50 protein-coding genes and 1 pseudogene (1 of these 51 only partly in view) are annotated in these 57,321 nt (G+C 66.7%); 17 read left to right on the top strand and 34 right to left on the bottom strand.

Features of this window, described 5'->3' with window-relative positions; genetic code table 11:
• On the bottom strand, positions 1-408 hold the 5' portion of the coding sequence (locus LL06_RS04285) for a CreA family protein (protein ID WP_035522680.1). Its footprint begins 93 nt before the window's first position; only the first 408 of its 501 coding nucleotides appear in the window; it begins with the start codon at positions 406-408; its stop codon lies beyond the left edge, outside the window.
• A gap of 206 nt (positions 409-614) precedes the next feature.
• Here LL06_RS04285 and LL06_RS27945 point away from each other — a divergent pair, with 206 nt between their 5' ends.
• The 4 genes from LL06_RS27945 (at position 615) to LL06_RS04270 (ending at position 4,435) form a co-directional block, all read left to right on the top strand.
• A complete protein-coding gene (locus LL06_RS27945; RefSeq protein WP_162835370.1) occupies positions 615-788 on the top strand; it encodes a hypothetical protein in 174 nt (57 codons plus the stop codon).
• A 75-nt stretch (positions 789-863) separates the two neighbouring features.
• Positions 864-1,457 carry an SCO family protein gene (locus LL06_RS04280; RefSeq protein ID WP_035522677.1) on the top strand — a complete coding sequence of 198 codons (594 nt, stop codon included), beginning with the start codon at positions 864-866 and terminating at the stop codon, positions 1,455-1,457.
• Positions 1,458-1,643: 186 nt separating this feature from the next.
• Positions 1,644-3,551 carry a sodium:proton antiporter gene (locus tag LL06_RS04275; protein WP_052161203.1) on the top strand — a complete coding sequence of 636 codons (1,908 nt, stop codon included), beginning with the start codon at positions 1,644-1,646 and terminating at the stop codon, positions 3,549-3,551.
• Positions 3,548-4,435 carry a 50S ribosomal protein L11 methyltransferase gene (locus LL06_RS04270; protein WP_035522674.1) on the top strand — a complete coding sequence of 296 codons (888 nt, stop codon included), beginning with the start codon at positions 3,548-3,550 and terminating at the stop codon, positions 4,433-4,435. The genes LL06_RS04275 and LL06_RS04270 overlap by 4 nt, the downstream gene beginning before the upstream one ends.
• Before the next feature lie 99 nt (positions 4,436-4,534).
• Here the strand turns inward: LL06_RS04270 and LL06_RS27940 are convergent, their stop codons facing one another.
• Entirely contained in the window at positions 4,535-4,708 is a 174-nt protein-coding gene (locus LL06_RS27940) for a hypothetical protein (RefSeq protein WP_035522671.1), read from the bottom strand.
• 360 nt (positions 4,709-5,068) lie between these two features.
• On the opposite strand from LL06_RS27940, the gene LL06_RS04260 reads away from it, so the two are divergent.
• Positions 5,069-6,904, top strand: coding sequence for an aminopeptidase P family protein (locus tag LL06_RS04260; protein WP_035522668.1), 1,836 nt, complete (start codon positions 5,069-5,071; stop codon positions 6,902-6,904).
• Between the two features lie 98 nt (positions 6,905-7,002).
• On the opposite strand, the gene LL06_RS04255 is transcribed toward LL06_RS04260, so the two are convergent.
• Together LL06_RS04255 and LL06_RS04250 are read right to left on the bottom strand one after the other, a co-directional pair.
• Positions 7,003-7,299 (bottom strand): AzlD family protein, encoded by a 297-nt coding sequence (locus tag LL06_RS04255; RefSeq protein WP_152599492.1) that lies wholly within the window; start codon positions 7,297-7,299, stop codon positions 7,003-7,005.
• 17 nt (positions 7,300-7,316) lie between these two features.
• Positions 7,317-8,033: an AzlC family ABC transporter permease gene (locus LL06_RS04250; RefSeq protein WP_035522661.1), complete on the bottom strand. Its 717-nt coding sequence runs from the start codon at positions 8,031-8,033 to the stop codon at positions 7,317-7,319.
• A 196-nt stretch (positions 8,034-8,229) separates the two neighbouring features.
• On the opposite strand from LL06_RS04250, the gene LL06_RS04245 reads away from it, so the two are divergent.
• Positions 8,230-8,580 (top strand): hypothetical protein, encoded by a 351-nt coding sequence (locus LL06_RS04245; RefSeq protein WP_035522658.1) that lies wholly within the window; start codon positions 8,230-8,232, stop codon positions 8,578-8,580.
• A complete protein-coding gene (locus LL06_RS04240) occupies positions 8,577-10,475 on the top strand; it encodes a PQQ-binding-like beta-propeller repeat protein (protein WP_035522655.1) in 1,899 nt (632 codons plus the stop codon). The genes LL06_RS04245 and LL06_RS04240 overlap by 4 nt, the downstream gene beginning before the upstream one ends.
• A 3-nt stretch (positions 10,476-10,478) precedes the next feature.
• Here LL06_RS04240 and LL06_RS04235 read toward each other — a convergent pair whose 3' ends face one another.
• Positions 10,479-11,204 (bottom strand): spermidine synthase, encoded by a 726-nt coding sequence (locus LL06_RS04235; protein WP_035522652.1) that lies wholly within the window; start codon positions 11,202-11,204, stop codon positions 10,479-10,481.
• A gap of 303 nt (positions 11,205-11,507) precedes the next feature.
• On the opposite strand from LL06_RS04235, the gene LL06_RS04230 reads away from it, so the two are divergent.
• Positions 11,508-13,004 (top strand): inorganic phosphate transporter, encoded by a 1,497-nt coding sequence (locus LL06_RS04230; RefSeq protein ID WP_035522649.1) that lies wholly within the window; start codon positions 11,508-11,510, stop codon positions 13,002-13,004.
• A 153-nt stretch (positions 13,005-13,157) separates the two neighbouring features.
• Positions 13,158-13,295, top strand: a complete 138-nt coding sequence (locus tag LL06_RS27620) for a hypothetical protein (RefSeq protein WP_161784931.1) — start codon at positions 13,158-13,160, stop codon at positions 13,293-13,295.
• A gap of 101 nt (positions 13,296-13,396) precedes the next feature.
• On the opposite strand, the gene LL06_RS04225 is transcribed toward LL06_RS27620, so the two are convergent.
• Both LL06_RS04225 and ligA read right to left on the bottom strand, forming a co-directional pair.
• Positions 13,397-15,868: an EAL domain-containing protein gene (locus tag LL06_RS04225; RefSeq protein ID WP_052161202.1), complete on the bottom strand. Its 2,472-nt coding sequence runs from the start codon at positions 15,866-15,868 to the stop codon at positions 13,397-13,399.
• Between the two features lie 129 nt (positions 15,869-15,997).
• Positions 15,998-18,103 (bottom strand): NAD-dependent DNA ligase LigA, encoded by a 2,106-nt coding sequence (ligA, locus tag LL06_RS04220; RefSeq protein ID WP_035522646.1) that lies wholly within the window; start codon positions 18,101-18,103, stop codon positions 15,998-16,000.
• A gap of 99 nt (positions 18,104-18,202) precedes the next feature.
• On the opposite strand from ligA, the gene LL06_RS04215 reads away from it, so the two are divergent.
• Positions 18,203-18,898: a hypothetical protein gene (locus LL06_RS04215; protein ID WP_152599489.1), complete on the top strand. Its 696-nt coding sequence runs from the start codon at positions 18,203-18,205 to the stop codon at positions 18,896-18,898.
• A 1-nt stretch (position 18,899) separates the two neighbouring features.
• On the opposite strand, the gene recN is transcribed toward LL06_RS04215, so the two are convergent.
• From recN to LL06_RS04180, 7 genes are all read right to left on the bottom strand, one after another.
• The gene (recN, locus tag LL06_RS04210) at positions 18,900-20,573 is read right to left on the bottom strand and encodes a DNA repair protein RecN (RefSeq protein ID WP_035522641.1); all 1,674 of its coding nucleotides are present in this window, start codon (positions 20,571-20,573) and stop codon (positions 18,900-18,902) included.
• 10 nt (positions 20,574-20,583) lie between these two features.
• On the bottom strand, positions 20,584-21,450 hold the full coding sequence (locus LL06_RS04205; RefSeq protein ID WP_035522639.1) for an outer membrane protein assembly factor BamD: 867 nt from the start codon (positions 21,448-21,450) through the stop codon (positions 20,584-20,586).
• A gap of 182 nt (positions 21,451-21,632) precedes the next feature.
• Positions 21,633-22,586: a UDP-3-O-acyl-N-acetylglucosamine deacetylase gene (gene lpxC / locus LL06_RS04200; protein WP_035522636.1), complete on the bottom strand. Its 954-nt coding sequence runs from the start codon at positions 22,584-22,586 to the stop codon at positions 21,633-21,635.
• A 292-nt stretch (positions 22,587-22,878) separates the two neighbouring features.
• Complete coding sequence (gene ftsZ, locus LL06_RS04195; protein ID WP_035522634.1) at positions 22,879-24,579, bottom strand: cell division protein FtsZ; 1,701 nt, start codon at positions 24,577-24,579, stop codon at positions 22,879-22,881.
• A gap of 58 nt (positions 24,580-24,637) precedes the next feature.
• Positions 24,638-25,966 (bottom strand): cell division protein FtsA, encoded by a 1,329-nt coding sequence (gene ftsA / locus LL06_RS04190; RefSeq protein ID WP_035522631.1) that lies wholly within the window; start codon positions 25,964-25,966, stop codon positions 24,638-24,640.
• Positions 25,963-26,883, bottom strand: coding sequence for a cell division protein FtsQ/DivIB (locus LL06_RS04185; protein ID WP_035522719.1), 921 nt, complete (start codon positions 26,881-26,883; stop codon positions 25,963-25,965). Before LL06_RS04185 ends, ftsA begins: the two co-directional genes overlap by 4 nt.
• Entirely contained in the window at positions 26,880-27,818 is a 939-nt protein-coding gene (locus LL06_RS04180; RefSeq protein WP_035522629.1) for a D-alanine--D-alanine ligase, read from the bottom strand. Before LL06_RS04180 ends, LL06_RS04185 begins: the two co-directional genes overlap by 4 nt.
• A 342-nt stretch (positions 27,819-28,160) precedes the next feature.
• Between LL06_RS04180 and LL06_RS04175 the strand changes: the two genes are divergently transcribed.
• The gene (locus LL06_RS04175; protein ID WP_052161201.1) at positions 28,161-29,291 is read left to right on the top strand and encodes a P1 family peptidase; all 1,131 of its coding nucleotides are present in this window, start codon (positions 28,161-28,163) and stop codon (positions 29,289-29,291) included.
• 21 nt (positions 29,292-29,312) lie between these two features.
• Here LL06_RS04175 and LL06_RS04170 read toward each other — a convergent pair whose 3' ends face one another.
• From LL06_RS04170 to mraZ, 16 genes and pseudogenes are all read right to left on the bottom strand, one after another.
• The gene (locus tag LL06_RS04170) at positions 29,313-30,149 is read right to left on the bottom strand and encodes a GGDEF domain-containing protein (protein ID WP_052161200.1); all 837 of its coding nucleotides are present in this window, start codon (positions 30,147-30,149) and stop codon (positions 29,313-29,315) included.
• A 150-nt stretch (positions 30,150-30,299) separates the two neighbouring features.
• Positions 30,300-31,139: a GGDEF domain-containing protein gene (locus LL06_RS04165; protein ID WP_052161199.1), complete on the bottom strand. Its 840-nt coding sequence runs from the start codon at positions 31,137-31,139 to the stop codon at positions 30,300-30,302.
• Between the two features lie 453 nt (positions 31,140-31,592).
• Positions 31,593-32,579, bottom strand: coding sequence for a hypothetical protein (locus tag LL06_RS27215; RefSeq protein ID WP_210165715.1), 987 nt, complete (start codon positions 32,577-32,579; stop codon positions 31,593-31,595).
• A gap of 265 nt (positions 32,580-32,844) precedes the next feature.
• Positions 32,845-33,267 (bottom strand): GFA family protein, encoded by a 423-nt coding sequence (locus tag LL06_RS04160; RefSeq protein ID WP_035522628.1) that lies wholly within the window; start codon positions 33,265-33,267, stop codon positions 32,845-32,847.
• 29 nt (positions 33,268-33,296) lie between these two features.
• On the bottom strand, positions 33,297-34,265 hold the full coding sequence (gene murB / locus LL06_RS04155) for a UDP-N-acetylmuramate dehydrogenase (RefSeq protein WP_152599491.1): 969 nt from the start codon (positions 34,263-34,265) through the stop codon (positions 33,297-33,299).
• A 5-nt stretch (positions 34,266-34,270) separates the two neighbouring features.
• Complete coding sequence (murC, locus tag LL06_RS04150; protein WP_035522623.1) at positions 34,271-35,701, bottom strand: UDP-N-acetylmuramate--L-alanine ligase; 1,431 nt, start codon at positions 35,699-35,701, stop codon at positions 34,271-34,273.
• On the bottom strand, positions 35,698-36,825 hold the full coding sequence (murG, locus tag LL06_RS04145; RefSeq protein WP_035522621.1) for an undecaprenyldiphospho-muramoylpentapeptide beta-N-acetylglucosaminyltransferase: 1,128 nt from the start codon (positions 36,823-36,825) through the stop codon (positions 35,698-35,700). The genes murC and murG overlap by 4 nt, the downstream gene beginning before the upstream one ends.
• A 4-nt stretch (positions 36,826-36,829) precedes the next feature.
• Positions 36,830-37,984: a putative lipid II flippase FtsW gene (ftsW, locus tag LL06_RS04140; protein WP_035522618.1), complete on the bottom strand. Its 1,155-nt coding sequence runs from the start codon at positions 37,982-37,984 to the stop codon at positions 36,830-36,832.
• Positions 37,977-39,398, bottom strand: coding sequence for a UDP-N-acetylmuramoyl-L-alanine--D-glutamate ligase (gene murD / locus LL06_RS04135; protein ID WP_035522615.1), 1,422 nt, complete (start codon positions 39,396-39,398; stop codon positions 37,977-37,979). The genes ftsW and murD overlap by 8 nt, the downstream gene beginning before the upstream one ends.
• 3 nt (positions 39,399-39,401) lie before the next feature.
• Positions 39,402-40,505, bottom strand: a complete 1,104-nt coding sequence (mraY, locus tag LL06_RS04130; protein ID WP_035522613.1) for a phospho-N-acetylmuramoyl-pentapeptide-transferase — start codon at positions 40,503-40,505, stop codon at positions 39,402-39,404.
• A gap of 23 nt (positions 40,506-40,528) precedes the next feature.
• Positions 40,529-41,962 carry a UDP-N-acetylmuramoylalanyl-D-glutamyl-2,6-diaminopimelate--D-alanyl-D-alanine ligase gene (locus LL06_RS04125; RefSeq protein ID WP_035522611.1) on the bottom strand — a complete coding sequence of 478 codons (1,434 nt, stop codon included), beginning with the start codon at positions 41,960-41,962 and terminating at the stop codon, positions 40,529-40,531.
• On the bottom strand, positions 41,959-43,386 hold the full coding sequence (locus LL06_RS04120; RefSeq protein ID WP_244447047.1) for a UDP-N-acetylmuramoyl-L-alanyl-D-glutamate--2,6-diaminopimelate ligase: 1,428 nt from the start codon (positions 43,384-43,386) through the stop codon (positions 41,959-41,961). The genes LL06_RS04125 and LL06_RS04120 overlap by 4 nt, the downstream gene beginning before the upstream one ends.
• Positions 43,387-43,522: 136 nt before the next feature.
• Positions 43,523-45,184: pseudogene (locus tag LL06_RS04115) on the bottom strand (penicillin-binding protein 2); the annotation flags it as partial.
• A gap of 71 nt (positions 45,185-45,255) precedes the next feature.
• Positions 45,256-45,612: a hypothetical protein gene (locus LL06_RS04110; protein WP_035522597.1), complete on the bottom strand. Its 357-nt coding sequence runs from the start codon at positions 45,610-45,612 to the stop codon at positions 45,256-45,258.
• Positions 45,613-45,615: 3 nt separating this feature from the next.
• Positions 45,616-46,641 carry a 16S rRNA (cytosine(1402)-N(4))-methyltransferase RsmH gene (gene rsmH, locus LL06_RS04105; protein WP_035522594.1) on the bottom strand — a complete coding sequence of 342 codons (1,026 nt, stop codon included), beginning with the start codon at positions 46,639-46,641 and terminating at the stop codon, positions 45,616-45,618.
• A 26-nt stretch (positions 46,642-46,667) separates the two neighbouring features.
• A complete protein-coding gene (mraZ, locus tag LL06_RS04100; RefSeq protein ID WP_035522592.1) occupies positions 46,668-47,096 on the bottom strand; it encodes a division/cell wall cluster transcriptional repressor MraZ in 429 nt (142 codons plus the stop codon).
• A gap of 468 nt (positions 47,097-47,564) precedes the next feature.
• On the opposite strand from mraZ, the gene LL06_RS04095 reads away from it, so the two are divergent.
• Both LL06_RS04095 and LL06_RS04090 read left to right on the top strand, forming a co-directional pair.
• Positions 47,565-48,611, top strand: a complete 1,047-nt coding sequence (locus tag LL06_RS04095) for a beta-eliminating lyase-related protein (RefSeq protein WP_035522590.1) — start codon at positions 47,565-47,567, stop codon at positions 48,609-48,611.
• A gap of 217 nt (positions 48,612-48,828) precedes the next feature.
• On the top strand, positions 48,829-49,395 hold the full coding sequence (locus tag LL06_RS04090; protein ID WP_035522588.1) for a DUF2087 domain-containing protein: 567 nt from the start codon (positions 48,829-48,831) through the stop codon (positions 49,393-49,395).
• Positions 49,396-49,474: 79 nt separating this feature from the next.
• On the opposite strand, the gene LL06_RS04085 is transcribed toward LL06_RS04090, so the two are convergent.
• The 3 genes from LL06_RS04085 to LL06_RS26270 form a co-directional block, all read right to left on the bottom strand.
• Positions 49,475-49,834, bottom strand: coding sequence for an SH3 domain-containing protein (locus LL06_RS04085; RefSeq protein ID WP_052161198.1), 360 nt, complete (start codon positions 49,832-49,834; stop codon positions 49,475-49,477).
• A 121-nt stretch (positions 49,835-49,955) separates the two neighbouring features.
• The gene (locus tag LL06_RS04080; protein WP_052161197.1) at positions 49,956-52,163 is read right to left on the bottom strand and encodes a methyl-accepting chemotaxis protein; all 2,208 of its coding nucleotides are present in this window, start codon (positions 52,161-52,163) and stop codon (positions 49,956-49,958) included.
• A 278-nt stretch (positions 52,164-52,441) separates the two neighbouring features.
• Complete coding sequence (locus LL06_RS26270) at positions 52,442-53,005, bottom strand: TetR/AcrR family transcriptional regulator (RefSeq protein ID WP_052161196.1); 564 nt, start codon at positions 53,003-53,005, stop codon at positions 52,442-52,444.
• Between the two features lie 134 nt (positions 53,006-53,139).
• Here LL06_RS26270 and LL06_RS04070 point away from each other — a divergent pair, with 134 nt between their 5' ends.
• Genes LL06_RS04070 through LL06_RS04055 form a run of 4 tightly spaced genes read left to right on the top strand, consistent with a single transcriptional unit; the run spans position 53,140 to position 56,839 of the window.
• Positions 53,140-53,598 (top strand): (2Fe-2S)-binding protein, encoded by a 459-nt coding sequence (locus LL06_RS04070; protein ID WP_035522585.1) that lies wholly within the window; start codon positions 53,140-53,142, stop codon positions 53,596-53,598.
• Position 53,599: 1 nt separating this feature from the next.
• The gene (locus LL06_RS04065) at positions 53,600-55,843 is read left to right on the top strand and encodes a molybdopterin cofactor-binding domain-containing protein (RefSeq protein ID WP_035522583.1); all 2,244 of its coding nucleotides are present in this window, start codon (positions 53,600-53,602) and stop codon (positions 55,841-55,843) included.
• Between the two features lie 10 nt (positions 55,844-55,853).
• Positions 55,854-56,483, top strand: a complete 630-nt coding sequence (locus LL06_RS04060) for a hypothetical protein (RefSeq protein WP_035522581.1) — start codon at positions 55,854-55,856, stop codon at positions 56,481-56,483.
• Between the two features lie 8 nt (positions 56,484-56,491).
• Positions 56,492-56,839 (top strand): hypothetical protein, encoded by a 348-nt coding sequence (locus LL06_RS04055; protein WP_035522579.1) that lies wholly within the window; start codon positions 56,492-56,494, stop codon positions 56,837-56,839.
• Here LL06_RS04055 and LL06_RS04050 read toward each other — a convergent pair.
• Positions 56,829-57,321 (bottom strand): 5-formyltetrahydrofolate cyclo-ligase (locus LL06_RS04050; RefSeq protein ID WP_035522575.1); only part of this gene is annotated, 493 nt, incomplete at its 5' end. The genes LL06_RS04055 and LL06_RS04050 overlap by 11 nt on opposite strands.

Below are 57,321 nucleotides of genomic sequence, written 5' to 3'. Positions count from 1 at the left end.
ATTGACCAGATAGATCAGCGTGTCGTTGGCCTTGTCGTAGATCCGGTGCACCACCAGCGATTTCCAGATCAGCGAGCGCGATTCCTTGAACACCACGTCGCCGTCCTCGTCGAGATCGATGTCGCCGATGCTGATCGGACCGGTCTGCCGGCAGGCGATGGAGGCGTTGGAGGGATCCTCGAACCAGTTGCCCTTCTGCAGCCGGTCGATGACGCCGCGGTCGAAATAGGCGACATGGCAGGTCACGCCCTTGACCTTGGGGTCGCTGACCGCGTCGATCAGGATGTCGTTGCCGAGCCAGTCGACGCCGACCTCGCCGACCTGCTGGGCCATCGCCGGCGCGGCGAGGCTGGAAAGGGCCACGAGGGCGGCCGAGGCCGCGGTGAGGATGCGGGTGCTGATGGACATGGACGGTCTCCTTGCGAGGATCGGCGCGACGCGGAAAGGGAGGATCCGGCGCGCGTGGAAGCTGATGACAAGGATATGGACCCTGACGGTGACAATTGAAAGATTGGATCGCTGCCCGTGCGCCGGATTTGTGCAGCGCGGCAACCGCCCGGCGCAGCCGACGCTTGCCGCTTGGCATCCCGCGCGGCGCGCGCTAGATAGGGATCATGACCCGTGCACACGCGCCCGACCGCCAGCCAGCCCTGCTCAGACATGCCCCCCTCGCCGTGGGCCTGATCGCCGCGGCGATGCTGACGGGGCTCGCCTTCGCGGCCTGGCAGGCGAACGGGCCGGCGCTGCTCTACGGTCTCGCCGCCAATGGCCTGGCCTGGTGCCTCTGATCCCTTAACCCCCTTGCCCGGCCCGATCTTGCGTTGCCGGAACCGGCCGCGCCCGCGGCCAAGCTGGAGACTGACATGAAAATCTTCCGCACCGTCCTGTGGGCCCTGATCGCGGTCATGGCCCTGATGCTGGGCTGGTTCACCTATGAATGGCAGATGAGCGACAGCCAGATGGCGGAGAAGCCCTACGGGGTGCCGTTCGAGCTGGTCGACCAGACGGGCGCCCCGATCACCGAGGCCGCCTTCCGCGGCCGGCCGACGGCGCTGTTCTTCGGCTTCACCCATTGCCCGGAGATCTGCCCGACGACGCTCTATGAGCTCGACGGCTGGCTCAAGCAGGCCGATCCCGAGGGCGGCAAGATCGGCGCCTATTTCATCACCGTCGATCCCGAGCGCGATTCGCCGGAGCTGCTGGGCTCCTATGTCTCGGGCGTCAGCGACCGGATCGTCGGCATCTCCGGCGAACCGGCCAAGATCGCCGAGGTGATCAAGGGCTTCAACATCTACGCCCGCAAGGTGCCGTCCGATACGGTCGATGGCGAGTACAGCATGGACCACACCGCCTCGGTGTTCCTGCTCGACGAGCAGGGCCGCTTCAAGGGCACCATCGCCTGGGGCGAGAACCCCGAGACCGCGGTGACCAAGCTCAAGAACCTGCTCAAGGGCTGACCCGCCCCGGGAACCATCCCGCCGGGCGGGTGTTGAGGCGCGGCAACTTCCGCCCGACTGCATGAGCGCTGCCGCCGGACCCGGTCCGAGGCAGCAGTCATGCAGGTGTTTTAAGAAGGCTCCGGCGATCTTCGTGCGCTTGCTCAGGCGCGCGGCACTCGAGGGCGCGCGCGACAGGGGACTGGCATGGACGACATCGTTCTCAAGCTTGCCGTGATCGGCGCCGCGGGCATCGGCGCGCAGTGGCTGGCGTGGAAACTGCAGTTGCCGGCGATCGTGCTGCTGCTGGCGGCGGGATTCGTGGCAGGCCCGGCGACCGGCTTTCTCGATCCGGCCGCCGATTTCGGCACGGCCTACCGGCCGATGGTGTCGATCGCCGTGGCGATCATCCTGTTCGAGGGCGGCTTGACGCTCAATCTGCGGGAAATCCGCGAGACCTCCACCGCGGTCCGCCGCATCATCATGTATGCCGGTCCCCTCACCTGGGCGATGGCGGCGCTCGCCGCCCATCACATCGGCGGGCTGAGCTGGCCCACCGCGATCGTGCTGGGCGCGATCCTGGTGGTGACCGGGCCGACGGTGATCATCCCGCTGCTGCGCCAGGCCCAGCTCGACGCCCGCCCCGCCTCGCTGCTGCGCTGGGAAGCCATCGTCAACGACCCGATCGGCGCCCTGTTCGCCGTCCTCGCCTTCGAGGTCATCATGGTCCAGGCCGGGCTGCACCAGGCCGACAATCTCGCGGTGCTGATCGTCTTCGGATTCGCGCTCGCCGTCGGCGGCGGCTGGGCCGCGGCACGGCTGATCGTCTGGTCCTTCGTCAACGGCCACGTGCCCGAATATCTCAAGGCGCCGGTGCTGCTCGCCACCGTGGTGGCGGTCTATGCGGCGACCAACATGGTGCTCGAGGAAGCGGGCTTGCTGACCGTGACCGTGATGGGGCTGGTGCTCGCCAACAGCCGCATCGCCTCGCTCACCGACATGCGCCGTTTCAAGGAGACCATCACCACGCTCTTGGTCTCGGGCGTCTTCATCATCCTGACCGCGTCGCTGAGCCTTGATGACATCCGCTCGCTCGACCTCAGCGCCGCGCTGTTCGTCGCGGGCCTCCTCCTCGTCATCCGCCCCGTGGCGGTGATGCTGGCGACGGTCCGCTCGGGCCTCACCATCCAGGAGCGGATCCTGACCTCGTGGATCGCGCCGCGCGGCGTCGTCGCCGTCGCCGTCTCCGGCCTGTTCGGAACGCTGCTCGCCGATGTCGGGGTGGCGGATGCCGGGCGGATGGTGGCCTTCACCTTCGCGGTCGTGGTCACCACGATCGTGCTGCACGGCTTCACGCTGGCGCCGCTGGCGAAGTTCCTCAAGCTCAGGAAGGCGGCCAAGCCCGGCATCCTCATCGTCGGCGGATCGCGCTGGTCGACCGCGCTCGCCCGCAAGCTCAAGGAGGCGGAGGTTCCGGTGATGCTGGCGGACCAGAACTGGAACCACCTGACCGAGGCGCGGCTCGCCAGCATTCCGGTCTATTTCGGCGAGGTCCTGTCGGAATCGGCCCACCACGCCATCGATCCCAAGAGCTTCTCCTCGCTCATCGCCGCCGGCGACAACGACGCCTACAACGCGCTGGTCTGCACCGATTTCGGCCCGGAACTGGGCCGCAGCCATGTCTTCCAGATCGGTCGCATCGACGAGAAGGCGCGGCAGGCCCTGAACTTCACGCTGGGCGGGCGGTCGCTGACCAAGGAGCCGGTGAGCTTTCACGACCTGCGCGAAAAGCTGCTCGACGGCTGGACCTTCCAGCTCACAAGGCTCACCGACGAATATGGCTGGGCGGCCTACGAGGCGTCGCGGCCGGAGGGCGCGCTGATCCTGTTGTGGATCAAGCCCTCGGGCGCTATCGTGTTCGCCGCGACCACCTCGAACACGCCCGGGGCCAATGACCGGATCCTGAGTTTCGCCATCCCCAAGGACGAGGCGCGCGCAGAGGCCGCCAGCAAGACCGCCCGCAAGGCCGAATCCACCCCCGCCGCGAAGACCGCGCCGGACCAGAAGCCGCTGGCCGCCGCAGGCGGCACGGACCAGGGAAAGACACCACAGTGAGCGACCACCGCTATTACATCGTCACCGATGAAGCCGGCGCAGGCCGGGCCCTCGATCTGCTTTCGGCCGTGTTCGAGGAGGACGGCGTCCCGATTGCCACCATGGAGACCGACGAGGCGGCAGGCATCTGGGAGGCCTCGGTCTATGCCACCGGCGAGCCGGACCCGGCGCTTCAAGAGCGCATCGCGCGCTGCCTCAAGCAGGAGTTCCCGGACGCCGCGATCGAGATCGAGGTCTTCGGCGACACCGACTGGATCGCCAGGTCGCTCGAGGGGCTCAAGCCCGTCCGCGCCGGACGCTTCCTGGTCCACGGCGCCCATGACCGCGACGCGGTGCGCGCCCATGACCTGTCGATCGAGCTCGAGGCCGGCCAGGCCTTCGGCACCGGCCATCACGGCACCACGGCCGGGTGTCTGGAAATGATCGACAAGGTGATGCGCGCCGCCCCCGGGGGGCCGCGGGGCGTGAACCCGGTGCTCGATCTCGGCACCGGCTCCGGCGTGCTCGCCATCGCCGCGGCGAAACTCGGCCCGGTCAAGGTGCTCGCCACCGACATCGACCCGGTCGCCATCCGCGTCGCCCGGGACAATGTGCGCAGCAACCACGCCGCGTCGCGGATCACCTGCGTCACCGCCACGGGCTTCCATTCGACCGCATTTTCGCGCGAGGGACCCTTCCGGCTGATCATCGCCAACATCCTGGCCCGTCCGCTGATGCGCATGGCGCCCGACATCAGGCGCAATCTCGCGCCCGGCGGCTCGGTGATCCTGTCGGGGATCCTCGCCAGCCAGCGCCGCCAGGTGCTCGCCGCCTACAACGGCCAGCGCATGCGCCACGTCGAGACGCTGTGGCGCAACGGCTGGGTGACGATCCATCTGAAATGAGGGGGCAAAGTCGCCGCCCGCAACGCAAAACGGCCCCCGCGAGGGAGCCGTTCGGAATTGGGTCGCGGGCCGGGGGCGGCCCTGCCGAGGTGGCGAGGCCTAGAAGAAGTAGGCCTGGGCGCCTTCGCGCTGCAGTTCTTCGCGGGTGCGGCCGAGCGCCTTGAGCTGGGCGTCGTCCATGCCGAGAAGCGCGCCGTTCACATAGCGGCGAACCTGGCGTTCGCGGGCGCTGACGAGACGGTCGAAGGCGGTCTGAAAGATGTTACCGGACATGTGATAATCCCCTTTGGGTCAGTGATTGCTCTGTCCTCCTGCATACCCAACATAGGGATTTCGCCGCCGATGTGGAGAGCTTATGTTGCAGTGCAGCTATGCACGAAATGCATGCACTCTGACGGCATGATGCGTTTTTGTGCATAGGCATTGCCACCCACGCGCCTCATCGGTGGATAATTGGGCAACGGGCCGAAAATGGCGGCCGTGCGGCAGAAGCATGGGGCCCTGATGGGAACCCGGATCCCGTGGCGAAAAACCTCGCCGCGGCCGCGCCGTGGCGATTCCCCTTTGCGGCGCGAGCCTGTAAGGTCCGGCGCATCGTCCCCTCGCAGCCGCATCCGCCAGGAAGATCCGTCCATGTTCCAGAATTTCGAAGTGCTCTCCTCTCCCGACCAGGCGGCCGGCCGGCTCAAGCGGCTGCGCGCGGGCTTCGCCGCCCAAGGCGTCGACGCCGTCGCGGTGCCGCGCTCGGACGAGTATCTGGGCGAATATGTGCCCGCCTGCGCCGAACGGCTGGCCTGGCTCACCGGCTTCACCGGCTCGGCGGGGCTGGTGCTGGTGCTGGACAAGGCCGCGCACATCTTCGTCGACGGGCGCTATGCGGCACAGGTGCGGGCGCAGACAGATCCGGCCGTCTTTGCCTATCAGGATCTCATCTCCACGCCGCTTTCGGCCTTTCTCGAGGCCTCCGAGCTCACCGGGCTCCGGCTCGGCATCGATCCCTGGACCTGGCCCGGAGCCGAGGTTCGGCGGCTGGAGGCGGCGCTCAAGTCGCTCGGCGGCGAGATCGTGTTTCTGGACGCCAACCCGGTCGACGCCATCTGGGACGACCGGCCGGAACCGCCGCTCGGCGCGGTCAGCATCCAGCCTATCGACTATGCCGGGGTGCTCGCCCGCGACAAGCTGGCTTCGATCGCCCGCACGGCGGCCGACGCCGGCGCCGACGCGGTGGTCCTCGCCGATCCCTCCTCGGTCGCCTGGAGCTTCAACATCCGCGGCCAGGATCTGCCCTCGACGCCGCATCCGCTGGCGCGCGCCATCGTTCCGGCCGAAGGCCTGCCGCGGCTGTTCATCGACAAGCGCAAGACCGGCATGGAGGCCGAGGCCTATCTCACGCAATTGGCCGATCTCGCCCCGCCCTCGGCATTCGACGCGGCGCTCACGGCCCTGGGCCGGAGCGGCGCCACGGTGATGGCCGACCCGGCGGTGGCCTCGCACGCGATCCCGATGCTGATCGAGGGCGCCGGCGGCACCGTGCTCGAGGCCCCCGACCCCGCCCGCCTGCCCCGCGCCTGCAAGAACCCGGCCGAGATCGCCGCCAGCGCCAGGGTGCACGTCCAGGACGGTGCGGCGATGGTGCGGTTCCTCGCCTGGCTCGACGGCCAGGCGCCGGGCACGGTCGACGAGATCGGCGCCGCCACGCGGCTCGAGCAGCTCCGCGCCGAGACCGGCGAGAGCCTGCAGATGCCCTTGAAGGCCTTGTCCTTCGACACGATTTCGGGCGCCGGCCCCAATGCGGCGATCATGCATTACCGGGTCAACACCTTGACCAACCGCAAGGTTGCGCCCGGCGAGATGCTGCTCATCGATTCGGGCGGGCAATATGTGGCGGGCACCACCGACATCACCCGCACGGTGGCCGTGGGCGATGTTCCGCACGAGCAGAAGCGCTTCTTCACCCTGGTCCTCAAGGGCATGATCGCCATCAGTTGCTTGCGCTTCCCGCAGGGCACGCGCGGCGTCGACATCGACGCCTTCGCCCGCATCGCGCTGTGGCGGGCGGGCGCCGATTTCGCCCACGGCACAGGCCATGGCGTGGGCAGCTATCTCTCCGTCCACGAGGGCCCGCAATCGATCTCGCGGCGCGGCATGCAGGCGCTGCTGCCGGGCATGATCCTCTCCAACGAGCCGGGCTACTACCGCGACGGCGCCTTCGGCATCCGCATCGAGAACCTGGTCACGGTCCACGCGCCGCGCGCCATCGAGGGCGGCGACGCGGCCATGCTCGGCTTCGAGACGCTGACGCTCTGCCCGATCGACACCCGGCTGATCCTGCCGGAACTGCTCGACGCCACCGAGATCGCCTGGCTCGACGCCTACCACGCCCGCGTCCGCGCCGAGCTCTCGCCGCTGCTCGCGGGCGATCCGGCGCTTGACTGGCTCACGGCGGCGACGGCGGAGATCGGGGTTTAAAAGTTCGGGGAGGTCGGGGACAGTTTACTTTCGGCTGTCACGCCCGACGGGATATTCAGTGTCCAAAGTAAACTGTCCCCGACATTCCATACCCGCCATCACAGCCCCAGCGCCCTCAGCGCCACGATCAGCGCCCAGCCGATGGCGAACATGGCCATCATCGGCAGCCGGAGGCCGAGGATCAGGCAGGCGGCAAGCGTCAGCGCCTCGGCAGAGCCGTTGGTGACGGCGGCCGGCGCCACCAGCGTGGTCAGCACCGCGGCCGGCACGGCGTTGAGCGCGGCGTCGACCCGCGGCGGGATGGTTTTGAACCGCGACAGCACCAGATGGCCGCCGATGCGGGTGGCATAGGTCACCACCGCCGCGGCGAGGATGGTCCAGACATTGACCGGCACGCCCCAGAACACGCCGTTCATGGCCGGACCTCCGCCGCGTCGACCCCGCCCGGCTGCGGCGGCAGGATCATCGCCACGAGGACGCCAGCGGCAGCACCCAGGCTCACATGCCAGGGCGAGCCCACGGCGTAGAACGCCGCGATCGAGGCAAGCCCGGAGACGATCACCACCGGCAGCCAGCCGGGGCGCGACTGGAATCCCAGGACCAGGCCGAGGAAATAGATGGGCAGCAGGAAATCGATGCCGAGGGCGGCGGGATCCGCAAGCAGCCGGCCGAACAGCGCGCCGGCCCAGGCCTCGCCGACCCACATCACATAGATCGGCAGCGCCATGCCCATGTACCAGGCGAAGGTCACCGGCACCCTGCCTTCGCCCCGCGCTTCGGTGGCGGCATATTGCGGATCGGTGAGGAAGAAGAAGGCCGCGGCCTTGCGCCATCCGCGCATCAGCCCCATGCGACGGCCGAGCGCCGCCGAATAGAGCACGTGGCGGAAATTGACCGCGAACACCGACAGCACGATGATCCAGGGGGCGACATGGTCGCTGAACAGGTTGAGCCCGACCATCTGGCTGGCGCCGGCGAACACCAGCGCGCTCATCAGCACCGCCTCGCCGGTGCTGAGCCCGTTGTCGACGGCGAGCGCGCCGAACAGGAGCCCGAACGGCGCCGCGGACACGACAATCGGCAGACTGGCGCGGACGCCCTGGAAAAATTCCGACCTGGATGGGGACATGGAACACACTCCTGTGCCCCGACGAATAGGTCAGCATCCCTGACCAGTCAATTCAATAGGATTGATGGCAGGATGAAGCGGAAACAAGCCTGGGGCCGCGCCCGGTCCAGGCACCCGTGCCGGGCTCATGGCCCGGGCGGGCGGGTCCCGAACACTGAAATTGGAACCATTCGCCTCCCCAAACGTAACATAGGTTATGCAACACCGATTCCTGACTTCCCTTCTCCTGGCCGTGATCGGCCTCGTCCTCGCCCTCATTGCCTATGCCGCGCCGTTCGGAAACACCGGCGTGGACGGGTCGCTCGGCGCCCTGCTGGCGCTGGTCGGCGCCGCCGTAACCACCGCGGGCGCAGCATTGCTAATGTTCGGGTCGGCCTCCTCGCACCGCTTCGGGTCTCTCCTGATCGGCCTCCTGGTTCTCGCCGCCACGCTGACGGCGATCGCCAGCTTCTTCCTGATGCAGACGGGACTCGCCGTCGTCATGGCGCTCGCGGCGCTTGCTCTCCTCCTCGCCCCCTTCCTCCAGTCCCGCCGGAGCGCCGCATGATCCGCCCCACATCCCTCGCCGCCCTGGTCGTCACCTCCGTGCTCGGCGCATCCGGCGCCGCCCAGGCGCAGCAGCCGCAATGGAGCGCCTTTCACGGCGATGTCCGCTCGACCAAATTCTCCAACGTCCAGACGCTCACGCCCGAGACCGTGGGAGATCTCGAGCGCGCCTGGGAATTCCACACCGGCGACGTGGCCGACGGCTCCGGCGACCTGCCGCAGACCGTGTGGTCGGCCACGCCGATCTACGCCAATGAGACGCTCTATCTAGGCACGCCGTTCTACCGCATCATCGCGCTCGATCCCGCCACCGGCGAGGAGCGCTGGAACTATGACAGCGGCTCCGAACTCAAGGCGCTGACCCAGCCCGCGCTCAAGAACCGCGGCGTCTCCTACTGGGAAAGCGGCCGGACCGGCCTCTGCGAAAAGCGGGTCTATCTCGGCACCATGGACGCCGAGCTGCACGCCGTCGACGCCGACACCGGCGAGCGCTGCGCGGATTTCGCCGACGGCGGCGTCCTCAACGTCAACCAGTGGAACACCGTCAACGACGTCTTCCCGTTCTCGCTGCTGCAGCCGCCGCTGGTGGTGGGCGACACGCTGCTGCTCGGCTGGGCCGGCAAGGACTGGGCCTACAGCGTCGCCCCTCCCGGCAATCTGCTGGCGATCGACGCGCGCACGGGCGAGCTGAAGTGGGAAGCGAGTTTCATTCCCGAGGACATGATCCCGCGCACCGGCACGGCCAATATCTGGACGGCGATGACCGCCGATCCGGAACTGGGCCTGGTCTATGCCCCGGTCTCCTCGCCGAGCCCCAATTACTGGGGCGGCGACCGCACCGATCCGATCCCGATGGCGACGTCGGTGACCGCGCTTGACCTCGAGACCGGCGAAGTCGCCTGGAGCTTCCAGCACGTCAACCACGACATCTGGGACTATGACACGCCGTCCGCGCCGTCGCTCGTCGACATCAAGCGCAATGGCGAGACGATTCCCGCATTGGTGCAGGCCACCAAGCAGGGCTTCCTGTTCGTGCTCGACCGCCGCACCGGCGAGCCTGTGTTCGACATCGAGCAGCGCGCCACGCCGCAAAGCACCGCGCAAGGCGAGGTCTCGGCCCCCACCCAACCCTTCGCCATGACGCCGGAGCCGCTCGGCAACGCGCTGGATCTGCCCGACGTCTGGTGGCTCGCCGACCTGGTGAGCTTCGGCCAGTGCTCGCGCGACCGCGAGAACTACCTCTACGAGGGCATGTACACGCCGCCCTCCGAGCAGGGCACGCTGTTCTTCCCGGGCACCGCGGGCGCCACCAACTGGGGCGGCGTCGCCGTCGACCCGCGCAACGCCCGGCTCTATGTCAACGCCTCGCGCATCGTCCAGATGATCCGCCTGATCCCGCGCGCCGAATACGACCGGATCCAGGGTCCGGAAGGCGGCAACGAGCAGGGCTATTCGCCGCAGGAAGACTCGCCCTACGGCATCTACCTGACCGACTGGAGCAACTGGGCCGGCATGCCCTGCTGGGCGCCGCCCTTCGGCACCTTCTCGGCCTATGATCTCAACACCGGCGAAAAGCTCTACGAGACGCCGTTCGGGCGCGCCCAGCTCGACGGCTTCTACGGGCTGGAATCCTGGGGCTCGCCGACGCTCGGCGGTCCGGTGGTGACGGCCGGCGGCGTGGTCTTTCTGGGCGCGTCGGTCGATTCCCGGGTCCGCGCGCTCGATGCGGCGACCGGCAAAGAGCTGTGGTCGGACCTCGTCGAGGCGCCGGCCGTGTCGATCCCGGCGGTCTTCACCCATGAGGGCGCCGACTACGTGGTCTTCGCCGTCGGCGGCAACTCGATCCTGAAGCCCGAAGTCTCCGACCAGGTGGTGGCCTACCGGCTCAGGCAGTAGTGGCTACAGATCCCGCCGCTTCCGCGCCACATAGACCGTCTGCGTGAACGGCCGGTCGGTGAGCGGATTGGGGAAGGTCACCGGTTCGGCCCGGACTTCCGTGAACAACTCGGCCAGTCGCGCGGTGAAGGCGTCGTCGGCGCGCGCATCCGACCACAGCGCGAAGACGCCGCCGGGCTTGAGATGGGCCGAAAGCTGCGCCAGACCCTCGGGCTGGTAGAAGCTCTCGCTGCGCGGATCGAGAAGCGCATCCGGCGAATGGTCGATGTCGAGCAGGATCGCGTCGAAGCGGCGGCCCGGCTGGTCCGGGTCGAACCCCTCCCCGCTTCGAGCCATGGCGAAGAAATCGCCCTCCACCAGCCGGCAGCGCGGGTCGCCGGTGAGCTCCGGCCCGAGCGGCAGCAGGCCGGTCACGTGCCAGTCGATGACGGCTTCGAGATATTCCACCACGATGAGCGAGCCGGTGCGCGCATTGTCGAGCGCGGCCTTGGCCGTGTAGCCCAGCCCCAGGCCGCCGACCACCACGTCGAGCCCCTCGCCGTCACACGCCGCCAGACCCAGTTCGGCCAGCGCAATCTCGGAGGCGGTGAACAGGTCCGACATCAGGTGCTCCTCGCCGAGCTTGATCTCGAGGATGTCGACGCCGAGCCGCGCCTCGCGGCGGCGGCGCAGCACCAGCGCGCCGATCGGCGTGGGGCGGTAGTCGAGTTCTTCGAACAGTTTGCTCATGGGGTCTCCGGAGCGCGGGGGGGGGGGGCGGGCGACGACCGTCCCGGCAGGAACGGGCGGCGGTGCGGGGTGGAGGCGACAATGCCCGACCTGTCGCCGCTTGAACACAAAATAACCCAGAAAACCTGCGAGAACCGCCCGATCGGCGCCAATCGGGCGCCAGAGGCCGAAAAGCCGTTGAAACAGGCCGCTCCCGGCTTGACGCCACCGCTTCGGACGTCCATCGACGGGACTCACCAGTCACAAGACTGTCACAACCGATCCCTGCCGCATCACGCCGGATTACGGAAACGCTTCCCAGACATGGCCGATACCTACCGCAAAGACACGCTCGACAAGGATCTCGACAAGATCGCCACGATGGAGGAGGCCACGGGCCTCATCAATCGCGGCTTCGTCACGCCCGGCCTGGCGCTGATCTTCATCGTCCTGTGCGCGGTCATCGCCGGCGTCTTCGTCACCGGCCAGCCGGGCGCGGTGACCATCATCGCCGCCTCGGCGATCGGCGCCTACATGGCGCTCAACATCGGTGCCAATGACGTGGCCAACAACATGGGGCCGGCGGTGGGCTCGCAGGCGATGACCATGGGCGTGGCGCTGGCGATCGCCGCGGTCTTCGAGAGCGCCGGCGCGCTGATTGCCGGCGGCGACGTCGTCGCCACCATCTCCAAGGGCATCATCGACCCGGTCGCGGTGTCCGATCCCGGCACCTTCATCGCCGCGATGATGGCGGCCCTGATGGCGGCAGCCATGTGGCTCCACCTCGCCACCTTTGTCGGCGCGCCGGTCTCGACCACGCATGCGATCGTCGGCGGCGTCATGGGCGCGGGCATCGCCGCCGCCGGCGTCGACGCCGTCAACTGGTCGACCATGAGCGGCATCGCCGCGAGCTGGGTCATCTCGCCGATCATGGGCGGGGTGATCGCCGCCGGCTGCCTCGCCTTCATCAAGACCGCCATCATCTACAAGGACGACAAGATCGCCGCCGCCCGCCGCTGGGTGCCGGTGCTGATCGCCGTCATGGCGGGCGCCTTCGCGACCTACCTGTCGCTCAAGGGGTTGCGCGCGCTGATCGACCTCTCGCTGGGCAATGCGCTGGCGGTGGGGGTGGTGACCGCGGTGGTGAGCTGGCTCGTCGCCCGCCCGCTGGTCGCCCGGCAGTCGCGCGGACTCGAGAACCGCAACCAGTCGCTGAGAAAGCTGTTCGGCATGCCGCTGATCTGCTCGGCGGCGCTGTTGTCCTTCGCGCACGGCGCCAACGACGTGGCCAATGCCGTGGGTCCGCTGGCGGCCATTGTCCACACCGCCGAATATGGCGACGTCGAGGCCCTGGTGGCGATCCCGCTGTGGGTGATGGCGGTGGGCGCCGCGGGCATCTCGCTCGGCCTCATCCTGTTCGGCCCGAAGCTCATCCGCATGGTCGGCAACCAGATCACCAAGCTCAACCCGATGCGGGCCTATTGCGTGGCGCTGTCGGCGGCCATCACCGTGATCGTCGCCTCCTGGCTCGGCCTGCCGGTGAGCTCCACCCATATCGCCGTGGGCGCGGTGTTCGGCGTCGGCTTCTTCCGCGAATGGTACACCGAAAGGTCAAGCCGCCGCGCCGACTACGTGGCGCGCCACCAGATCAACCCGGGCAACGGCAAATCCGGCAATGGCAGGATCGCCGAACAGCGCCGCCGCAAGCTGGTGCGCCGGGCGCATTTCCTGCAGATCGTCGCCGCCTGGGTGGTCACCGTGCCCGCCGCCGCGGTGCTGTCGGGCGTGCTGTTCGTCATCCTGCGCGCCGCGCTGAACTGATCGCGAGCAGACCCGCGGAAGACCCGCGCGGATCCCCTGTCACGCCGGAAAATGCAGGCTCCGCCGGCGTTTGACCCCCCGCGTGCGTCCGGCGCGGAACCACCATAGGTCCCGAACGTTGACACCCTGACACGTCAATTGAAAGGATCAACTATGCCCGTCGAAGAAACCACCAATGAAGCCCGCCAGGGCACGACCACGCATGGCACCGGACGCCGCGTGCTGTTCATCTCGCTCGGCCTCTGCCTCGTCATCCTCGCCGGCATTGTTTTCTTCTACATGGGCGGCTAGCGCGCGCCTCGGCCGGGCTGGCCCTGCGGGCGCATGCCCGCGGCGCCGGCGTCGGCAGCGGAATTCCGCAGCGACGGCACCTACGCCGCTGATCCAGGCATTCAGGCGATCCTGACCCTGCCACGGCGGCCGGAGAGCGACCCCAGCCGGCGCTGCATCAGCGCGTCCAGCGGTTCGGGGCGGTGCAGATGGTAGCCCTGGCCGTGGGTGACGCCCAGCGCCCGCAGCTCGGCCAGGATGGCCTCGTTCTCGATCTTCTCCGCGACCACGTCGAAACCGAGTTTCCGCGTCAGTTCGACGACGGCGGCGACGATGGCCCTGTCGACGTCGCTCTCGACGATCTTTTCGACGAAGGCGCCATCGATCTTGATGCAGTTGATGGGAAACCGCCGGAGATAACCGAACGAGCTCAGGCCCGAGCCGAAATCATCGAGCGACACCATGCAGCCATGGTTGCGCGCCCGGCTGACAAAGCTGTTGGCGGTGTCGAAACAGGTGACCGCGGCCGTCTCGGTGATTTCGAAGGCGATCTGCGACAGCGGCGTGCCGTGATCCCGGGCCGTATCGTGAATGAATGACCACAGGCCGGGGTCGCACAGCGTCTGCGCCGACAGGTTGAAGCCCAGTTTCAGCTCCATGCTCTCGAGCAGGTGGCCGTATTCGGCGAATGCCGTCCGGATGATCCAGCGGTCCAGCACCGTGGCCATGCCGAAGCGCTCGGCGGCGGGAATGAAGGCGTCGGGGCCGATGATGCGGCCGTCCCGCGCCTTCATCCTGGCCAGGATTTCCACGCGTCCGCACTGCTCGCGCGACCGTCCGATCGCATGGATCTCCTGGGCGAACAGGATCACCCTGCTCTCCTCGAGCGCGGCGGTGAGGTCGGCGACCTCGCGTGCGGCGGAGAGGCCCGAGGTCACGGTGGAGCTGTGCTTGGTGAAGAAGGCGAAGCGGTTCCGCCCCGAGGACTTGGCCGCGTAGCAGGCGTCGTCGGCCTGCGCCAGCGCGTCGGAGGCGCTGGTGGACGGATCGTTGACGATGGCGATGCCGATGCTGCATCCGAGCCGCGGACCGCCGGCGCTGCTGTTGATCTCGACCGCCTGCACCGCCGCGATGACGTCGCCGGCGAGCTTCTGGATGGCCTCCACGTCGGGATCGGAGATCAGCATGGCGAACTCGTCGCCGCCCAGCCGCGCGAAGAACGCGTCCTGGGGCAGGAGCGCCGTCACGTTGGCGGCGATCGCCTTGAGCGCATCGTCGCCCGCGGCATGGCCGGCGAAGTCGTTGAGCGCCTTGAAGTGGTCGAGGTCCAGATACAGGATCGCAAACGCGGTGGTTGCCGAGGCGGTGATCGCCTTTTCCAGGGCGCTGTCGAAGGCGATCCTGTTGTACAGGCCCGACAGCGCATCATGGTGCGCCGCGTAGGCCAACTGCTGCTGCCTGCGGGTTTCCTCCGAAATGTTCTGGAAGGTGTAGACATTGCCCCAGCTATCCCCCGTGGGCGACAGGATCGGGCTGCTCTTGCAGCGGTAGAGCTCGGAATGGATTTCCAGGATGACGCCGCGCTGGTAGTTGTCCTGCGTGTCGAGCTGGACGCTGCGGATCATCCGGTTGTTCCGGAACAGCGAAAAGATGTTGCACCCGGTCAGCGCGCCTTGCGCGACCGACAGCATCGCCGCGGCGGAGGGATTGGCGAAATTGATGACGCCGGCGACATCCGTGCTGATGACCGAATCGTTGATCGCCTCGAGCGTGATCTCGTACCGCTCCTTCTCGGCCTGCAGCGCGCGGGCGGCGGCGATTTCATCGGTGACGTCCCGGATGGTGCCGACCAGATATCCCGCCGATCCCTGGCTCATGACCGATTTCGCCAGCGTCACCACGTGGCGGACCTCGCCGTCCTTGCGGATGATCCGGTAGGGAATCTTGATCACCCTGTCCTGGTGGATCGCCTCCAGGTGCTGGCGCTCGGTCTCTAGCCTGTCCTCCGGATGCAGGAACCCGTGCCAGGTCGCGCTTTCGATCTCCGCGTCCTGCGGCTCGATCCCGAAAATGTCGCAGGTCTTGCCATCCCAGAAACTCTGGTTGCGTCCGACATCGAAATGCCAGATGCCGGTCTCGGAGGCGGCCAGCGCGAGCTTGAAGCGCTCGTTCATCAGGCTCGTCTCGCGCTCGGCCTGCTTCTGCTGGGTTATGTCGGTCTGGACCCCCATCGCCCGCAGCGGACGGCCGGTCTCGTCGCGCTCCACCACGGCGCCCCTGTCGAGAACCCAGACCCAGCTTCCGTCCTTGTGGCGAAGCCTGAGCTCGGTCTCGATGCTGTCGCACTCCCCGGCCAGGTGCCGGTCGCCGCTTTCGATCGCCCTGTCGCGATCGTCGGGATGCAGAAGCAGCAGAAAGAGATCGAGGTTTTCGGGAAGTTCGCTGCGTTGGTAGCCAAGCATCCGGCGCCAGGATTCGGAATAGGTCGTGATGTTCGTCCTTAGATTCCAGTCCCAGACGCCCAGGCCCGCAACCTCCAGGGCCTGTTTCCATGTATCGATCTCGTGGACAACCGGATCACTGGTCAGTTTCATTGCATAGATTCCGCTCGGGGCTTTCGGGACTACCGCACCCTGATCCTTGGGCCACGGTAGTTAAGAAACCCGCCAACCGGAGAGGCGAATTGCAATAAAACAATCTTTGGACCCGCTTCGGCGCGCGGCTCAGCCCACCAGCTCGAACCACCCGTCCTCGTCCATGGTCCTGACGCCGAGCTCCTGCGCCTTGGCGAGCTTGGAGCCGGCGCCGGGGCCGGCGACCAGGATGTCGGTCTTCTTCGACACCGAGCCCGCCACCTTGGCGCCGAGCCGCTCGGCCATGGCCTTGGCCTCGTCGCGGGTCATCTTCTCGAGGCTGCCGGTGAAGACCACGGTGAGGCCGGCCACCGGGGAGTCCTGGGCGGGTTTCTCGGCGTCCTGAATGGTGAGTTCGGAGACCAGCCGGTCGACCATGTCGACATTGTGGGTCTCGCCGAAGAAACGGCCGACGGCTTCGACCACCGCGGGTCCGATGTCGTCGAGCGCGTCCATCTCCTCGGCCGCCGCCGTGTCGCCGGCGGCAATCGCAAGGGCTGCCTCGTGCACGGAGGCCCAGTCGCCATAGGCGCGCGCCAGCGTTTTCGCCGTCTGCTCGCCGACATGGCGGATGCCGAGCCCGAAGATCAGTCGGTCGAGCGCGATGGTGCGCCTGACCTCGATGGCGTCGAACAGTTTCTGCGCCGAGGTCTCGCCATAGCCGTCGCGGTTCTTGAGCCGCTGCAGGCCATTGGCGGCGTCGCGCGCGGCAAGCGTGAAGATGTCGGCCGGCTGGCGGATCGGCAGCAGCGTGTCGTCGTAAAAGAACTCGATCTGCTTGTCGCCCAGGCCGTCGATGTCGAAGGCCTTGCGCGAGACGAAATGCTTCAAATGCTCCTTGCGCTGGAACGGGCAGGCGAATTCGCCCGAGCAGCGCCGCACCACGCCCTCCACCCCGCCTGCGGTCTCCTCGCGGATCACCTGCGTCTTCAGCTCGCAGGGGCAGACGGTGGGGAACTCGAATTCGACGGCGTCGTCGGGCGACAGCACCACGCCCAGCACCTGCGGGATGACGTCGCCGGCGCGCTGGATCTGCACCGTGTCGCCGATCTTGACGCCGAGCCGTGCGATCTCCTCGGCATTGTGCAGCGTCGCATTGGTCACCACGACGCCGCCCACGGTGATCGGCTCGAGCCGCGCCACCGGGGTGAGCGCGCCGGTGCGGCCGACCTGGATGTCGATGGCGGTGAGCCGGGTCGCCGCCTTCTCGGCCGGGAACTTGTGGGCGATCGCCCAGCGCGGGCTGCGCGAGCGGAAGCCGAGCCGGCCCTGCAGGTCGAGCCGGTCGACCTTGTAGACCACGCCGTCGATGTCATAGGGCAGATCGGCGCGGGCGAGCCCGATCTCGTTGTAATGGGCGATCAGCTCCTCGATGCTGTCGAGCCGCTTGGTCAGCGCATTGACCGGGAAACCCCAGTCCCTGAACACTTCAATCATGCCGTGCTGGGTGTCGGCCGGCATCTCCGAGATCTCGCCCCAGGAATAGGCGAAGAAGCGGAGCTTGCGGCTCGCCGTCACCGCGGCGTCGAGCTGCCGCAGCGACCCGGCCGCGGTGTTGCGCGGGTTGACATAGGTAGGCTTGCCTTCCGCCGCCATGCGCGCGTTCAAGGCCAGGAAATCCTCCTTGGCCATGTAGACCTCGCCGCGGATCTCCACCACCGACGGCGCGCCGGCGGGCAGCCGATTGGGGATTTCGGAAATGGTCTTCACATTGGCGGTGACGTTCTCGCCGGTGGTGCCGTCGCCGCGGGTAGCGGCGGTGACGAGCTCGCCCTCCTCGTAGCGGATCGACATCGACAGCCCGTCGATCTTGGGCTCGGCGGTGAACGCGATGGAATTGTCCGGCAACTGCCCGAGAAAGCGGTAGACCGAATTCACGAAATCGCGCACGTCGTCGTCGGAAAACGCGTTGTCGAGCGACAGCATCGGCACCCGGTGGACGATCTTGCCAAAGCCCTCGGCCACCGCCGCGCCGACCTTCTCGGAGGGCGAGTCCGCCAGCTTGAGATGCGGAAACCGCTCCTCGATGTCGAGATTGCGGCGCTTGAGCGCGTCATAGTCGGCGTCGGCGATGACCGGCGCGTCCTTCTGGTGATAGGCCTCGTCGTGGCGGGCAATTTCCTGGGCGAGCCGAACCAGCTCGGCTTTGGCCTCGGCTTCGCTCAGGGCGTCAACGGGCTTGGTCTCATGGGTCATGTCTGGGGCTCCGGCAATCTGCCCCGTTTTAGACCGATTCAGCCAAATGAAAAGACAAGTCGAGCGGTCCGGTCAATCAGCGGTTAGGTTTTCGGACGTATGGTGCCAGATCTCGGCGGGCTGTTGCCCGCCATGAAGGACCGTGGCCGGATGATCGTCAGCGCATTCTCCTATTCCGTCGGCAAGGCGGCTCTCGAACGGCCGGCCGCGTCCGGCGCATCGGGGTCGGCAACGAACCAGGGCGGCGGCGCGGGTGAACCGACGGCCTCCGATCCGCTGGCGATGCTCGATGATTTCGTCGAATCCGCCGCCCAAAGCCGCAAGGCCTTCGCCGAGGACCGATTGAAGCACCTCAAGGAACAGATGAACTCGCTGATGCTGTTCAATCTGGCGCCGGGCTTCCTGGCTGGCCACACCGCGCGCATGGCCAAGGAGCTGGAAGGCGCGGCCACCGATTTCGCCACCTCGTTCAAGACGCTGGCCGATCTGGGTCTGAAGCCGGAGCTCGATCCCGCGACCGCAGCCGACTCGGCGCCGCCGCTCGCCTATCTCGACGTCCTGCTCGACGACGCGCCCGCCGGCGCGGCCATGAGCACGGAGGACGCCGAGACGGCGGCGAGCTTCATGAGCGCGGCCTATCTGCTCAGGGGCGTGGTCGAGCTGATGGCGGACGACGCAAAGGACAGCCCCGGCATGCGCCGCAATGCCGATGCCGCGCGCGACGCCACCGCCCGCGTGACCGACCTCATGGCCCGCCTCGAGAGCGCCCCCGCGTTCGGCAAGATTACCTGGTGACCTAGTCCGCGACGTCGAGCAGCCTGGCCGCCGCCGCCCTCGCCTCGTCGGTGACATGCTCGCCCGCCAGCATCCGGGCGATTTCCTCGCGGCGCTGGTCGGCGCCCATGGTGGAGACCCGCGTCGTCACGGTGAGCGAGCCCGCCGCCGACGGCCCCTTGGCGATCAGCATGTGCGTGGCGGCGCGCGCGGCCACCTGCGGCGCATGCGTGACCGAGAGCACCTGCACGCCCGAGGCGAGCCGCTTCAAGCGCTTGCCGATGGCGTCGGCCACGGCGCCGCCCACCCCGGTGTCGATCTCGTCGAACACCAGCGTCGGCGCCGAGCCGCGGTCGGCGAGCGCCACCTTGATCGCCAGCAGGAAGCGCGACAGCTCCCCGCCCGAGGCGACCTTCATGATCGGGCCCGGCCGCGAGCCGGGATTGGTGCGCACGTGGAAGGCGATGGCGTCGATGCCGGTCGGCCCGGCATTGTCCGTGTCGCTCGAGATCGACACCATGAATTCGGCACGCTCCAGCTTCAGCGCCGGCAGCTCGGCCATCACCGCGGCCGTCAGCGCCTCGGCCGCCTCGTGCCGGCGCACCGACAACTGGCCGGCGGCATCGAGGAAGGCGGTGCGGGTCTCGCCGACCCGCGCCTGCATCGCCGCCAGCCGTTCCTCGCCGGCGTCGAGATCGCTGAGGTCAGCCACCATCTGCGCGGCGAGCTCGGGCAGCGCCTCGACCGTGACATTGTACTTGCGCGCAGCCCCCCGGAGCGCGAACAGCCGCTCCTCGGTCTCCTCGAGGTCGCGCGGATTGAAATCGGCGGAGCGGAGCGCCGTCTCCACCGCGGTCTGCGCGTCGGCCAGCGCATTGAGCACCCGGTCGAGCGCCGCCACCGTGTCGCCCAGCAGTTCCGGCGCTTCCTGCGCCTTGCGCTCGAGCCGCCGCATCAACCCGCTGATCGTCGGCATCGGCGAGCCCTGGCCATTGAGCACCTCGTTGGCCTCGTTGATGTCGCTGGCCATCTTCTCGGCCTTCATCATGTGCGAGCGGCGTTCGGCCAGCACCTCCTCCTCGCCTTCGACGGGGTGGAGCTTTTCAAGCTCGTCGACGGAGGAGCGCAGGAAATCGGCTTCCCGCCGCGCCGCCTCCACCTTGGCCCGGTGCGCCTTGAGCGCCCGCTCGGACTCGCGCCAGACCTCGTAGAGCCGGCCGACATCGGCGGCGCGGTCGGTGAGCCCACCGAAGGCGTCGAGCAGCGCCCGGTGCGCGTCGGTCTCGACCAGCGCCCGGTCGTCGTGCTGTCCGTGGATCTCGACCAGCCTCAGCCCCGCCTCGCGCATCAGCGCCACGCTCGCCGGCTGGTCGTTGAGGAAGACGCGGGTGCGGCCGTCGGCCGATTGCACCCGGCGGAACACCAGGTCGCCGTCGTCGTCGATGCCGTTGTCGCGCAGCAGCAGCCGCGCCGGATGGTCGACGGCCACGTCGAACACGGCCGTCACCTGGCCCTTGTCGGCGCCATGGCGCACGAGGCCGCCGTCGCCCCGGCCGCCGAGCGCCAGCGATAGCGAATCAAGCAGGATGGATTTGCCCGCACCGGTTTCCCCGGTCAGGACCGACAGCCCGGCGTCGAACTCGAGATCGAGCTTCTCGATGAGGACGATATCGCGAATCGAGAGCTGGACCAGCATCGCCGCCGCTTCAGGCGCCGACGAGGCGGGCCCCGGCGCGCGAAATCCAGGAGCCCTTGTTTTCCCTGGGCTCCAGGCCACGGGTCTTGAGGAGCTTGTAGGAGTCCGCATACCACTGGCTGTCGGGATAATTGTGCCCGAGCACGGCCGCCGCCGTCTGTGCTTCGCTTTCCAGCCCCATCGCGTAGTAGGTCTCGACCAGGCGCGCCAGCGCCTCCTCGATCTGACGGGTGTTGGGATAGGTCTCGACCACCTGGCGGAAGCGGTTGGCCGCCGCCACATATTCCTTGCGCTCAAGATAATAGCGCCCGACCTGCATCTCCTTGCCGGCGAGCTGGTCGCGGGCGTAGCGGAGCTTGGCCTGGCTGTCCTCGACATATTCCGAATCGGGATAGCGCTCGATCACCTCGGTGAAGGCGGCGATGGCGCGCGCCGAGGTGCGCTGGTCGCGGGTGACCTCGGGGATCTGACGGTAGTAGGCGAGCCCGACGATGTACTGCGCGTAAGCGGCGTCCTCGTCATTGGGATAGAGGCTCAGATAGCGCGACGCGGTGTTGATCGCCTCGGTGTACTGGCCCTGGCGGTAGTTGGTGAACGCGCTCATCACCATCGCCTTGCGGGCATATTCGGAATAGGGATGCTGCTTGTCGATGGCCTCGAACTTGCGGCTGGCCTCGGTCAATTGGCCGGCCTGGAGGTTGGCGAGGCCCTGATTGTAGAGCACATCGGCGGGTTCGATCGACTGCGCATAGGAGGTGATGTCGATATCCGGATCGGACTGGCACCCGGCCAGCATTGACGAGACGCCGGCCAATCCGGCGACGAAGAACGCAACTCTCAACGCGCGCCCGCGCCCGCCCTTGACCGAAGTAAACATCGTGCACAACCTCTCAACTGCCGCCGAAGCCATCGCCCCACGGAACCAGACCCGCGTTTCTATCCGGAAATCACCGAACTTCGCAACGTCATGAAGACGCTTTGCCGCAATTTTGTGGCAAGGCCCTGTTCAAAAACAAGGTTGTAGACCGGAATTGCGGCGGCCGGACCGGCCCTGGACGCTCAAATATCCCAGGGCGCGAAGGTCGCGGCATTGACCGCCACCAATTCGCCATGGCGAACCGTGTTGCGGCGCGCCGGGGCCTCGACGACCTCATAGGCCGAATGATCGGCCAGCAGCGCCCTGAGCGCCAGCGCATTGAGCTTGTGGCCGCCGCGATAGCTGCGGTAGCAGCCGATGAACTGGGCGCCGGCCAGCGCCAGGTCGCCCACGGCGTCGAGCGTCTTGTGACGCACGAACTCGTCGCGGAAGCGCAGGCCCTCGACATTGATGACCTTGTCGTCGTCGCCGATCACCACCGAATTCTCAAGCGAGGAGCCGAGCGCGTGGCCGGAGGCCCAGAGCCGCTCGACATCGCGCATGAAGCCGAAGGTGCGGGCGCGGGCCAGCTCACGGCGAAACGTGTCGGCGGTGACTTCGCCCTTCCAGGACTGGCGTCCGATCAGCGGCGAGTCGAAATCGATATCGATCTCGAAGCGGGTGCCGTTGTGCTGGCTGAATTCCGCCCAGGAGCCGCCCATTTCGATGCGGACCGGCTTGATGACGCGGACATAGCGGCGCTTGACCGAATGGTTGACCAGGCCGGCAGTGTCGAGCGCCTCGATGAACACGGCGGCGCTGCCGTCCATGATCGGCACTTCGCTGCCGTCGAGATCGATGCTGATATTGTCGACGCCGAGCGCGTAGAGGGCGGCCATCAGATGTTCGACGGTGGCCACCGAACGGTCCGGAGCCCGGCCCAGAAGCGTGCAAAGATCGGTGGAGCCGACCTGGGAGGACACGGCGCGCACGCTGATGATGTCGCCCGAATCATGGAAACGGTTGAAGACGATGCCGGTGTCGGGATCCGCGGGATGGAAGGTGATGGACACGCTTTCGCCGGAATGAACGCCAATACCGGACAGCGAGATCGACCTCGAAATCGTGGTTTGAAGGCCTACTATATTGCCACTCATAAGGTCCGCCGTTTCCCGCATAATTTGGCACGACCCGTCACGGCCATGTTGTCCCCGATCGTCAGGAGCGATCTCACGTTTCCCCCACGTGATTGACTGCCCCATCCCCTTGTTGTCGATCCGCAAGATATGACGACAGTCCCGAGTTTCCAAATCACGCTTTTTTTCCTTCTGTTACGGAGTCGTAACGCAGCATTGATTCAAATACTCTAATGTTAACAATTAGTTAACAAAACGGTGCGGCGGCAATACAGCCGCCGCACCGGGAATGTTACACTGTATTACAGCAGGCTCACTTGCTCTGGCGGCGCAGGAAGGCGGGAATCTCCAACTGCTCGTCTTCGTGACTCGCGCGGGCCTGCGGAGTCATCCTGCCCTGATCGTCCAACTGGCCGCGGCGGGGTGCGTAGACGCTCGCCTCGGGCGAGAGCGGACGACGCGCCTGCGGTGCCTGGGCGGCCTGGGCCGAGAGCGGCTGATCGTCCTCCTCGCGGCGGCCGAGCGAGTTCGACAGCCGCTTGAGCAGACCCATCGGGCCGCGTTCGTCGGCATGGCCGTGCGGCTGGGCGCGGTGCTCGATCTCGGCCTTGACCACCGGCGGGAAGTCCTCGACCCGCGGCATGCGGACGGGTTCCGCCTCGGTGCGCATCGCCGGCGCCGGAGCGGCGGGCTGGTGCGGCGCCGCCATTGCCGGGCGCTGCGGCGCGGCCATGGCCGGCTGCTGCGGGGCCGCCACTTCGCCGGTGTTGGCGAACAGGCGGCTCTGCGGCTGGAAGCCGGGCTGCTGGGCTGCGGCCGCCGGGGCGGCCTGCGGCCGTGCGGCCAGATCCATCTGCGTGGCGATGTCGAGCTCGCGCTCGAGTTCGGCTTCCGCCGTCAGGATGGTTTCGGCCACCTGGTCGCGGGCTGCCGGGGACGGCTGCGGGGCCGGAGCCGGACGGGCCGCCTGCGGCTGGGCTGCGGCTGCCGGACGCGGCTGAGGCCGCGGCGCGGTGATCGTCGGGCGCTGCATTTCGGCAGCGCCTTCCACCCGGTCGATGCCGGTGGCGACGACGGAGACGCGAATCAGGCCTTCGAGCGCTTCGTCGAAGGTCGCGCCCAGGATGATGTTGGCGTCAGCATCGACTTCCTCGCGGATGCGGGTCGCCGCCTCGTCGACTTCGAACAGCGTCATGTCGCGTCCGCCGGTGATCGAGATCAACAGGCCCTGCGCGCCCTTCATCGTGGTTTCGTCGAGCAGCGGGTTGGCGATCGCGGCTTCGGCCGCGGCCATCGCCCGGCCTTCGCCGGAAGCTTCGCCGGTGCCCATCATGGCGCGGCCCATCTCGCGCATCACCGAACGGACGTCGGCGAAGTCGAGGTTGATCAGGCCTTCCTTGACCATCAGGTCGGTGATGCAGGCGACGCCCGAATAGAGCACCTGGTCGGCCATCGCGAAGGCGTCGGCGAAGGTGGTCTTGTCGTTGGCGATGCGGAACAGGTTCTGGTTCGGGATGACGATCAGGGTGTCGACGCATTTCTGCAATTCGTCGATGCCCGACTCGGCCAGGCGCATGCGGCGCTGGCCTTCGAAGTGGAACGGCTTGGTGACCACGCCGACCGTGAGGATGCCCTTGTTGCGGGCGGCCTGGGCGACGACGGGAGCCGCACCGGTACCGGTGCCGCCGCCCATGCCGGCGGTGACGAAGCACATGTGGGTGCCATTGAGATGATCGATGATCTCGTCGATGCACTCTTCGGCGGCCGCGCGGCCGACTTCCGGCTGCGATCCGGCGCCGAGGCCTTCGGTGACGGCCACGCCGAGCTGGATCAGCCGGTCGGCCTTGGACATGGTCAGCGCCTGGGCGTCAGTGTTGGCGACGACGAAGTCGACCCCCTGAAGCCCCGCATTGATCATGTTGTTGACGGCATTGCCGCCGCCGCCGCCCACGCCGAACACCGTGATGCGCGGCTTCAGCTCGGTGATGTCCGGCTTCTGCAAATTGATGGTCATGGCACCCGTTCCTTCCTTGTCTCATGGCCGCACCGCCGCGTGGGCCAATTCGGTAAAATCAAAAACTCTCTTTGAGCCACTGCCCCATGCGGGACAGGCGGCCGCCGGCGCCGGCCATGACGGCAAAGCCGCCCTCGCCCGCGCCGTGGGATTCAAGATGTGCGACCTGGGGATAGATCATCAGGCCCACCGCAGTGGAGAACGCCGGCCCCTTGGCCGCGGCAGGCAGTCCCGAGACCCCCAGCGGGCGGCCGATCCGGACATTGCGCGCGAGGATCCGCCGCGCCGATTCGTTGAGGCCAGTGAGCTGGCTGGCGCCGCCGGTCAGCACGATGCGCTTGCCCACGAGCGTCGAGTAGCCCGACTGCTGGATGCGGTCGCGCAGCATTTCCAGTGTTTCCTCGACCCGGGCGCGCACGATGCGCGAGACCAGACCGCGCGGCACATGGGTCGGCAGATCACGCTCGTCCTCGCCGATTGGCGGGATCGAGATCACGTCGCGGTCTTCGCCGGCCTGCGGCAACGCCGAGCCGTGCACCACCTTGATGCGCTCGGCGTCGTCGAGCCGCGTCGACAGGCCGCGCGCGAGATCCATGGTGACGTGATGGCCGCCGAGCGCGATCGCGTCGGCATGCACCAGCTTGCCTTCGGAAAACACCGAGATCGTGGTGGTGCCGCCGCCCATGTCGATCGTGGCGCAGCCCATCTCGGCCTCGTCGGAGACCAGCGCCGCGAGCCCGGACGCATAGGGGGTGGCGACCATCGCCTCGACCGTCAGATGGGCGCGGTTGATGGCCAGTTCGAGATTCTTGAGCGGCGCCCGGTCGGCCGTCAGCACATGCATGTCGACGCCGAGCACGTCGCCATACATGCCGGCGGGATCGGAGATGCCGCGCTCGCCGTCGAGCGTGTAGCTCGAGGGCAGCGAATGCAGGATGGCGCGTTCGTGGCCCTGGCTCTGGCGCGTCGCCGCGTTGACCACCTTGGCGAGGTCGCCCGAAGCGATCTCGTGCCCGCCGAGATTGACCGAGGAGGAATGGATCTCGCTCTTGAGACGCCCGGCGGTGACATTGACGATCAGGCTCTCGACGGTGACGCCGGCCATGCGCTCGGCGGCATCGACGGCGAGGCGGACGGAATTCTCCACCGCATCCATGTCGGAAATGACGCCTGCCTTGAGCCCGCGCGACTTCTGGTGGCCGAGCCCGATGATCTCGATCTTGTGGCTGCGGCCCGACAGGATCTCGCTGCCTTCGACCGGGGTCAGCCGGCCGATCATGCAGACAACCTTGGACGAGCCGATGTCGAGCACGGTGACGATGCTGACCCGCTTGTTGGACAGCGGCTTGAGCCGGGGCAGAACGGATGAGGGGCGGAACAGGCTCACGATTTGCGCTCCGCCTTGATGGCTTTCGCCCGCGCTTCCAGCGCTTCCTTGCGGCGTTCGAACGCGGCCTCGGAAAGCCTCAGCGTCACCCGGTCGTCGAGCCTGAGGTCGACGGCGGTGATGTCGCGCGACAGCACGTCGCGGCCGGCGTCGAATTCGGCGAACCGGGTCAGCGCCGCGCCGATGTCGTCCTCGGGCAGGCTCAGCGTCACGCCGTTGTCGAGGCGCAGGTCCCAGCGCCGGTCGGCGATGCGGATGGCGGCCTTGACCCGGGCGCGCAGCTCCGGATGAAACAGAAGCCGCGCCTCGAGCTCGTCGGCGGCGCGGTCGGCGCCAAGCCCGACATAGAGCGGCAGGTCGGCGTGACGGGCGCCGGTCAGCGGCGCGATCACATCGCCGCGCGCATCGATCAGCGACAGCGCGTCGCCGTGCTGCCAGATGCCGACCGGGGTGCGCTCGGTGAGCACGACCGACAGGCCGCGCGGATAGATCTTCTGCACCTGGGCGTCGGTCACCCACGGCAGTTGCAGCAGTTTTTCGCGCGCCGCATGGGCGTCGATGGCGACGACCGAGGTGGTGCCGTCAAGCCCGAGCTGCTGCAGGATGTCGATGTCGGAGGTCTCGACATTACCGCTGACGCGGACATCCTCGAGTGCGAAGCCGGCGCCGGTGGTGACGGCCTGCGTCACCGCATGGGTATGGCCGCCCAGCGTCATGCCGTAAAAGCCGGTGGCGGCCAGGAAGGCGCAGGCAGCGACCGATCCGGTGTGCGGGCGGATCTCCAGCCGGCCGGTGGCGAGGGCAGCGAAATAGCGGGCGGGACGGCGCAGAAAACGCGGCAGAACATAAGCGCCCGGGAACGCATCGCGTCCGGACGCCGTCGCCGCATGGGCGGTTCTGCCTTGGTTTTCCGTCATCGGCGACACGAAGCGTCCTCCACCATCCAGCTCACAAATTCTTCGAACGAATGCCCTGCCTGCAGGGCCATCTCTGGCGCAAGGGACGTCGGTGTCATGCCGGGCTGGGTGTTGATTTCGAGCCAGATGACCTCTCCATTTTCGGAGAAACGGTCATCATAGCGGAAATCGGACCTGCTCACGCCGCGACAGCCGATCGCTTGATGTGCCTTCAACGCCAACCTACGTATTTTTTGGTAAACAAATGGTGAAATTTCCGCCGGGCAAACGTGTTTGGAGCCCCCTGCGACGTATTTTGAATCATAATCATAGAAACTGTGTCCTTGCGGCACGATCTCGGTGACCGCCAGCGCCACGTCGCCCATGATGGTGCAGGTCAGCTCGCGCCCGGGGACGTAGCGCTCGACCATGACCTCGTCGCCATATTTCCAGTCCTTCGAGGCGATGACCTGCGGCGGATGGCTCTGGTTTTCCTGGACGATGACCACGCCGAAGCTCGAGCCCTCCTTGACCGGCTTGACCACATAGGGCGGCTGCATCGGGTGCGCCGAGGTGATATCGTGCCGGTTCATCACCTTCGAGTCCGCCACCGGAATGCCCACCGCCTTGGCGACGATCTTGGAGAGGCGCTTGTCCATGGCGAGCGCGGAAGCGGTGACGCCCGAATGGGTGTAGGGGATCGAGAGATATTCGAGCACGCCCTGGATCGTGCCGTCCTCGCCGTAGGGCCCGTGCAGCGCGTTGAAGGCGACATCGGGCCTGAGCTCGGCCAGCACCGCGGCGATGTCCTTGCCGACATCGACGCGCGTGACCCGGTAGCCCGCAGCCTCGAGCGCATCGGCGCACGGCTTGCCCGAGGCCAGGCTCACCGGCCTTTCCGACGAAAATCCGCCCATCAGCACGGCCACATGTTTTTTCGGTTTTTCGGAAGTCATACATTTCCCCGTTCTGTCACGGATGCGCCTGGGCCGTGACCCGAACACCGGATCTGCCATGCTGCAGGCCAGAATACCCGGCGAAGGTTGCGCCAAACCATCCAGATGCACGCCACGCAGGCGGCGCTGCGCGGCCGGCGGCCCGGGCCTGCCGACGGGCGCTTCGCCTGCCCGACCGCCCGTGTCGCCTTGGCCTTGAATCAGAAGAAGCCGGGGAATGCAAACGGGGTGAGCGGCCAATCGGCCGGAGCCAGGCTGGAGGCATCCGGCTTGCGCGCCGGAGCCAAGCCGTGCATTCCTTGGGTCAAGATGACGTCCTGACCCTCACCCGGAAAGTCTCCCATGTCCCCAGCACCCCTGCCCTCCTCCTGGACCACCACGCCCTCGGGCAAGACGCGGGCGCGGGGGCTGGGGCTGCCTTTGCAGGGCCTGTGCGGGCCCGACAACGCCATCACCGACGTGGCGGGCGTGAGCGTCGGATACTCCACGATCGTCAAGGGCGAGGGAGCGCTGGTTGCCGGCAAGGGGCCGGTGCGCACCGGGGTGACGGCGATCGTGCCGCGGCCGCTCGACGCGATCCACGAGCCGCTGTTCGCCGGCTTCTTCAGCCTCAACGGCAATGGCGAGTTGAGCGGCACCCATTACATCGAGGAGGCCGGCAAATTCTCGCTGCCGATCACCATCACCAACACCCATTCCTGCGGGATCACCCGCGACGCGACGATCCGCTGGGCGGCGGGGCATATGGGCGAGCGCTATCACGACGATTTCTCGCTGCCGGTCGCGGCCGAGACCTATGACGGGTTCCTCAACGACATCAACGGCTTTCACGTCGAGACCCGGCACGTGCTCGAGGCCATCGGCTCGGCGCGCGGCGGCGCCATCGAGGAAGGCAGCGTCGGCGGCGGCACCGGCATGAAATGCTTCGGCTTCAAGGCCGGCTCCGGCACCTCCTCGAGGCTGGTGAGGCATGATGACCACGAGTTCACCGTGGGCGTGTTCGTGCAGGCCAATTTCGGCGTCCGCACCCATTTAACCGTGCTCGGCCGCAATCTCGGCGCCGATCCGGACCTGCCGCAGATGCAGGCCAACACCCGCGACATGGAGCTCGGCTCGATCATCGCCGTCATCGCCACCGACGCGCCGTTCCTGCCGCATCAGCTCAAGCGGCTGGCGCGGCGGGCGACCTTCGGCATCGGCCGCACTGGCGGCCTCGCCACCCACGGCTCGGGCGACCTGTTCCTGGCGTTTTCGACCGCCAATACGGGCCTGGGCGGCGGCGCAATCCGCCACGTCCGCTTCGTCCCCGACGAGGACATCGATCCGTTCTTCGAGGCCGTGGCGCAGGCCACCGAGGAATCCATCCTCAACGCCATGATCGCCAACGAGGACATGACCGGCCGCGACGGCAACTTTGTGCCCGCCCTGCCGCATGCGGCGGTGCGGCGCGCGCTGGGACTGGAAGCAGAGTGAACTCGGCCGAAAGCCGGATCTTCAGTCGCCCGAAATCCGTGCGGCCGGTTCCGGCGTGAAAGCCGCGGCTTCAGGCGGCGCCGTCTCGTAGGACAGCACGATGCGATTGCGCCCGCCGGCCTTGGCGTCGTAGAGCGCCTTGTCGGCGCGCGAAAAGGTCTCGCGGAACTTCTGCCTGGGCAGCGCCCTGGTGATGCCGGCGGAGATGGTGACGGACACCGGACCTCCCTCCACGCGGGTCAGCATGCCGGCGATCCGGGTGCGGGCGATTTCGGCGAGCGCCGCGAATTCGGCGAAGCTCAGCTCCGCGCTGAACACCGCGAACTCCTCGCCGCCGATGCGCGCGCAGATCCCCCGGCCGGCAAAGACCGTGGAGAGCATGTCGGCGACATTGACGATCACCTCGTCGCCGACGGCGTGGCCGTAGCGGTCGTTGACGACCTTGAACCGGTCGATGTCGATCACCATCAGCGATTTTTCGCCCGTGCAGTCATCGAACTGCTCGAGAAACGCGCGGCGGTTGGCCAAACCCGACAGCACGTCGGTGCGGCTCAGATGCTCGAGCTCGGCGCGCGACACGCTCAGATCATAGATCGCGAAGCCGAGAACCACATAGACGGCCAGGGCGACGGTGAAGGCGATGGTAGGGGTGAGCACCGTGGCGGCGATCAGCCCGGCCTTAAGCGTGTAGGGCAGCAGGTCGAACTGGTACATCACCCAATGGGCGCCCAGATTGATGCAATAGGCGAGCACGGCGATCTTGCACGCCATCACCACCGCCTTGCGCCAGACATGCAGGTGGGAATCGAACTCGCCCAGCGTGAGCTGCTTGATGATCCACTTGCGGGCCCTGCCCACGATAAACTCAGTCCAATTCATGCTGGGTATATTAGGGATGCCGGATTAAGATTGTGCTGCATTACCCCCCCATTTTATGGCCATCCGCCGTCAGGGGGGTGTTTTGCACCCAAACCGGATTTCTTGGTGAATTGCCGGTAAACGGCGGCCTCAGGCGGCCATTGTCGAAGTGTCCGGCATGACCGCTGCCGCGTCGCGGGCCGGCCGGTCGGCCTGGGGAGCAAGCACGATGCGGTTGCGCCCGCCGGTCTTGGCTTCATAGAGCGCCGTGTCGGCGCGGGAGAAGATCTCGCCGAATGTCTGCTCCGCCCGCCCCCGGGCGATGCCGCCGGAGACGGTGACGCCGAAGGCGGCGGCGCCGGCGCCGATCCGCAACCCGGCGATGCGGACGCGGGCGATCTCGGCAAGGGCCGCGAAATCCGCGAACGGCATGTCGGCGCTGAACACGGCGAATTCCTCGCCGCCGATGCGCGCGCACAGGCACGGCTCGGGGAAGGCGTCCGCCAGGATCCTGGCGACCGCGACGATCGCCGTGTCGCCGGTCGAATGCCCGTGGGTGTCGTTGATGGTCTTGAAGCGGTCGATGTCGAAGACCACCATGGCCTTGTCGCGCGCGCACTGGTCGACGGTGTCCTGGAAGGCGCGCCGGTTGGCGAGCCCCGAGAGCATGTCGGTGCGGCTCAGGCGCTCGAGTTCGGCGCGCGACACGCCGAGGTCATGGATGGCGAAGCCGACGATCATGTAGGAGCCGACGGCGATGATGAAGGTGATGGGCGGCGTGAGCACCGTCGCCACGATCAGCGCCTCGCGGAGGCTGTAGGGCAGCAGGCCGGCGCCATACATCAGAAAATGCGCCGCCAGGTTGAGGCCATAGGCGAGCACGGAGACCTTGAGCGCCACCAGCACCGATTTGCGGCACACGTCCCGGTAGGAGCGGAACTCGCCGAGCATCAACTGATTGACAATCCAGTTTCGGGTCATGCCGACCATGAACGTGCTCCATGTTGCGAGCGGCATGGTAGGACCAGCGGATTAAGATTGTCCTGCAATGGGTCACCCCGGGCCGCCAGCGTTCCGGTGACCGAGATAATTGAGGCTTGAAACAGGCGTCATGGTTAAGGCCGGGTAAACGGGGCCGGCTCAGGCGACACGGTAAAACTGCATGATCTAGTTGGTTCCCCATTTCGACCAACCGTCGGCCAAAAAGGCCTGTTCCCTCCGGCAGGCATGCGGTCCGAGGCTGACCCAGTTGACGCAGACTTGACCAGGCGCCCTTCAAGTCTGTCGTTGGCGTAAACTGTGCCAATTCGTTTGCCCCACCGTCCCACCATCAGCACGTCGAGATGGTGGTGTTGCGACCTTAGACACCAATTACATGCCGAAAGAGGCAAAGGAGCCTACGTGAGTATCGCCCAAATAAGATTCCCAAAGTTCGGATATGCGCTAGATATCGTCTTCACTGTCACTTTGAGCCAAGGGGAGCCCGCCTTGCCTTAATCTAGGTTCAGCCTGCACAAATCGTATTACTTCTAAAACCTTATATTCTGGCTTTGAGCGATTACCTTTGTCGTCGATTTGAACCGCGATTTCCAGCCGAACCTGGTATGTATCGTCCGTTAATGCGCCGCCGCGAACAAGTGCATCGTGAGCAATTGAGGTTTCCGATATGTCGGCATAAATGATGTCAGTCCCGAGACGAAAACGCCATTTTTCTGCATCTTCGTCATATACCGGTGAATAAACACTAAGCCAGGCAGTTGTGACATCAACGTCAGGTTCAGTCTCTTTGGTCTCAGCTATCGCAGTTGTGCAAGACGCAACAATATCTTCAATGGATGACGGCTCTATAGTTCCGACAATGCGGTCATCTTGTCTAATCTCAACCCTATCAAAACCATCCTGCCCGATTGGCAAAAATGCGTCCCGCGCCGCTCTCAACGCGCGAGGATTGAGCGATAGATTATAGATTGTCTGGTTAATCGTAATCGGGTTTGCTGCACCCTCGACATGCACCACTACTTTACCCTGGCCGGACTCATCACGAATCTCTTGAACATCAGTGGTCTTGCGACCCTTCTTCCATTTAAGGTACCCAAAAAAAGATCCCCCGACTGTTACCGAGCCAGTCGCAAGAATTCCAATCCATTCCAATATTTCTTTTGCATTCTTAACATCATCAATCTGTAAAAATGTTTTTATCTGTTCATAGAATCCAACTACAAGTTCAAAATTTATGTTGAAACATTTGTGTTCAAAATCCGAAACCACATAAACATTTGCTTTAGCTTTCTTACCGTTGAACTCGGAGTTAGCTTCCCGCATCAACTTACCAAATGCCATCAATGCTGGCGCTAGAGATTCTACGCTGATAGAATGATCGTCTTTGCGGCCTTCTCCAGTATAGGCGATAGAAAACTGCTGCCTACTCATCTCGGAAATTTCCGCCATCCCATACCCCCAACGCCACAAGCGCGCATTGAAGCATTGTTACAACCAAATGTGGAGTCTGATTCTGTCCGGAATCCTGAAAGGTCATAGGCATGGCGAAGCTTTCTTTTGTTCCGGTTTTGTTCAGATACCGCGAAGGGATAAGTCGGCAACGATACCGCAGGAACAAAACAAAAACATTTGAAATTTTGTGCGCGATCTTTCACGGAAGTCGATGGGGGACAGCCCTCGCCGCAACCTTCCCCGCTCAGTCGAATTCCGGGTATTGCGGCAGGTCGTCGGTGATGTCGAACCAGGGCGCTTTCGAGGCCACGTGAATGTGGTGCGTCGGCCGGATCGAGGGTGTGTCGATCAGCACGCCGAGCGGCACATGCGCGTAGCGGGCCTCTCGAACCTGGGAATAGAGCAGCGACCCGCATTTCCGGCAATGGGCGTCGTGGGTGACGTCATCGCCGTAGAGGAAGACATCGTCGGCGCCGGAGGTGACAACCAGTTCGGCCCGGGCGATCCCGCCCATCGGCTTGAAGGCCGAGCCGGTGGTGCGCCGGCATTTGCCGCAATGGCAGTTCATCGCATAGTCGAAGGCGTCGGTGACTGTGAAGCCGACCGCGCCGCACATGCACCGGCCGGTGAGCTGCCTGGGTGTCGAGTCCGTCGATCCTGCCTGCATCCCCCGATCCTCCAGGGCCTGGTGCGGCCCTAAACCATCTGCCCCAGGAATTCCTGCACCACCTGGCCCGGCTCGAACAGGCCGAGCCGCTTGATCTCCCAGTCGAGCCTGATGCCCGAATGCTCGAGCACGCGGGCGCGCACCGTCTCGCCGAGGTTTTCGAGCTCGTAGCCCGAGGCCGTGCCGGTGTTGATCATGAAATTGCAGTGCATCGGCGACATCTGCGCGCCGCCGATGGTGAGACCGCGGCAGCCGGCCGCGTCGATCAGCTTCCAGGCCGAATGGCCTTCGGGATTCTTGAAGGTCGAGCCGCCGGTCTTCTCGCGGATCGGCTGCACCGTCTCGCGGTGGTGCTGGACGGCGTCCATGGCGGCGCGGATCTCGGCCGCGTCGCCGGGCGTGCCCTCGAGGATGGCGCGGGTGAAGATGAGATCACCGGGCGCCGAGGAATGCCGGTAGGCATAGCCCATCTCGGCATTGCTGAGCACATGGCGGACGCCCTTGCGGTCGACGGCGTGAACCTCGACCACGCGCTCGCGGGTCTCCACGCCGTTGGCGCCGGCGTTCATCCTGAGCGCGCCGCCGATGGCGCCGGGAATGCCGTGGTAGAAATGAAAGCCCGCAAGCCCCGCTTCGAGCGCCAGCGCGGCCACATGCTTGTCGGGACAGGCAGCGCCCGCCGAAATCCTGGTGTCGGAGATCCGCTCGGCCTGGCCGAAGCCCTTGGCCGAGAGCCGGATCACCACGCCGGGAATGCCACCGTCGCGCACCAGGAGGTTGGATCCGATGCCGACCGGCAGCACCGGGATCTCGCCGGGAAGGGCTGCGAGGAAGGTCGCCAGGTCCTCCTCGTCGGCGGGCTGGAACAAAAGCTCCGCCGGACCGCCGGTGCGGAACCAGGTGATCTTCGACATGTCGGAATTGGGCGTGAGCCGCCCCTCTACGCCGTCGAGCCGGCCCGCCAGCGACGCGAGCAGCCGCTCGCCGTCGACCTGCAGCGGCTTCATGCCTGCCCCCCGAGGTCCGGCGTGGGATTGAGCGCTTCGAGTTCCTTGGGCAACTGGTTGGCCCACTGGGTGATGGTGCCCGCGCCCAGGCAGACGACGTAATCGCCCGGCTTGGCGATCCCGGCGATCAGCGGCGCCAGCGCCTCCGGTCCCTCGATCAGCCGCGCGTCGCGGTGGCCGCCGGCCTTCATGGCCGAGACCAGCGCCGCGGAGTTGATGCCCTCGATCGGGTCCTCGCCCGCGGCGTAGACCGGCGCGATGACGACCGTGTTGGCGTCGTTGAAGCAGGCGGCGAAATCGTCGAACAGGCTTTCGAGCCGCGTGTAGCGGTGCGGCTGGGCCACCGCGATCACCCGGCCCTGGCAGGCGTCGCGGGCGGCCGAAAGCACCGCCTTGATCTCGACCGGATGGTGGCCGTAATCGTCGAACACCTCGACCCCGTTCCAGGTGCCGGTATGGGTGAAGCGGCGCTTGACCCCGCCGAACTGGCCGAGCCCGCGGGCGATCTGCTCCGGCGTCAGGCCCAGCTCGTAGGCGACGGCGATGGCAGCCACCGCGTTGGAGACATTGTGCCGGCCCGGCATCGGCAGGCGCAGGTCCTTGAGCTCGACGGTCGCGCCGGTCTTGCGGCTGTGGATCACCACGTCGAACACCGAGACCGGCCCGTCCATGCGGTGGTTGGAATAGCGCACGTCAGACTGTGGGTTGTGGCCATAGGTGATGACCCGCCGGTCCTCGATGCGGCTCACCAGCGCCTGGACCTCCGGATGGTCGAGGCACATGACGCCGAAGCCGTAGAACGGCACGTTCTCGACGAACTGCCGGAAGGCCGCGCGCACCGCGTCGAAATTGCCGTAATGGTCGAGATGCTCGGGATCGATGTTGGTGACGACGGCGATGTCGGCGGGGAGCTTGAGGAAGGTGCCGTCGCTCTCGTCGGCCTCCACCACCATCCACTCGCCCTCGCCCATGCGCGCATTGGTGCCATAGGCGTTGATGATGCCGCCATTGATCACGGTCGGGTCGAGCCCGCCGGCTTCGAGCAGCGTCGCCACCATCGAGGTGGTGGTGGTCTTGCCGTGGGTGCCGCCGATGGCGATGGCGTTGCGGAAGCGCATCAGCTCGGCCAGCATCTCGGCGCGGCGCACCACCGGGATCAGCCGCTCGCGCGCGGCCACGAGTTCCGGATTGGTCTTCCTGATCGCGGTCGAGACCACCACCACCTCAGCCGCGCCAAGATTGGCGGCGGAGTGGCCGATATGCACCTCGATGCCCTTGTCGCGCAGCCGCTGCACATTTGCGCTGTCGGACTGGTCGGAGCCCTGCACCTTGTAGCCCAGGTTGTTGAGCACCTCGGCGATGCCGCTCATGCCGATGCCGCCGATGCCGATAAAGTGCACAAGGCCGATGGTTTGCGGCATTTTCATGCGGGATGACTCCTGAATTGGTCGATGCTGACGCCCTCCGCAATAGCTTCTGCCAGATTGGCAAGCAAGCGCGCGGCGTCGGGTTTTCCGGTCGCCTGGGCGGCGGCGGCGGTGGCGGCGAGGCCGGCGGGATCGTTCATCCGGTCGGCGATCATCTCCGAAAGAAGCTGAGGCGTGAGCTCCGACTGCTTGATCACGCTGGCGCCGCCCTGGGCCATCAGCGCCGCCGCATTGGCCGCCTGGTCATGATCCAGAGCATAGGGATAGGGCACCAGGATGGCCGAACGGCCGATCACCGCGATCTCGGAAACCGTCGAGGCGCCCGAGCGCGAGATCACCAGATGCGCCGCCCCGATGCGCGCCGCCATGTCGGTGAAGAAGGGCGACACCTCGGCCTTCACCCCCATCTCCTCGAGCCGCGCGCGCACATGCTTCTCGTCCTCGGGACGGGCCTGCTGGGTGAGTTCGAGCCGGGCCCTCAGGGGATCTGGCAACAGCGAGATGGCGGCTGGGATGGCGTCCGAGAAGAACTGCGCGCCCTGGCTGCCGCCGAACACCACCAGCCGGAACGGCTCGCCCTCGAGCGAGGGCTGATAGGGAATGGCCGCCGCCGCGATCACTTCCGGACGCACCGGGTTGCCGGTGATCACGGTCTTGGCCGCGTGCTTGCCCTTGCCCTCGGGCAAAAAACCGCCGGCGATCACCCTGACGCGCGCGGCCAGCGCCCTGTTGGCGCGGCCCATCACCGCATTCTGCTCGTGCAGCATCGAGGGGATGCCGGCATTGGAGGCGGCGATCAGCGGCGGAATGGTGGGGTAGCCGCCAAAGCCGATCACCGCGTCGGGCCTGATCCTGCGCAGCAGCCTGCCCGCCTCGCGCACGCCCTGGAACAGCGTCCACAGCGAGCGCGCCAGCTTGAGCGGGTTCTTCGAGCCGATGGTGGCGGAGCGGACGATATGGACCTCGGACGCGGGGAACTTTCCCGCATAGCGCTCCGCGCGGCTGTCGGTGACCAGATGCACGCGGTGGCCGCGCGCGATCAGTTCATGCGCCAGCGCCTCGGCCGGGAACAGGTGTCCGCCGGTGCCGCCGGCCGCCAACAGGAAGAGCTTGCTCTGGGTCATGAGTCTATTCCGCCGCCACGCTGGCCGCGGGCCGGTAGATGGCGCGCGGCTTGGCCCGGCTTTCCGGCCTGCGCCGCGTCAAGGCCAGCATAAAGCCCGCGGTGATCGCCACCGCGATCATCGACGAGCCGCCATAGGAGATCAGCGGCAGCGTCATGCCCTTGGCCGGCAGCAGCTCGAGATTGACGCCGATATTGATGAAGGACTGGAACCCGATCAAGAGCGACAGGCCCGCCACCGCGAGCCTCGTGAAATCGTCCTGCTCGCGGCTCGCGCGCATCAGCCCGCGGATGACCACGAAGCCGAACAGAAGCACCAGCACCATGCAGAAGACGATGCCGAATTCCTCGGCGGCGACGGAGAAGACGAAGTCGGTGTGGCTGTCGGGCAGGATGCGCTTGATCGTCCCCTCGCCCGGGCCCTGGCCCAGCCAGTCGCCGCGGATGATCGCCTCGCGCGCGGTGTCGACCTGGAAACTGTCGCCCTCGCCGAACAGGAAGCCGTTGATGCGCTCGGCGACGTGCGGAAACATGAAATAGGCGGCGATGAACCCGCCGATGGCGCCACCGCCCAGAAGCATGATCCAGAACCAGGACATGCCGGCCATGAAGAACATGCCGCCCCAGATCGCCGTCGTCAGCATGGTCTGGCCGAGGTCGGGCTGGGCCACCAGCAGCGCCGCGACGATGCCGAACAGGATGATGGCGAACAGGTTGCCGGGGATTTCGGGATGGCGCGAGCGCTCGGAGAACAGCCAGGCGCAGATGACGACGAAGGCGGGTTTCATGAATTCCGACGGCTGCACCGAGATCCCCAGGATCGACACCCAGCGCCGGGAGCCCTTGATCTCGACGCCGAAGAACAGCGCCAGCACCATCATCACGATCGATCCGGCGAGCAGCACGATGGCGATGCGGCGCACCTGCCGCGGCGACAGGAAGGAGACGCCGACCATCACCGCGAGCGCCGGCAGCAGGAAGATCCCGTGGCGGGTGACGAAATGGAAGCTGTCGAGGCCGAGGCGTTCGGCCACCGCCGGGCTCGCCGCGAAGGACAGCATCAGCCCGATGCCCATCAGCCCGATGAAGGCCGCCAGAAACAGGCGGTCGATGGTCCAGAACCAGTCGGCGACCGGTCCGCGTTCGACGCGGCTAACCATGCTGCTCTCCCTTGCGTTGGACATCGATGAGCATATCAATACCTTCTAAAGCAGACACCAGGCTTACGAAGGCGTCGCCGCGCACCTCGAAATTGCGGAACTGGTCGAAGCTGGCGCAGGCCGGCGACAACAGCACGACCGGCATGTCGGCGGAATCGCCGGCCGCATCCTTGGCCGCCGCCGCGACGGCGTTGTCGAGCGTGCCGGAGATCTCGAAGGGCGCATGCGCGCCGATGGTGGCGGCGAAGCCGGCCGCGGCCTCGCCGATCAGATAGGCCTTGGCGATGCGCGGAAACAGCGGCTCGAGCGCGGCGATGCCGCCTTCCTTGGGCAGGCCGCCGGCGATCCAGTAGATCGGCGCGAAGCTGGTGAGCGCGGGTGCTGCGGCCTCGGCATTGGTGGCCTTGGAATCATTGACGAAGACGACATGGCCCCGGCGCGCCACCGGCTGCATCCGGTGCTTGAGGCCGGGAAAGCTGGCGAGTCCCGCGCGGATCTCGTCGTCGCTCAGGCCCACGCTGCGGCAGGCGGCGATGGCAGCAGCGGCGTTCTGCGCATTGTGCGCGCCGCGCAGCGTGGTGACGGCGCTGAGATCGGCGAGCTCGCGCACGGTTCCGCCCTTGGCCTCGCGGAGGATCGCGCCGTCGGCGAACACGCCGTCGGCGAGCGCATGGTCCTTGGAAATCCGCTTGACGGTCCGCCCCGCGCCTTCCAGCCGGGCGGCGATGCCGCGGCACCAGTCGTCGTCGTCGCCGATGATGGCGACATCGCTGCGCTCGACGAGCCGCGCCTTGACCGCGGCGTAATGGGCGATCGAGCCGTGCCGGTCGAGATGATCGGGCGTGAGATTGAGCAGCAGCCCGGCACTGGGGTCGAGCGAGGGCGCCAGATCGATCTGGTAGGACGAGCATTCCACCACATGCACCCGCCCCGGCGCCGGCGGCGCGAGCGTCAGCACCGCGGTGCCGATATTGCCGCCGAGCTGGGCGTCGCGGCCCGAATGGGCGATCATATGCGCGATCAGCGCCGTGGTGGTCGACTTGCCGTTGGTGCCGGTGATGGCGATGAACGGGCTTTCGGGCGCGATTGCCCGCCGCTCGCGCGCGAAGATCTCGACATCGCCGATGATCTCGACGCCATGGCTGGTGGCGAGCTCCGCCGCCCAGTGCGGCTTGGGGTGGGTGAGCGGCACGCCGGGCGAGAGCACCAGCGTTTCGATCGCCCCCCAGTCGAGGCCGCGCAGGTCGCCCACGGTGAGGCCCGCCGTCCGCGCCGCCTCGACCTGGGCCGGATTGTCGTCCCAGGAGACGACCTCAGCGCCGCCCGCGGCCAGCGATCTCGCGGTGGCGAGGCCGGAGCCGCCCAAGCCGAACAGCGCCACCCGCCGTCCGCGGAATGTGGTTGCCGGGATCATCTCTCACCTCAGCTTCAGGGTCGCCAGGCCGATCATCGCCAGCCCGACGGAGATGATCCAGAACCGCACCACGACCTGGCTCTCGGTCCAGCCGAGTTTTTCGAAATGGTGATGGATCGGCGCCATCAGGAACACCCGCTTGCCGGTGAGCTTGAACGAGGTGACCTGGATGATCACCGACAGCGCCTCCATGACGAACAGGCCGCCGATGATGGCCATGACGATCTCGTGCTTGGTCGCCACCGCCACGGTGCCGATCAGCCCGCCCAGCGACAGCGACCCGGTGTCGCCCATGAAGATGGCCGCCGGCGGCGCGTTGAACCACAGGAAGCCCAGGCCCGCGCCGATGACGGCGCCCAGGATCACCGCCAGCTCGCCGGTGCCGGGCACGAAATGGATCTGCAGGTAGTTGGCGAAGACCGCGTTGCCGGCGAGATAGGCGATGGCCCCGAACGAGGCGGCGGCGATCATTACCGGCACGATGGCGAGGCCGTCGAGCCCGTCGGTGAGATTGACCGCATTGCCGGCCGAGACGATCACGAAGGCGCCGAAGACGATGAAGAACCAGCCGATATCGACCAGCAGGTCCTTGAAGAACGGAAACGCCACCGACGAGCCGAAGGCGGCGCCATTGGCGGGCGACGCCGCCATCGAGGCCTGCATGATGAAGAACACCGCGACGCCGGCGATCAGGAACTCGAGACCGAGCCGGGCCTTGCCCGAAAAGCCCTTGTCGGTCTGCTTGGTGACCTTGAGATAGTCGTCGTAAAAGCCGATGGCGCCGAAGCCGAGCGTGACCAGCAGCGTGGTCACCACATAGACGCTCGACAGGTCGGCCCAGAGCAGCGACGAGCCGACGATGCCCGCCAGGATCATCAGCCCGCCCATGGTCGGCGTGCCGGCCTTGAGGAAATGGGTCTGCGGCCCGTCCGCCCGGATCGGCTGGCCCCGGCCCTGGCGCAGGCGCAGGGAGGCGATGATTCGCGGCCCGAACAGAAACACAATGAGCGCCGATGTAAACATCGCCGCTCCGGTCCTGAAGGTTATATACCTGAAAAGATTAAAAAACTGGACTTCGTCCGCCAGATTCACCAACCAGATGAGCATAGATTTCGGTCCCCTAGCGCCGTTTAGTCTTGTGTGCTGCTGTCCGTCAGCGCCGGATACTTGTCAAGCAAGGCCTTGACGATGCGCCCGAAACCGATGCCAAGCGACGACTTGATCATCACCACGTCGCCATCCCTGAGAGACGTCTTGAGGTACTCCGCCAGCCCGTCCGCGTCATCGCGGCAGATCGTCTCGATATCGGACCCCAGCTCGGCCTTGAGCGCCTGCATTTCCGGTCCGGCGAGGCAGACCAGATCGACCTTGGCCTCGCGCACGGGACCGGCCAGCTCCCGGTGCACGCGCTCGGAAAAGCTCCCCATCTCCAGCATGTCGCCGAGCACCGCGATGCGCCGTCCGCTCAGCCCCACCGGCGTGTCGCGCAGCAGCTCGAGCGCCGCGCGCATCGACACCGGATTGGCGTTGTAGCTTTCGTCGATCAGCACGAAGCTGCCGCCGTCGGCCCTGAGCCGGTGGCGGGCGCCGCGGCCCTTCTCGGCCGAGATGCCGGCCAGCGCGTGGACGGCCTTGGCGAGATCGGCGCCGACCAGCTTGACGGCGCCCAACACCGCGAGCGCATTCTGCACCAGATGCCGTCCGGGCGCGCCGATCTTGACGGCGACGTCGTCGCCGCCGATGCGGGCGGTGATGGTCGAGCAGTCCGGATGCAGCTTGCAATTGAGCAGGCGGTAATCCGCCTTGGGGTTTTCGCCAAAGGACTGGACCTGCTTGAGGCCGAGTTCCGAGGCGCGCTTCTTCAGCCAGGCATATTTCTCGTTGTCGCGGTTGAGAAGCAGGCGGCCGTCAGGGGCAAGGCCCTCCATGATCTCGGCCTTGGCCGCAGCGATCTCGCCCAGATTCTTGAAATTGCCCAGATGCGCCGCCGCGATCGTGGTGATGACGGCCACGTGCGGGCGCACCATCTTGACCAGCGGGCGGATCTCGCCGGGATGGTTCATGCCGATCTCGAACACGCCGAAGGCGGCCGACTGGGGCATCCGGGCCAGCGTCAGCGGCACCCCCCAGTGATTGTTGAACGAGGCGGCCGAGGCATGCACCTCGCCGCTCGGCTCGAGCGCCCGGCGCAGCATCTCCTTGCTCGAGGTCTTGCCCACCGAGCCGGTGATGGCGATGATCTTCGCCTCGGATCTGTCGCGTGCCGCGCGTCCGAGATCCTCGAGCGCCGCGAGCACGTCGTTGACCACGATCATCGGCGCGGTGACCCGGCCGAGCGCGGGCAGCTTGGATTCGGACACCACCAGCAGGCTCGCGCCATTGGCGACGGCGACGCTGGCGAAGTCATGGCCGTCGAAGCGGTCGCCCTTGATGGCGAAGAACACCTCGCCGTCGCGAACCGTGCGGCTGTCGATCGAAATCCCGGTCACGCCCGCCGGCATGGCGCCGAGCGGACGCCCGTCCATGGCGTCGATCATGTCTCTTGAGGTCCACAGCAGGCTCATGCCTTGAGTTCCTCCAGTCCCTTGCGGATTTCCGCGTGATCGGAGAAAGGCAGCACCGTGCCGCCCACGGTCTGCCCCTCCTCGTGCCCCTTGCCCGCGACGATCAGCGTGTCGCCGGCCTTGAGCATCGCCACCGCCCGGCGGATCGCCTCGGCGCGGTCGCCGATCTCGGTGGCGCCGGGCGCCGCGGTCAGGATTTCGGCGCGGATCGCGGCGGGCTCTTCCGAGCGCGGATTGTCGTCGGTGACGATCACCACGTCGGCGAGTTCGGAGGCGATGGCGCCCATGATCGGCCGCTTGCCGCGGTCCCGGTCGCCGCCGCAGCCGAACACGACGATGACGCGGCCGGTGGTGAACGGCCGCACCGCCTCGAGCACGTTCTTGAGCGCATCGGGCTTGTGCGCGTAGTCGACATAGGCCGGTGCGCCCTCGGCGGTCGAGCCGATCAGTTCCAGCCGTCCCGAGGCGCCGGTGAGATGCTCCAGTCCCTCCATCGCCTGGTCCGCCGAGGTGCCGGTGGCGATCGCCATGCCGGCGGCGACGAGCGCGTTGGAGACCTGGAAGTCGCCGGCCAGCGGCAGGTGCACTTCGAAGATCCGGCCATCGAGATGGATCTCGGCGATCTGCTTGTGGCGCAGATGCTCGACCCGCTTGAGGCTCAGGAACCCGCCCTTCCGGCCGACCGTCAGCACCCGTGCGCCGGCCCGTTCGGCGACCTCGACGGCGCGTTCCGACCAGGGGTCGTCGGCAAAGATCACCGCCGGCGCGCCCTTGGGCAGCAGCGTGTGGAACAGCCGCATCTTGGCGGCCATGTAGTCGTCCATGTCGGGATGGTAGTCGAGATGGTCGCGGCCCAGATTGGTGAAGCCGGCGACACTCAAAGCCACGCCGTCGAGCCGGCGCTGGTCGAGCCCGTGGCTCGACGCCTCCATGGCGGCATGGGTCACGCCGGAGCTGGCGAGATCGGCCAGCAGCCGGTGCAGCGCCACCGGATCGGGCGTGGTCAGCGAACCGTATTCGACGCGGCCGGGGGCGATCACGCCTGTGGTGCCGATCATCGCCGCCTGCTCGCCTGCATGGGTCCAGATCTGGCGCAGGAACGAAGCCACCGACGTCTTGCCGGCGGTGCCCGTTACCGCCCCGATCACGCGCGGTTGCGGGCCGAAATAGGCGGCCGCCATGCGCGCCAGAGCCAGCCGCGGATCGTCGGTCCGGATCACCGGCACCGCGACGCCGGCAAGGGCCGCGTCCGAGGCCGCGACGATCGCGCCGGCGCCCCGCGACACTGCCTGCTCGACGAACCGCGCGCCGTCGGTCTTCACCCCGGCCAGCGCGAAAAACACATTGCCCGGCTCGACGCTGCGGCTGTCGGCCGTGAGCCCGGTCACCGGCATGTCGAATTCCGTCGGGGCGGGCGCGGTCATGGTCTTGGGCGGCAGGGCGGCGATCAGCGCGGACAGTTTCATGAAATTCTCGGGTCTTTCGTTGTCAGGACGGGTGCGGGTGAGTCTGGTGCTGGCGTTGCCCTGCCCGCCACTTGTGTTGTCAGTATGGCTGTTGTCAGTATGTCAGCGACAATTCCTGTGAACCGTTTCCGAATCGCGGCTCGACGCCGAGGAAGCCCGCCGAGCGGCGGATGATGGCGCTGACCATGGGGGCCGCATTGAGGCCGGCGGTGGCCGAGGATTTTCCCTCCTCGGGCTTGGGTTCGTCAATCACCACCAGCACCACATATTCGGGATTGTCGATCGGGAAGGCGGAGAGGAAGGCGTTGAACCGGACGGAGGAATTGTAGCGGCCGTTGACCACCTTTTCCGCGGTGCCGGTCTTGCCGCCGACATGGAAGCCTTCGACCTCGGCGCGCCGGCCCGAGCCCATGGCGACGTTCATCTCCATGAGATCGCGCATGCTCTTGCTGGTGGAGGGCTGGATCACCTGGACCGCCACCTTGTCGGCCTCCTCCACGGTGCGGGGCAGGAAGGTGGGCTCGATCAGCTTGCCGCCGTTCATCAGCGCCGCTGCCGCCACCGCCGTCTGCAGCGGCGTGGTCGACGCGCCGTGGCCGAACGAGATGGTGATCGAGTTGATCTTCTTCCACACCGGCGGCTGGTTGGGGGTCGCCACCTCCGGCAGTTCCGTCTTCATGCGGGTGAGCAGGCCCAACCGGGTGAGGAACTCCTTGTGGCCCTCGATGCCCACGAGATCGGCCATCTTGGCGGTGCCGATATTGGAGGAATAGATGAAGATCTCCGGCACCGTGAGAATCCGGTTCTTGCCGTGGAAATCCTTGATGGTGAAGCCGCCGATGCGGATCGACCCGCGGGCGTCGAAGGAATCGGTGATCTTCACCTTGCCCGAATCGAGCGCCATCGCCGTAGTGAAGGCCTTGAAGGTGGAGCCCATTTCATAGGTGCCCGCCGACATCCGGTTGAGCCGGTCCTTCTGCAGCGCCTCGACCGGGTTGTTGGGATCGTAGTCGGGCAGCGACGACATGCCGACGACTTCGCCGGTGTGGACATTGAGCACGACGCCGGCCGCCGCGATCGCCTTGTAGCGGTCCATGGCCGCGGCAAGCTCGTCGCGCAGCACATGCTGGACCCTGAGGTCGATCGACAGCTTGACCGGCTTCATGTCCTCGTTGACGGTCATGCCGGCGGCGGCAAGGTCGCCCAGCCCCTGGCCGTCGACATATTTCTCCATGCCGGCGATTCCGCGGTTGTCGATGTTGACGTGGCCGACCACATGCGAGGCGGTCGGGCCGCCGGGGTAGAACCGCCGCGTCTCGGGCCTGAAGCCGATGCCGGGGATGCCGAGCGACAGGATCTGGCTCTGCTGCTTGGGGGTCAGTTGCCGCCGGAGCCACTGGAACTTGGAATTGGACGAGAGCTTGCGGTGAATGCCGCGCATGTCGAGATCGGGCAGCACGGTGGCGAGCAGTTCGATCGCCTCGTCGGCGTCGATGATCTTGTTGGGCTCGGCAAACAGCGACACCGTGCGGATGTCGGTGGCCAGCACCTCGCCGTTGCGGTCGAGCAGGTCGGGGCGCGAGACCAGCAACTGGTCGGGGCGCATGATCGAGGAGACCGTTTCGGGAGAGCGCAGGCCATATTGCACCAGCCGGCCGCCGAGCAGGGCGTAGAACACGCCGAAACAGGCGATGGCGATGACCATCCGGTTCTTCGCCTGGGCGCCCTGCGCCTTGCGCACGCCTTCGAATTCGAGCGGCGGCGCGCTGTGGCTGGCGGACGGGCGCGGCGCGCGGCTGCCGCCGGAGACGAGGGTTCTCAGAAGCTTCATGGTTGCACCGATCCCGTGGTCAGGGCCGCGTCGGTCCCGGTTTCGGCCACTTCCGGCTCGAAGTCGCTGGCCCGTCCGGGCAGTTCGGAGGGCTTGGCCATCTGCGTGGGCTCGATCGGCTTCAGGCCGAGATCGGCCTCGAAGGCGGTGGACAGGCGCTGCAGCCGCGAGGGCTGGTTGAGCAGGCTCCAGTCGGCTTCCAGCAGGTCGATGGTTTCCTCCTGCAGCCTGATCTGCGCCTGCAGGTCCGCCACCTCGGCGAGCTTTTCCTCGGCGGCGTGCTTGATCTGGTAGGTGACGGTGGCGGCGGCGATCATGGCGCCGACCAGCACCAAATCGAGAGTTCGCAGCATGGCTTAACCTCCTAGCGCGGCGAGCGCGGCGAGATTGGGAACGGGAAGGATGTCTTGGCTGGCCTTGCCGGCGGGCGCATCGGTGCGCAGGCCCGCCCTGAGCTTGGCCGAGCGGGCGCGCGGATTGGCGGCGCATTCGGCCTCGCCCGCGGTCACCGGCTGCTTGCCGATCAGCGTGAAGGTGGACTGGCGCTCGGCCACCATCGGCAGGTGCCGCGAACCGGAGGCCTTGCCGGCCCGGTCCTGGAAGAAGCGCTTGACGATGCGGTCCTCGAGCGAATGGAAGCTCACCACCACCAGCCGCCCGCCGGGCTTGAGCGCCTGCTCGGCCGCAAACAGCGTGCGCGCCAGTTCGCCGAGCTCGTCGTTGACATAGGTCCTGAGTGCCTGGAACACCCGCGTCGCCGGATGGATCTTGTCCTGCGGCCGGCGGGGCGAGACCTTTTCGATCAGCCCGGCCAGTTGCCGCGTGGTCGCAAACGGCGCCTTCTGCCGCTCGGACTCGATGGCGCGGGCGATGCGGCCGGCATGGCGCTCTTCGCCGAGGATGCCGAAGATCCGGGTCAGGTCGTTGGGCTTGGCGCGGTTGACCACGTCGGCGGCGCTGACGCCCGATTGCGCCATGCGCATGTCGAGCGGCCCGTCGCGCATGAAGGAGAAGCCGCGCTCGGCCTCGTCGATCTGCATCGAGGAGACGCCGATGTCGAGCACGACGCCGTCGAGGCTGTTCTCCTCGACATGGTCGAGCAGTTCGGAAAACCGTGCATGGATGAGCCTGAGCCTGCCGCCGGAGGCCTCGACCATCGCCGCGCCCGCGGCGATGGCATCGGGATCGCGGTCGAAGCCGATCACCTGGGCGCCGGCCGAGAGAATGGCGGCCGAGTAGCCGCCGGCCCCGAAGGTGCCGTCGACGATGGTCTCGCCGGACGCCGGCGCCAGCGCCGCCAGGACTTCGTGGAGAAGAACCGGAATGTGGCGGGCAGGTCCGCCTTGGGCGTCAGTCTCACCGTCGCCCATGTCCGCCGTCATCCCGTTTCTCCATCCGTTGCGAACGGTCAGGAACTGGCCGTCCGTTCTTTCCGGGCCCGCGACTGCATGTCCTCGAATGCCGCCGGTTCCCAGAGCTGAAAATGATCCCCCCGCCCCGCGAACGTCACCCGGTCGGTGATGCCCGTGAAATCGCGGATGAAATCCGTCACCAGAAGCCGACCCTCGCCGTCGAGCTTCATGAACACGCCGCCGCCATGAATGAGCAGCGACATCTTGTTGGCCTCCGCCGAGAACGGATCCTGCGATCCGATCATCCGCTCGAAGCGATCGAGCACGTCCGGCCCGGCCATCGAGACCGCCGGAAACACGAAATCCTGCCAGGCATAGAGCTCGTCCACCGCCGCGCGCGCCAGGACGGCGCGAAACATCGAGGGCACGGAAACCCGCCCCTTCGCGTCGATCCTGTTTGTCGCGTTCGACAGGAACCGGTTCATGACTCTCAACCGCCGTTTCCGCCTGCTGGCCCCACGCCATCGATCCTCCGCCTTGCCGCCGGCCGTCCGCGCACAGGATGTCGAGGGCGGCGAAGACCGCCCTTGCGGCTCCGGTCCGGAACCGCGGTCCAAATGGGGATGAAACGGCGTATGCCCGCCTGCTGATCTTGGACATTTGGGATATCATGGGCCACCATGGGCGTCAATGGGAACCACTCCCATCTCAACCGCGAGTTTGCCCCTGTTAATATCCCGTCAAGATTAACGAAGGGTTAGGGATAATGGACGGAGCGTGAAGGCGGGTCACGGATCGGGATGTCGCGGACCATAAGGAGTTGCGGTGGGGGACCCCCGCCGGGAAAGCGCTCCGGCCGCGGCCCGAAAGCCGCACGGGTGCGGCACGCGATACCCACTTTCGCCTGTTGGCCAAATCGGGAATGATGGTGGCCTCCAGCGAAACGGAAACCCATGCAAAAGCTGTCCTTCGATCATGAGCCGTCGCCATCCGAGGTTCTGCGCGCGTTGGCCGATTGGGCCGAAACATACCCTTCCGACAAATACATGGCGGGCGAATTGTTCGACCGGCTTCACCTCAAGCTCTGCACGCTTTTGGGAAAGCCTGCCGCTCAGTACGTGCCAAGCGGCAAGATGGCGCAGATGATGGCGCTGAAAGTCCATGCCTCACGCACCGGCAGTTCGCGTGTCGCGCTGCATCCGCGCTCCCACATGGAGGAATACGAGGCCCGGGCCTATCACGAATTGTGGGGGCTTTCGGCCGTTCAACTGGGCGGCTATGATCGTTTGCCGACGGCAAGGGATCTCGACGCGATCAAGGAGAGGCTCGGCGCGATCGTGCTCGAATTGCCGTTGCGCCGTCTCGGCTGCCTCCTGCCGCGATGGGATGACCTGCGCGCGCTTGCCGACCTTGCAAGGGAACGCGGCATTGCGGTGCACCTGGATGGTGCACGCCTGTGGGAAAGCCAGCCCTTCTATCAGCGTCCGCTCGCCGAAATCGCCGCGCTGTTCGACAGTGTCTATGTCGCCTTTGACAAGGGTCTCGGCGGCCTGGCGGGCGGCGCCCTGGCCGGGGAGCGATCCCTGCTGGACGAGACGGCGATCTGGCAACGGCGGGCCGGCGGGCGCGCGCTGCGCAGCTTTCCCAACCTGCTCGCGGCCTTGAAAGGCCTCGACGAACGCTTGCCGCTGATGCCGGAATTCCATCGCAAGGCCGTGCAATTGGCCAGGTCCTTTTCACAGATCCCGGATCTGAGCGTTTCGCCGGACCCGCCTCATGCCAATGCATTCTATGTGAGCCTGAGGGGAGACCGGGCCAGGGCGGCGCAGGCAAGAGACGGTGCTGCTGCGGAGACCGGACTCTGGCTGTTCGACGATCTCGTTGACAGCGTCGATCAGTCCCTCGTCCGCTTCGAGGTCACCATTCGCGGCGCGGGCCTGTCCGTCGACGAGGACACGGCGAGCGCCGCGCTCCGCCGCTTCCAGGCCCTGATCTCATGATCGCTGGCAACCGGCGCTCGCGCCACCATGCCGATTGCCGGGCGCGAAAAGCCGTGATATTTACCCTCCACGGTCGGCAGTCACCGAGGCGTCGCTGTCCCTTGAAGGGAAGCTAAACCTGCCATCCTGATCGGAACCATCTGGCCCTCTCCGTCCAGTGTCCGCATCGCCAAGCCAGCGACCAGCGACAGTGCCGCGGACACGTGATGGATGTGTCATGTCAAAACCTGCAATTCCGCTTGTGGTGGAGGATATCTCCCCTTTTGCCCGCGCGCTCGCGCGTGAAATCTCCGACGCCGCCGGGCCGCCGTCTCATCTGACCCTGATGAACATGGTCTCGCGCGCGGCGGGCTTCCGCAATTTCCAGCATCTTCGCGCCGCCCGGATGGCGGGGGAGCGGCTGGCGAACCCGCCCGCGCCGCAGACCATCGACCATCTTCTGGTCGAGCGCACGCTCAACCAGTACGACGCCATGGGCCGGCTCCGGCAATGGCCGTCGCGGCGCAAGATCCAGGATCTCTGCCTATGGCCGCTCTGGGCGGCGCTGCCGGCCCGCACGCTGATGGGGGAGCGGGAGGTCAACGCGCGGCTGCGCGCGCTGCACCTGTTCGACGACCCGGCGATCCTGCGCCGCACCCTGTTCAGCCTCGGCTTGGTCTCGCGCAATCCCGACGGCACGGACTATTGCCGCAGGGAAGTCTCGCCCCCCGCAGAGGCGAGGGCGCTGATCGCCCTGCTGGAAGCCCGGCGACGCGGCCAAGGCGCCACCCCGCCGGCCGCATGAAACGGGACGCCGGACCCGGGCGCTTCAAGCGGCGCGCGGGTCCGGCCGTCCATCGCCGGCTCCTTGAGCAAAAAGCCGGTTACGGGCAGACACCGCCGGCGTTGATGTATTTTTTAGACACCCAGCCCGAGGGCATCGCCGGCCCCCACAGCGGATCGGTGCAGCGGCCGGACATGCAGGTGATCGCGTACCAGTTCCCGCGCCGGTCATAGACCGAGACCTCGTCGCCCCGGTAGACCTCGCCGGTCTGTCGGTAGCTGCTTCCCGGACCGGTGCGCACGGCGAGGAAGCCGTTGCCGCGGGCATGGTTGTACTGGCTGATCGGCTTGACGCCGACGACAATGCCGGTGCAGTCGCCCGCCGCCGCCGGGCCGCCTGCGGACAGGACGAGACCGACAATCGGGATGGCGAGCAAGGCGGTTCTGATCGGCAGGGCCATGATTTTTCCTCCGGCAAAGACTTCGGTTTCGGAAACCAAATCTGCGCAAGCCGGAGGACCGCCGCATTGACGGAGATCAAAGGCCGGGCCCCGGGCCGGCAAGGGCCCGGGATTTTTCCGTCTACGCCGCGCGGCGCTGCGCCTGCTGCCCGCCGCCACGGATCTCGAAGCGCTTGATCATGTCGTGCAGCGTGTTGGCCTCGTCATTGAGAAGGCCGGACGCGGCCGACGTTTCTTCCACCATGGCGGCGTTCTGCTGGGTCATCTGGTCCATCTGGTTCACCGCGACGTTGATCTCCTTGAGCCCTGACGCCTGTTCGTGGGCGGACTTGGAAATGTGCTGGATAAGGCCATTGATCGCCTGAACCTGATCGGCGATGCGGGTCAGCACCTCGCCGGTTTCGCCCACCAGCGCCACGCCCTGCCCGACCTGTTCGCTCGACGTCGAAATCAGGGTCTTGATCTCCTTGGCCGCCTGCGCCGACCGCTGCGCCAGTTCGCGCACTTCCTGCGCCACGACGGCAAAGCCGCGGCCCGCTTCGCCCGCACGCGCGGCCTCGACGCCGGCATTGAGCGCCAGAAGATTGGTCTGGAACGCGATCTCGTCGATCACGCCGATGATTCTGGCGACCTTTTTGGAGGAGTCTTCGATGCCCTCCATGGCGCCCACGGCGCGCTGCACGATCTGGCCGGAGCGATCCGCATCGGCGCACGCGCCCTTGACCTTTTCGGCGGCCTGGCTGGCATTCTGGGCGCTTTCGTTGAGATTGCTGGCGATTTCGCCGAGCGCCGCAGCCGTTTCTTCGAGGCTCGCCGCCTGCTGCTCGGTTCGCCTGGAGAGCTGGTCGGCGCTGCGGCTGATCTCGCCCGATCCGGAATTGATCGTGCTGACGGTAACGTTGAGGCGCGTGATGGTCTGCTCCAGGCTCTCCACCGCCGAGTTGAAATTGTCGCGGAGCGCGGCATAGGCGCCCGGGAAATCGCCATCAATGCGATAGGTGAGAACCCCTTCGGAGAGCCTGGCAAGTCCGAGCCCGAGGGCTTCGACAACCTTGCGCTGGGTTTCCGCCGCGGCGGCGCGTTCTGCGGTGGTGCGGCCGCGCTGGTCTTCGGCGGCCAGCCGCTGAAGCTCATTGGTTTCCTCGAGCTGCCGGCCTTCCGCAAGCTTGTGGCGGAAGGCTTCGAGCGATGTCGCCAGCGCCCCGATCTCGTCGCTCCGGTCCTGGCCGGAGACCGGCTGCTCGTAATGGCCGGCAGACAGGTGGCCCACTTCCCCGAGCAGCGCCGAAATCGGCTTCTGGATGAAGCTGCGGACCGCCAGCAGAAGCGACACGATCACCGCGCAGAGGATCAGCAGGCCGCCGGCGATCAGGATCATTGTCTGTTCGTTGACGATCGTCGAAACCGCGGAGACCGGAACGTCCTCGACGATGAACCAGCGCGTGTTCAGGCCGGACAGTTCGAAGGGATAGACGACGCGGTAGACGCCTTCGCCATCCGCGCCGGTGACATTGTCGATGATGGTGGTCTTGCCGTCGCCCATGGCCGCCTTGACCTGGTCGGCGCCGGCCGCCTCGTAGTCCTTCATGATCAGGTCGTCGCTCGGCGCAGTCAGCCATTTGCCCGTTGCCGAGAGAAGATAGACGCGTCCGGTGCCGAAGGGACGCTCGTCCTTGAGCGAGTCCGCCAGCGCGCCCAGGCCGATATCGATCCCCAGCACACCGTTCAGCTTGCCGTTCGACACCACCGGTTCGGCGATGCTCATCATCAACAGGCCGCCGGCCGTATTCTCCTGATAGGGTTCGGTCGCCGTCACCTCGCGCGTTGTCGCCGGGATGTCGAAATAGGGCGCCGTGAAGTCAATCTCGTCGGGCACGAGCAACTGGAGCCCGCCCTCGGCGCGCGTCCAGTAGGGCGTGAACTGGCCATGCACGTTGGTGCCCTGGGCCTGGTCCGCCAGGGGACCGGCTGCGCCGTCAAATCCCTTGTCCGCTTCCAGCATCCAGGACCCGAACACCAGATCGGAACTCTCGATCAGTTCCGGCAGCATCCGCGTCACCATGGCGCGGTCGAGTGCGCCGCTCTCGAGACCCTTTTCCACCGCGCCGGCCAGGGATCTGGTCAAGCCCGCAAGCCCGCTGATCTTGGCATTGAAGCCCTGCGCCGTGGCCTTCGCATCCGTGTTCGCCTGCTCGAGCGTCATCGACAGGGTGCGGTCGCGCACCTGGCTGATGACGATGGCAAAGGTCGCGGCAAGAAACAGGCTGATCGCCGTGGCGCTGACGGCAAGCAGCTTGAAAGCCAGGGATTTGCTCAGGAGTTTGCTCATGGGGCTCAATTCCGGTTCGCGCGGGGAACATTGACGGAGTCCAAGGAATGGAGATTCCATCGGAGAAAGGTTCGGCCTCAAGCTATTTCACGAACTAAATAATAAAATTCTAAGATATGTCGCCAGATGTTTGCATCGACCGGCAGTCCCGGCGAAGGCTCGATCAGGAACGGCTCGCGCTCCCGCAGCAACGGCATCGCCGCGACGGTTTCGGCCCGGATGCCCGGCGTCGGGCGGGGCGGCGCTCCGGGGTCAGGAGGACCGGGACACGGGCGATTTTACCCCTCGCCCAGCATCCTCAGCGTCGTCCGCTTCAGGGTGGAGAGGAGCGCTTCGAGATGGCCGAGGTCGCGGGCTGTGTATTTGAAGCTGGTCGAACTCTGGTAGAAGAACTCGGCGAGGTCCTGCGGCGTGGCGCCGTGGTCGGCAAGCTTGTCCGCACGCGCCGAAAACAGCCCGGCCAGCAGGCCGATCTTGCCCTCCTCCGCCGCCTGGCGCGCTGCCGGGCCGCCTTCGCCCTGGCCGGTCATCAGATCGCTCGAATCCGGCATCTGCTTGGTCTGCTCGAAATACCGGACGATGGCGAGATCGAGGAAGATGTCGAGCTTGTCGCCGATCGTGTCCACTGAGGCCCAGGCTTCGCGGACATCGCGCACCACCCTGTCGGTGATAAGCTGCATCGCCCCGCGCACGATCTCGCCCTTGTTGGCATAGCGCGCATAGAGCGTCTGCCGCGAAATCCCGGCCTCAGCGGCGATGTCGCCCATGGTCGCCTTGCGCACCCCGTAGCGCGAAAACACGCCGATGGCGGCGTCGAGGATCTGGTGGTCCCGTTCACTCATGACGAACAACTTGACATTTTCTGTCTATTTGTCAATTCTTGATTCCAGTCCGGGCCGCGGTAGATGGCAAGCCCATGGCGCGGTCCGGATCTGTCATCCGCATCCGTCGGTCCCGGCGCAATTGGAGCTACGCCATGCAGCTTTCCGTCAACGGAAAAATCCACGAGGTCGATGTCGAGCCCGAGATGCCGCTCCTGTGGGTGCTCCGGGACGAACTCGGCATCACCGGCGTCAAATATGGCTGCGGCATTGCCCAGTGCGGCGCCTGCACTGTGCATGTCGACGGCGCCGCCGTGCGCTCCTGCCAGCTCCCCGTGGGCGAGCTCGTGGGCGAGGTCACCACCATCGAGGGGCTCGGGACGCCCGGGGCGCTGCATGCGGTGCAGGCGGCCTGGATCGAGCACCAGGTGGCCCAGTGCGGCTATTGCCAGTCCGGCCAGATCATGGCGGCGGCGGCCTTTCTCGCGCTCAATCCCGAACCGACCGACGCGGACATCGACGCCGTGATGAGCGCCAATCTCTGCCGCTGCGGCACCTATCCGCGCATCCGCGAGGCCATCAAGGCCGCCGCCCAGACGATAAGGAGCGCGTGATATGGGACGATTGAAGACCTTCACCCGCCGCACATTCCTGATCGGCTCGGTCGCAGTGGCCGGCGGCGTCGCCTTCGGCGCCTACAAGGTGGCCACGCCGCATGAAAACCCGCTCAGCGCCGGCCTGGGAGAGGGCGAGGCCGCGATCACGCCCTATGTGCGCATCGACGCCCAGGGCGTGACCCTGATCACCCCGCGCGCCGATCTCGGCCAGGGCGCCTGGTCGGTGCAGGCGGCGCTGATCGCCGAGGAACTCGATGTCGAGCTCGACCAGATCCGGGTCGATCCCGGCCCGCCCTCGCCGGCCTACTGGAACACGGCGCTCGCCGCGGAATCCGCCGCCTTCATGGTGCCAAGCGGCGGCACGGGCGAAGCCATCGCCGCCGGCGCGCTGTCGGCGGTGATGAAGACCATCGGCATGCAGATCACCGGCGGCTCGACCACCGTGCCCGACGGTTTCGTCAAGCTGCGCGAGGCCGGCGCGGTGGCGCGCGAGACGCTCAAGCTCGCCGCCGCGCAAAAGTCCGGCGTCCCGGTCCGCGATCTGAAGACCCAGGCCGGCAAAGTGCTGCTGCCCGACGGCACGGAGCTCACCTATGTCGAACTGGCCCCGATCGCCGCCGGAATCGCCCCGCCCCGGGAGGTCGCGCTGCGCGATCCGTCCGAATGGCGGCTGATCGGCAAGCCGATGCGCCGCGTCGACATCGTCGCCAAGTCCACCGGCACGCAAGCCTATGGCATCGACCAGAGGATCGACGGCATGGTGCATGCGGCCGTGGTGCTCAACCCGGCCCAGCGCGGCGCCATGATGTCCTTTGATGCCAGCGAGGCGCTTCAGATGCGCGGCGTCAGGGACGTGGTGGAGATCAGCGGCGGCGTCGCCGTCATCGCCGACAACACTTGGCGGGCGATGGAGGCCGGCCGGAAGGTCAAGGTCGACTGGGGTCCGGCGGCGTTCCCGGCCCCCATGGAGGAGCACTGGCAGGCGCTGTCGGACGCCTTCACCGAAGCAAAGCGGGACAGCCGCCAGCGTGACGACGGCGATGTGGAGATCTCGTTTGCGGAAAACGCCGGCCTGATCAAGGGCGAGTACCGCGCGCCCTATCTGGCGCATGCGCCGCTCGAGCCGATCAACGCCGTCGTCCGCGTCGACGACGGCGCCGCCGAGGTCTGGACCGGCACCCAGATCCCGCGTTTTGTCCAGAACAATGTCGGCAGGATCGCCGGCATCGATCCGGAGAAGGTCACCGTGCACGTGCTCGCCATGGGCGGCAGCTTCGGCCACCGGCTGGAGGACGAGGTGGTCAAGCAGGCGACCGAGATCGCCGCCAGGATGAAGGGCACGCCGATCAAGCTCACCTATTCGCGCGAACAGGACATGACCCATGACTTCCCCCGCCAGATCGCCATGGCGCGGATGCGCGGCGCGGTCAGGAACGGCCAGGTCGAGACCTATGAGCTCGACATCGCCATGCCTTCGGTCGTGCTCTCGCAGATGAGCCGGCAGGGGCTGGCGGTTCCCGGCCCCGACAGCCAGATCGTCGCCGGCGCCTGGGACCAGCCCTTCGCCATCCCCAACCACCGGGTCACCGGCTACCGGGCGCGCGAACTGGCGCCGGTCAGTTCCTGGCGCTCGGTCGGCGCCTCCTCCAACGGCTTCTTCTACAATGCCGGCCTCGACGAGCTGATCCATGCCGCGGGCGCCGATCCGCTCGCCGAACGGATCCGGCTGTGCAGCAATGACGAGGCGCGCAAGGTGCTCGAGGCGGTGGGCGAGATGTCGGGCTGGGGCACGGAGCTGGGCGAAGGCCGCGGCCGCGGCGTGGCCCTCACCCAGTCCTTCGGCGTCCATTGCGCCCAGGTGGTGGAGGTCACCGCCACCGATGCAGGGATCCGGATCGACAAGGTCCATGTCGCCGCCGAAGTGGGCACAGTGGTCGATCCGGTCAATTTCGACAATCTGGTCAAGGGCGGCGTCATCTTCGCGCTCGGCCACGCCATGAACTGCGAGATCACCTACACAGACGGGATTGCCGACCAGGACAATTTCCACGCCTTCGAGGGCATGCGCCTGTACCAGTGTCCGGTGATCGAGGTGCGCGGACTGGAAAACGGAACCCGCGTGCTCGGCATCGGCGAGCCGCCGGTGCCGCCCGCGGCTCCGGCGCTGGCAGCGGCGATCTTCGCCGCCACCGGCCAGCGCCTGCGCGAAATGCCGTTCAGCAAGCATGTCGATTTTGTCTGAGGAGCGTCCCATGATCCGATCCCGCCTCACGCTCGCGAGCCTCGTTCTGGGCCTGCTCCTCGCCGGACCGGCGCAGGCCCAGGATGCGGCCCCGGCCGCAGCCGAAGCGGCCCCGCCCTCGACCGAAGAAGGGCTTGCGAACTGGCAGGTGTTCTACGAGGTCGCCAGCCATCCGCGCTGCGCCAACTGCCACACCGGCCCCGACAACTGGCCGATGTGGTCGGGCCCGAGCTACGGCGAGCCGCGCCGCCACGGCATGAACATCAATGCCGGCGACAGCCGCGTCGGCGCCGAGGCGCTGATGTGCTCGACCTGCCACGTCACCCTGAGCGACGCCGGGAGCGAACCCGATCCGCTGCCGCACGCCGCCCCGCGCGCGGCCACGCCCTGGATGCTGGCGCCGGTGGAGACGGAATGGTTCGGCAAGTCCTCGGTCGAGATCTGCAACCAGATCAAGGATCCCGCGCGCAACGGCGAACGGACAATCGAGGAGGTGGCCGAACATGTCGGCGAAGGCGCCTTCCAGACCTGGGCGTGGAACCCCGGCGGCGGACGCGAGCCCGCGCCGCATTCCAAGACGCAGGCCATCGACGCCTTGTTGACCTGGGCCGCGGCGGGCGCGCCCTGCCCCGAGGAATAGGAATCGCCATGTTCAGATATTCGACCTCGCTCGGGCTCGCGGCCCTGCTGATCTGGATCTCCGCCCTCGTCCACATGGCCACGCCGGCGGTCGCCGGGTTCTCGGAAGAGACCTTCTGGCTGGTTCCCGCGGCCCTCGTGCTCGCGGTGATGGGCTACCTGATGATCCCCAATCGCCGCTGGATGGCCTGGCTCACCTTCTATGCCCTGCTGGCGGGCGCGATTGCCGCCTTTGCCTTCTCGGCGGCTCCCAGCACCATCCCGTACCTGTGGTGGATGTTGATTGTCGCCGCGAACCTCGCCCCGGCGCTGCTTTTGTTCATCTATCTCTGGTATCCGAAGCCGGTCACGGCCTGACGCGTCCGGCCCCGGCATGGTCGTCCAAGCTGCCGTCGCCAAGGATGACCTTGTCCATCGGGATATCCCAGGGCATCGGGAAGATCGTTCTCATCCGGGCGAAGGGCTGGCCGACGCCGATGGCGAGCACGTCGCCCGCAAGCCGCGCCAGCGTCCGGTCATAGTAGCCGCCGCCATTGCCGAGCCGGTAGCCCTGATCGTCGACGCCCAGCAGCGGCACGATCACCACCTCGGGGACCAGCGGGTCCGCAGCGGCGGGCACGGGGATGTTCCAGAAGCCTTTCGCCATGGCGCTCTCGGGCGTCCAGCGGTGAAATTCGACCGGCTGGTTCTTCTCCACCACCACCGGCAGGCAGACATGCGCGCCGCGCGCCGAGGCCGCCGTCATCCATGGCCTGAGGTTGATCTCGCCGCGGATCGGCCAGTAGGCCGCGATCACCCGCCCCGACACCTCGCCCAGAACCTCGTCGAGCCGCTGCGCG

The organism is Hoeflea sp. BAL378 (genome assembly GCF_000759435.1).
Classification (GTDB): domain Bacteria; phylum Pseudomonadota; class Alphaproteobacteria; order Rhizobiales; family Rhizobiaceae; genus Hoeflea.
This window is presented reverse-complemented; position numbering and strand designations above follow the sequence as displayed.

Bases quoted from the DNA above. Each gene is read 5' to 3' on its own strand.
- LL06_RS04180 (WP_035522629.1), bottom strand. From the start codon at position 27,818: ATGACTTCCGAAAAACCGAAAAAACATGTGGCCGTGCTGATGGGCGGA.
- LL06_RS04205 (WP_035522639.1), bottom strand. From the start codon at position 21,450: ATGTTTACTTCGGTCAAGGGCGGGCGCGGGCGCGCGTTGAGAGTTGCG.
- LL06_RS04080 (WP_052161197.1), bottom strand. From the start codon at position 52,163: ATGAGCAAACTCCTGAGCAAATCCCTGGCTTTCAAGCTGCTTGCCGTC.
- LL06_RS04230 (WP_035522649.1), top strand. From the start codon at position 11,508: ATGGCCGATACCTACCGCAAAGACACGCTCGACAAGGATCTCGACAAG.
- LL06_RS27945 (WP_162835370.1), top strand. From the start codon at position 615: ATGACCCGTGCACACGCGCCCGACCGCCAGCCAGCCCTGCTCAGACAT.
- LL06_RS04185 (WP_035522719.1), bottom strand. From the start codon at position 26,883: ATGACGGAAAACCAAGGCAGAACCGCCCATGCGGCGACGGCGTCCGGA.
- LL06_RS04260 (WP_035522668.1), top strand. From the start codon at position 5,069: ATGTTCCAGAATTTCGAAGTGCTCTCCTCTCCCGACCAGGCGGCCGGC.
- LL06_RS04250 (WP_035522661.1), bottom strand. From the start codon at position 8,033: ATGTCCCCATCCAGGTCGGAATTTTTCCAGGGCGTCCGCGCCAGTCTG.
- lpxC (WP_035522636.1), bottom strand. From the start codon at position 22,586: ATGAGTGGCAATATAGTAGGCCTTCAAACCACGATTTCGAGGTCGATC.
- mraZ (WP_035522592.1), bottom strand. From the start codon at position 47,096: ATGAACCGGTTCCTGTCGAACGCGACAAACAGGATCGACGCGAAGGGG.
- murC (WP_035522623.1), bottom strand. From the start codon at position 35,701: ATGAAAATGCCGCAAACCATCGGCCTTGTGCACTTTATCGGCATCGGC.
- LL06_RS04280 (WP_035522677.1), top strand. From the start codon at position 864: ATGAAAATCTTCCGCACCGTCCTGTGGGCCCTGATCGCGGTCATGGCC.
- LL06_RS04215 (WP_152599489.1), top strand. From the start codon at position 18,203: ATGGTGCCAGATCTCGGCGGGCTGTTGCCCGCCATGAAGGACCGTGGC.
- LL06_RS04240 (WP_035522655.1), top strand. From the start codon at position 8,577: ATGATCCGCCCCACATCCCTCGCCGCCCTGGTCGTCACCTCCGTGCTC.
- LL06_RS26270 (WP_052161196.1), bottom strand. From the start codon at position 53,005: ATGAGTGAACGGGACCACCAGATCCTCGACGCCGCCATCGGCGTGTTT.
- LL06_RS27620 (WP_161784931.1), top strand. From the start codon at position 13,158: ATGCCCGTCGAAGAAACCACCAATGAAGCCCGCCAGGGCACGACCACG.
- murD (WP_035522615.1), bottom strand. From the start codon at position 39,398: ATGATCCCGGCAACCACATTCCGCGGACGGCGGGTGGCGCTGTTCGGC.
- LL06_RS04110 (WP_035522597.1), bottom strand. From the start codon at position 45,612: ATGCTGCGAACTCTCGATTTGGTGCTGGTCGGCGCCATGATCGCCGCC.
- LL06_RS27215 (WP_210165715.1), bottom strand. From the start codon at position 32,579: ATGAGTAGGCAGCAGTTTTCTATCGCCTATACTGGAGAAGGCCGCAAA.
- LL06_RS04060 (WP_035522581.1), top strand. From the start codon at position 55,854: ATGATCCGATCCCGCCTCACGCTCGCGAGCCTCGTTCTGGGCCTGCTC.
- LL06_RS04120 (WP_244447047.1), bottom strand. From the start codon at position 43,386: ATGACCGCGCCCGCCCCGACGGAATTCGACATGCCGGTGACCGGGCTC.
- LL06_RS04065 (WP_035522583.1), top strand. From the start codon at position 53,600: ATGGGACGATTGAAGACCTTCACCCGCCGCACATTCCTGATCGGCTCG.
- mraY (WP_035522613.1), bottom strand. From the start codon at position 40,505: ATGCTCATCTGGTTGGTGAATCTGGCGGACGAAGTCCAGTTTTTTAAT.
- ligA (WP_035522646.1), bottom strand. From the start codon at position 18,103: ATGACCCATGAGACCAAGCCCGTTGACGCCCTGAGCGAAGCCGAGGCC.
- LL06_RS04275 (WP_052161203.1), top strand. From the start codon at position 1,644: ATGGACGACATCGTTCTCAAGCTTGCCGTGATCGGCGCCGCGGGCATC.
- LL06_RS04070 (WP_035522585.1), top strand. From the start codon at position 53,140: ATGCAGCTTTCCGTCAACGGAAAAATCCACGAGGTCGATGTCGAGCCC.
- recN (WP_035522641.1), bottom strand. From the start codon at position 20,573: ATGCTGGTCCAGCTCTCGATTCGCGATATCGTCCTCATCGAGAAGCTC.
- murG (WP_035522621.1), bottom strand. From the start codon at position 36,825: ATGACCCAGAGCAAGCTCTTCCTGTTGGCGGCCGGCGGCACCGGCGGA.
- LL06_RS04085 (WP_052161198.1), bottom strand. From the start codon at position 49,834: ATGGCCCTGCCGATCAGAACCGCCTTGCTCGCCATCCCGATTGTCGGT.
- LL06_RS04055 (WP_035522579.1), top strand. From the start codon at position 56,492: ATGTTCAGATATTCGACCTCGCTCGGGCTCGCGGCCCTGCTGATCTGG.
- rsmH (WP_035522594.1), bottom strand. From the start codon at position 46,641: ATGACGGCGGACATGGGCGACGGTGAGACTGACGCCCAAGGCGGACCT.
- ftsZ (WP_035522634.1), bottom strand. From the start codon at position 24,579: ATGACCATCAATTTGCAGAAGCCGGACATCACCGAGCTGAAGCCGCGC.
- LL06_RS04245 (WP_035522658.1), top strand. From the start codon at position 8,230: ATGCAACACCGATTCCTGACTTCCCTTCTCCTGGCCGTGATCGGCCTC.
- LL06_RS04095 (WP_035522590.1), top strand. From the start codon at position 47,565: ATGCAAAAGCTGTCCTTCGATCATGAGCCGTCGCCATCCGAGGTTCTG.
- LL06_RS27940 (WP_035522671.1), bottom strand. From the start codon at position 4,708: ATGTCCGGTAACATCTTTCAGACCGCCTTCGACCGTCTCGTCAGCGCC.
- LL06_RS04125 (WP_035522611.1), bottom strand. From the start codon at position 41,962: ATGAGCCTGCTGTGGACCTCAAGAGACATGATCGACGCCATGGACGGG.
- LL06_RS04225 (WP_052161202.1), bottom strand. From the start codon at position 15,868: ATGAAACTGACCAGTGATCCGGTTGTCCACGAGATCGATACATGGAAA.
- LL06_RS04090 (WP_035522588.1), top strand. From the start codon at position 48,829: ATGTCAAAACCTGCAATTCCGCTTGTGGTGGAGGATATCTCCCCTTTT.
- ftsW (WP_035522618.1), bottom strand. From the start codon at position 37,984: ATGGTTAGCCGCGTCGAACGCGGACCGGTCGCCGACTGGTTCTGGACC.
- LL06_RS04175 (WP_052161201.1), top strand. From the start codon at position 28,161: ATGTCCCCAGCACCCCTGCCCTCCTCCTGGACCACCACGCCCTCGGGC.
- LL06_RS04160 (WP_035522628.1), bottom strand. From the start codon at position 33,267: ATGCAGGCAGGATCGACGGACTCGACACCCAGGCAGCTCACCGGCCGG.
- LL06_RS04235 (WP_035522652.1), bottom strand. From the start codon at position 11,204: ATGAGCAAACTGTTCGAAGAACTCGACTACCGCCCCACGCCGATCGGC.
- LL06_RS04165 (WP_052161199.1), bottom strand. From the start codon at position 31,139: ATGGTCGGCATGACCCGAAACTGGATTGTCAATCAGTTGATGCTCGGC.